The sequence below is a fragment of the Bacteroides sp. AM23-12 genome (genome assembly GCF_003434395.1).
In the GTDB taxonomy this organism is placed as follows: Bacteria; Bacteroidota; Bacteroidia; order Bacteroidales; family Bacteroidaceae; genus Bacteroides; species Bacteroides thetaiotaomicron.
Genome location: NZ_QTLF01000017.1, coordinates 57,672 through 115,342, shown reverse-complemented (window position 1 = coordinate 115,342; position 57,671 = coordinate 57,672). Strand labels below are relative to the sequence as shown.

37 protein-coding genes (2 of these 37 cut by a window edge) are annotated in these 57,671 nt (G+C 43.0%); 14 read left to right on the top strand and 23 right to left on the bottom strand.

The annotated features are described in order from the left end of the window. On the bottom strand, positions 1-789 hold the 5' portion of the coding sequence (locus tag DW640_RS14720; RefSeq protein ID WP_016269800.1) for a DUF6377 domain-containing protein. Its footprint begins 810 nt before the window's first position; the window shows 789 of its 1,599 coding nt (coding positions 1-789); its start codon is at positions 787-789; its stop codon lies off the left edge, out of view. Between the two features lie 243 nt (positions 790-1,032). Here DW640_RS14720 and DW640_RS14715 point away from each other — a divergent pair, with 243 nt between their 5' ends. From DW640_RS14715 to susG, 7 genes are all read left to right on the top strand, one after another. Beyond that, positions 1,033-2,886, top strand: a complete 1,854-nt coding sequence (locus DW640_RS14715; protein WP_055300731.1) for a glycoside hydrolase family 13 protein — start codon at positions 1,033-1,035, stop codon at positions 2,884-2,886. 196 nt (positions 2,887-3,082) lie between these two features. Next, a complete protein-coding gene (locus DW640_RS14710; RefSeq protein WP_117578592.1) occupies positions 3,083-5,299 on the top strand; it encodes a glycoside hydrolase family 97 protein in 2,217 nt (738 codons plus the stop codon). Between the two features lie 154 nt (positions 5,300-5,453). Further along, entirely contained in the window at positions 5,454-8,468 is a 3,015-nt protein-coding gene (gene susC, locus DW640_RS14705) for a starch-utilizationTonB-dependent receptor SusC (RefSeq protein WP_117578594.1), read from the top strand. 21 nt (positions 8,469-8,489) lie between these two features. After that, positions 8,490-10,142, top strand: a complete 1,653-nt coding sequence (gene susD / locus DW640_RS14700; RefSeq protein WP_117578590.1) for a starch-binding outer membrane lipoprotein SusD — start codon at positions 8,490-8,492, stop codon at positions 10,140-10,142. A gap of 34 nt (positions 10,143-10,176) precedes the next feature. Further along, entirely contained in the window at positions 10,177-11,340 is a 1,164-nt protein-coding gene (susE, locus tag DW640_RS14695; protein WP_022472040.1) for a starch-binding outer membrane protein SusE, read from the top strand. A 25-nt stretch (positions 11,341-11,365) separates the two neighbouring features. Then, entirely contained in the window at positions 11,366-12,823 is a 1,458-nt protein-coding gene (susF, locus tag DW640_RS14690; RefSeq protein ID WP_048694365.1) for a starch-binding outer membrane protein SusF, read from the top strand. Positions 12,824-12,932: 109 nt separating this feature from the next. Next, on the top strand, positions 12,933-15,011 hold the full coding sequence (gene susG, locus DW640_RS14685) for an alpha-amylase SusG (protein WP_048694361.1): 2,079 nt from the start codon (positions 12,933-12,935) through the stop codon (positions 15,009-15,011). A 140-nt stretch (positions 15,012-15,151) separates the two neighbouring features. Here susG and DW640_RS14680 read toward each other — a convergent pair whose 3' ends face one another. The 6 genes from DW640_RS14680 to pta form a co-directional block, all read right to left on the bottom strand. Then, on the bottom strand, positions 15,152-15,916 hold the full coding sequence (locus DW640_RS14680) for a UDP-2,3-diacylglucosamine diphosphatase (RefSeq protein ID WP_008767009.1): 765 nt from the start codon (positions 15,914-15,916) through the stop codon (positions 15,152-15,154). Positions 15,917-15,962: 46 nt separating this feature from the next. Beyond that, entirely contained in the window at positions 15,963-16,274 is a 312-nt protein-coding gene (locus DW640_RS14675; RefSeq protein WP_008762635.1) for a metal-sulfur cluster assembly factor, read from the bottom strand. Positions 16,275-16,321: 47 nt separating this feature from the next. Beyond that, positions 16,322-17,017, bottom strand: a complete 696-nt coding sequence (gene radC, locus DW640_RS14670) for a DNA repair protein RadC (RefSeq protein WP_008767010.1) — start codon at positions 17,015-17,017, stop codon at positions 16,322-16,324. Positions 17,018-17,028: 11 nt separating this feature from the next. Continuing rightward, positions 17,029-18,120, bottom strand: coding sequence for a glycosyltransferase (locus DW640_RS14665; RefSeq protein WP_173664676.1), 1,092 nt, complete (start codon positions 18,118-18,120; stop codon positions 17,029-17,031). A gap of 157 nt (positions 18,121-18,277) precedes the next feature. Further along, positions 18,278-19,477 (bottom strand): acetate kinase, encoded by a 1,200-nt coding sequence (locus tag DW640_RS14660; RefSeq protein ID WP_008762632.1) that lies wholly within the window; start codon positions 19,475-19,477, stop codon positions 18,278-18,280. A 28-nt stretch (positions 19,478-19,505) separates the two neighbouring features. Next, a complete protein-coding gene (gene pta / locus DW640_RS14655) occupies positions 19,506-20,525 on the bottom strand; it encodes a phosphate acetyltransferase (protein WP_008762631.1) in 1,020 nt (339 codons plus the stop codon). Between the two features lie 196 nt (positions 20,526-20,721). Here pta and DW640_RS14650 point away from each other — a divergent pair, with 196 nt between their 5' ends. Genes DW640_RS14650 through DW640_RS14635 form a run of 4 tightly spaced genes read left to right on the top strand, consistent with a single transcriptional unit; the run spans position 20,722 to position 23,863 of the window. Then, positions 20,722-21,165: a CidA/LrgA family protein gene (locus tag DW640_RS14650; protein WP_022472045.1), complete on the top strand. Its 444-nt coding sequence runs from the start codon at positions 20,722-20,724 to the stop codon at positions 21,163-21,165. Further along, entirely contained in the window at positions 21,162-21,857 is a 696-nt protein-coding gene (locus DW640_RS14645; protein WP_117578588.1) for an LrgB family protein, read from the top strand. The genes DW640_RS14650 and DW640_RS14645 overlap by 4 nt, the downstream gene beginning before the upstream one ends. A 55-nt stretch (positions 21,858-21,912) precedes the next feature. Further along, entirely contained in the window at positions 21,913-22,830 is a 918-nt protein-coding gene (locus DW640_RS14640; RefSeq protein WP_117578586.1) for a DUF2156 domain-containing protein, read from the top strand. Positions 22,831-22,843: 13 nt separating this feature from the next. After that, on the top strand, positions 22,844-23,863 hold the full coding sequence (locus DW640_RS14635; RefSeq protein ID WP_074858068.1) for a GNAT family N-acetyltransferase: 1,020 nt from the start codon (positions 22,844-22,846) through the stop codon (positions 23,861-23,863). Here DW640_RS14635 and DW640_RS14630 read toward each other — a convergent pair. From DW640_RS14630 to DW640_RS14590, 8 genes are all read right to left on the bottom strand, one after another. Further along, positions 23,846-24,991: a glycoside hydrolase family 88 protein gene (locus DW640_RS14630; protein WP_022472046.1), complete on the bottom strand. Its 1,146-nt coding sequence runs from the start codon at positions 24,989-24,991 to the stop codon at positions 23,846-23,848. The genes DW640_RS14635 and DW640_RS14630 overlap by 18 nt on opposite strands. Positions 24,992-24,995: 4 nt before the next feature. Continuing rightward, positions 24,996-26,297: a BNR repeat-containing protein gene (locus tag DW640_RS14625; protein ID WP_103877876.1), complete on the bottom strand. Its 1,302-nt coding sequence runs from the start codon at positions 26,295-26,297 to the stop codon at positions 24,996-24,998. A gap of 3 nt (positions 26,298-26,300) precedes the next feature. Next, positions 26,301-27,350: a glycoside hydrolase family 43 protein gene (locus DW640_RS14620; RefSeq protein WP_016269786.1), complete on the bottom strand. Its 1,050-nt coding sequence runs from the start codon at positions 27,348-27,350 to the stop codon at positions 26,301-26,303. A 254-nt stretch (positions 27,351-27,604) separates the two neighbouring features. Continuing rightward, positions 27,605-29,500: a family 16 glycosylhydrolase gene (locus DW640_RS14610; RefSeq protein ID WP_103877875.1), complete on the bottom strand. Its 1,896-nt coding sequence runs from the start codon at positions 29,498-29,500 to the stop codon at positions 27,605-27,607. A 293-nt stretch (positions 29,501-29,793) separates the two neighbouring features. Then, the gene (locus tag DW640_RS14605; protein ID WP_016269784.1) at positions 29,794-30,681 is read right to left on the bottom strand and encodes a BT_3044 domain-containing protein; all 888 of its coding nucleotides are present in this window, start codon (positions 30,679-30,681) and stop codon (positions 29,794-29,796) included. A 21-nt stretch (positions 30,682-30,702) separates the two neighbouring features. After that, positions 30,703-32,718, bottom strand: coding sequence for a RagB/SusD family nutrient uptake outer membrane protein (locus DW640_RS14600; protein ID WP_016269783.1), 2,016 nt, complete (start codon positions 32,716-32,718; stop codon positions 30,703-30,705). A 12-nt stretch (positions 32,719-32,730) separates the two neighbouring features. Beyond that, entirely contained in the window at positions 32,731-35,832 is a 3,102-nt protein-coding gene (locus DW640_RS14595; protein WP_048694346.1) for a TonB-dependent receptor, read from the bottom strand. Positions 35,833-35,852: 20 nt separating this feature from the next. Further along, positions 35,853-37,145, bottom strand: a complete 1,293-nt coding sequence (locus DW640_RS14590) for an IPT/TIG domain-containing protein (protein ID WP_048694343.1) — start codon at positions 37,143-37,145, stop codon at positions 35,853-35,855. Between the two features lie 805 nt (positions 37,146-37,950). Between DW640_RS14590 and DW640_RS14585 the strand changes: the two genes are divergently transcribed. Then, complete coding sequence (locus DW640_RS14585) at positions 37,951-38,817, top strand: hypothetical protein (RefSeq protein WP_055230184.1); 867 nt, start codon at positions 37,951-37,953, stop codon at positions 38,815-38,817. Positions 38,818-39,165: 348 nt separating this feature from the next. Here the strand turns inward: DW640_RS14585 and DW640_RS23990 are convergent, their stop codons facing one another. The 4 genes from DW640_RS23990 to DW640_RS14570 all read right to left on the bottom strand — a co-directional run bounded on the left by DW640_RS23990 (position 39,166) and on the right by DW640_RS14570 (position 48,178). Further along, entirely contained in the window at positions 39,166-39,315 is a 150-nt protein-coding gene (locus tag DW640_RS23990) for a hypothetical protein (protein ID WP_155520535.1), read from the bottom strand. 700 nt (positions 39,316-40,015) lie between these two features. Next, positions 40,016-44,164, bottom strand: coding sequence for a hybrid sensor histidine kinase/response regulator transcription factor (locus tag DW640_RS14580; RefSeq protein ID WP_048692692.1), 4,149 nt, complete (start codon positions 44,162-44,164; stop codon positions 40,016-40,018). A gap of 235 nt (positions 44,165-44,399) precedes the next feature. Then, positions 44,400-46,421 (bottom strand): DUF2264 domain-containing protein, encoded by a 2,022-nt coding sequence (locus tag DW640_RS14575; protein ID WP_061473601.1) that lies wholly within the window; start codon positions 46,419-46,421, stop codon positions 44,400-44,402. Next, the gene (locus DW640_RS14570; RefSeq protein ID WP_090614726.1) at positions 46,418-48,178 is read right to left on the bottom strand and encodes a BNR repeat-containing protein; all 1,761 of its coding nucleotides are present in this window, start codon (positions 48,176-48,178) and stop codon (positions 46,418-46,420) included. The genes DW640_RS14575 and DW640_RS14570 overlap by 4 nt, the downstream gene beginning before the upstream one ends. Positions 48,179-48,389: 211 nt before the next feature. Between DW640_RS14570 and DW640_RS14565 the strand changes: the two genes are divergently transcribed. Beyond that, on the top strand, positions 48,390-49,391 hold the full coding sequence (locus tag DW640_RS14565) for a family 43 glycosylhydrolase (RefSeq protein ID WP_008762614.1): 1,002 nt from the start codon (positions 48,390-48,392) through the stop codon (positions 49,389-49,391). Between the two features lie 36 nt (positions 49,392-49,427). Beyond that, the gene (locus DW640_RS14560) at positions 49,428-51,434 is read left to right on the top strand and encodes a glycoside hydrolase family 127 protein (RefSeq protein ID WP_117578584.1); all 2,007 of its coding nucleotides are present in this window, start codon (positions 49,428-49,430) and stop codon (positions 51,432-51,434) included. A gap of 128 nt (positions 51,435-51,562) precedes the next feature. Here DW640_RS14560 and DW640_RS14555 read toward each other — a convergent pair whose 3' ends face one another. The 4 genes from DW640_RS14555 to DW640_RS14540 form a co-directional block, all read right to left on the bottom strand. Beyond that, positions 51,563-52,414, bottom strand: coding sequence for a TonB family protein (locus DW640_RS14555; RefSeq protein WP_062695995.1), 852 nt, complete (start codon positions 52,412-52,414; stop codon positions 51,563-51,565). A 115-nt stretch (positions 52,415-52,529) separates the two neighbouring features. Continuing rightward, positions 52,530-53,489 (bottom strand): BT_3044 domain-containing protein, encoded by a 960-nt coding sequence (locus tag DW640_RS14550; protein ID WP_117578582.1) that lies wholly within the window; start codon positions 53,487-53,489, stop codon positions 52,530-52,532. Between the two features lie 31 nt (positions 53,490-53,520). Beyond that, entirely contained in the window at positions 53,521-55,596 is a 2,076-nt protein-coding gene (locus DW640_RS14545; RefSeq protein WP_016269774.1) for a RagB/SusD family nutrient uptake outer membrane protein, read from the bottom strand. Positions 55,597-55,620: 24 nt separating this feature from the next. Further along, on the bottom strand, positions 55,621-57,671 hold the 3' portion of the coding sequence (locus DW640_RS14540) for a TonB-dependent receptor (RefSeq protein ID WP_054960385.1). It continues 1,057 nt past the right edge of the window; 2,051 of the gene's 3,108 nt are visible here — the last part of the coding sequence; the start codon falls outside the window, past its right edge; its stop codon occupies positions 55,621-55,623.

Here is a 57,671-nt window from a genome sequence, read left to right as displayed (position 1 = left end):
CCTGACGGAAGATTCCAAGTCTGCAATAGCAGTCAGTATCAGATAATAAACTTCTTTCTCAACGTCTTTCTTCATGCTATATGCTTCGGAAAGGGTATAATAGATATATACTTTCTGACGTTCGTCTTCCATATCTTTCAGTGCATCGTTCAGCATGCCGATAGCCGTATCGGCCTTTCCGGTCACGATACATCGTTCCGCCATAACAATCGTTTTATTTTCTTCCGGAGGCATGGCGGCGATAATGGAATCTCTGTACAAATCGGTCTTTTTCAGGTATTTTTCTTTTTCGGTTTTGTTTGTCGTATAATCAGCAAGCCAGCCGTAGCAGGCGCGATATGTCTGGTAATAAGAAAGCAAAGTCCATTCATTCAGTTTTTTAGGATCAATCTTCTCCAATTGTTCCATAGCTTCGATGTACATGCCCATTACACCCATTACCGTAGCACGGTTAATGACAATCTCATATTCCAGTTCCGGACGATTTAATTGGGGCAATATCTCCATCTGACGGTTAATATAATGAAGCGCCGAATCTGCCTGATAATGCAGGTAAGCCCCAAAGAGGGAGGCATACAACTCATAATTCCGGGCAGGATCGGTGGAATGGGCAAGTTGTACTTTTAAATCAGCGATGTCTTTTTCTCTCCGTATCTGATAAGTTTCCTTCTTACTTATAATGTCATCCAGTTTTTTAAGGGCCGCCTTATTTATATCCGTATGCTTTGCGGACAAGGAAAGAGGATAAACAAAAAGAAGAAACAAAAGATAATAGGTTAGATTTCTCATAAGGTGCTTTTTTAAGATGTGACAAATATAATGATTATAGTAATAAAAACGAAAAATATCGTCATAACAATTTTCATTTTCACTTGTATTTTTCGACAGAGGCAATAACGATAAAAAGCTTATTATCAACAGCCTATTCAAAACAAGCATTTATATTTTCTTTCTAACTGCCATACGGCATACCCGATTCACCTACATTTGCATCATCGGTTCCCCCGAACAAATTTTAAAAATCTAGTTACCATGAAAAGGAATTTATTATTCATTATCTTACTATTATTATTACCCGGTCTTCACCAGGTATTCGCAGCAAGCACTATAAAGAAAGTAGCCCCGACCTTTTGGTGGGCAGGAATGAAGAATCCCGAATTGCAGATACTATTATATGGTGACCGCATATCATCCGCAGACGTCAGTCTTTCTGCCGATAATATCACGCTGCAAGAAGTGGTGAAGCAGGAGAATCCTAATTATCTGGTTCTGTATTTAGACCTTTCGAAGGCTGCTCCACAGAACTTTGACATCATCCTGAAACAAGGCAAAAAGCAGACAAAAATCCCTTACGAGCTTAAACAGCGCCGGCCGAATGCTTCGGCAGTAGAAGGTTTTGATTCGAGCGACGTGCTTTATCTTATTATGCCGGACCGTTTTGCCAATGGCAACCCCTCCAACGACATCATTCCCGGAATGCTGGAAGGAAATGTAGACCGTAATGAGCCTTTCGCACGTCATGGCGGCGATTTGAAAGGAATAGAGAATCATCTGGATTACATAGCAGACCTCGGAGTCACCAGTATATGGCTCAACCCGATTCAGGAAAATGACATGAAAGAAGGATCGTATCACGGTTATGCCATTACCGATTATTATCAGGTAGACCGCCGCTTCGGCAGTAACGAAGAGTTCCGCAAACTTACTCAGGAAGCTAATGCCAAAGGGCTGAAAGTCGTAATGGACATGATCTTCAACCATTGCGGTTCGGACAACTATCTGTTTAAAGATATGCCCTCCAAAGACTGGTTTAACTTTGAAGGCAACTACGTGCAGACCAGCTTCAAGACTGCCACTCAAATGGACCCGTATGCTTCCGATTACGAAAAGAAAATCGCTATCGACGGTTGGTTCACACTGACCATGCCGGACTTCAACCAAAGAAACCGTCATGTAGCTACTTATCTGATACAGAGCAGTATCTGGTGGATTGAATACGCCGGTATCAACGGCATCCGTCAGGATACACACCCTTATGCCGACTTCGATATGATGGCACGCTGGTGCAAAGCAGTCAATGAAGAATATCCCAAGTTCAACATTGTAGGTGAAACATGGCTGGGCAACAATGTACTCATCTCCTACTGGCAGAAAGACAGCAGACTCGCTTATCCGAAGAACAGCAATCTCCCGACTGTCATGGACTTCCCGCTAATGGAAGAGATGAACAAGGCTTTCGACGAAGAGACTACCGAATGGAACGGAGGACTTTTCAGACTCTACGAATATCTATCACAGGACATCGTCTACAGCCATCCAATGAGCCTGCTGACCTTCCTCGACAATCACGATACTTCCCGCTTCTACCGTTCGGAAGCAGATACAAAGAATCTGGACCGATACAAGCAAGCCCTGACATTCTTACTGACAACCCGCGGAATACCGCAGATATATTATGGAACTGAAATCCTGATGGCAGCCGACAAGGCGAATGGAGACGGCCTGCTCCGCTGCGACTTCCCCGGAGGCTGGCCGAACGATACAAAAAACTGCTTTGACGCAGCCAACCGCACTCCACAGCAAAATGAAGCATTCTCCTTTATGCAAAAACTGCTCCAATGGAGAAAAGGAAACGAAGTCATTGCCAAAGGTCAGCTCAAACATTTCGCACCGAATAAAGGTGTCTACGTTTACGAACGCAAATACGGTGATAAATCAGTCGTTGTTTTCCTGAATGGAAACGACCGGGAACAGACCATTGACCTGGTTCCTTACCAAGAAATACTTCCTGCCTCATCTGCTTTCGATTTATTGACAGAGAAAAAGGTTGAATTAAGAAATGAATTAACACTTCCAAGTCGTGGAATATACCTTTTATCCTTTTAATAAGTTCACTTCGACTTATATTTATCAGAATACAGAAAAGAAATAAACTACTGTAAAACAAAACATTATCATTAATATAAACTTGTATTTTTATTCTAGACAACCCAAAGTCTCAAGATGGTTGCTATATTTGCAATATCCGGAACAGAGCGGAGTAAAAATATTAGTTAGCTTATAATTTAATACCATAAATAGAATGAAAAAGAGAAAGATTTTATCGCTCATCGCATTCCTTTGCATCTCATTCATTGCGAATGCCCAACAGAAATTAACCTCACCGGACAACAATCTGGTAATGACCTTCCAAGTAGACTCAAAAGGTGCCCCAACGTATGGACTGACGTATAAGAACAAAGTGGTAATCAAACCCAGCACTCTCGGACTGGAACTGAAGAAAGAAGATAATACCAGAACCGACTTCGACTGGGTGGACCGCAGAGACCTGACCAAACTTGATTCAAAGACCAACCTGTACGACGGCTTCGAAGTAAAGGATACTCAAACGGCTACCTTTGATGAAACCTGGCAACCGGTTTGGGGAGAAGAAAAAGAAATCCGCAATCACTATAACGAGCTGGCAGTCACCCTGTATCAACCCATGAATGACCGTTCTATCGTTATCCGTTTCCGTCTGTTCAATGACGGTCTGGGATTCCGTTATGAATTTCCTCAGCAGAAGTCACTCAATTACTTCGTGATCAAGGAAGAGCATTCTCAGTTTGGCATGAACGGCGATCATATCGCTTTCTGGATACCGGGTGACTATGATACGCAGGAATATGACTACACCATTTCCCGCTTATCAGAAATCAGAGGGCTGATGAAAGAAGCGATCACTCCGAACTCTTCTCAGACTCCTTTCTCACAGACAGGCGTACAAACTGCACTGATGATGAAAACGGATGATGGCTTATACATCAATCTTCATGAAGCCGCTTTGGTTGATTACTCATGTATGCACCTCAATCTGGACGACAAGAATATGGTATTCGAATCCTGGTTGACACCGGATGCCAAAGGAGACAAAGGGTATATGCAGACTCCCTGCAACACACCTTGGCGTACGATTATCGTGAGCGATGACGCCCGCAATATCCTCGCTTCACGTATCACTCTCAACCTGAACGAACCATGCAAGATAGCGGATGCCGCTTCTTGGGTAAAACCCGTGAAATATATCGGCGTATGGTGGGACATGATCACCGGAAAAGGCTCATGGGCTTACACCGACGAACTGACCAGCGTAAAACTCGGTGAAACGGATTACTCCAAAACAAAACCGAACGGCAAACATTCTGCCAACACAGCCAACGTGAAACGTTACATTGACTTTGCAGCCGCTCACGGATTCGATGCAGTACTGGTTGAAGGCTGGAACGAAGGCTGGGAAGACTGGTTCGGCAACAGCAAAGACTATGTGTTTGATTTCGTGACTCCTTATCCCGACTTCGATGTGAAGGAAATCCACCGCTATGCAGCCAGCAAAGGAATCAAAATGATGATGCATCACGAAACTTCCGCTTCTGTACGCAACTACGAACGCCACATGGACAAAGCCTACCAGTTTATGGCAGACAATGGATACAACTCCGTAAAGAGCGGTTATGTAGGCAACATCATCCCCCGCGGCGAACATCACTACGGACAATGGATGAACAATCACTACCTGTATGCAGTGAAGAAAGCCGCCGATTACAAAATCATGGTGAATGCACACGAAGCAACCCGCCCTACCGGTATCTGCCGTACATATCCGAATCTGATCGGTAATGAATCCGCCCGCGGTACAGAATATGAATCATTCGGAGGCAACAAAGTATATCATACAACGATTCTGCCTTTCACACGCCTGGTTGGCGGTCCGATGGATTACACTCCCGGCATCTTCGAAACGCATTGCAACAAGATGAATCCGGCAAATAATTCTCAGGTACGTTCTACCATTGCACGCCAGTTGGCACTATACGTTACCATGTACAGTCCTTTGCAGATGGCTGCCGACATTCCGGAAAACTACGAACGTTTTATGGACGCTTTCCAGTTCATCAAAGACGTAGCTCTCGACTGGGACGAAACGAACTATCTAGAAGCAGAACCGGGAGAATACATCACAATTGCCCGTAAGGCAAAAGGTACGGACGACTGGTACGTAGGCTGCACAGCCGGTGAAAACGGTCATACCTCCAAACTCGTATTCGACTTCCTGACTCCGGGCAAACAATACATCGCTACCGTCTACGCGGATGCCAAAGATGCCGACTGGAAAGAGAACCCGCAGGCTTATACCATCAAGAAAGGTATTCTGACGAATAAGAGCAAGCTGAACCTGCACGCAGCTAACGGAGGCGGATATGCTATCAGCATCAAAGAGGTAAAAGACAAATCAGAAGCTAAAGGTTTGAAAAGATTATAATAAGGAAAAGAAATAACAAAGATAGAGAATATACATTTTGGTAAAAAAGAGAGTGTTTTCGAGCACTAAGAACAATGACGAAGAGAAGGTTTTCAATAGGTATTTTTAAAAGAGAATGATAAGAGAAATTACAATTAACTTTAAAGACAAAAACATGAAAAAAGGAAACTTTATGTTCAAGGTCCTGCTTATGCTTATAGCTGGAATATTCTTGTCCATTGACGCATTTGCTCAGCAAATTACTGTCAAAGGAATAGTGAAAGACACAACGGGTGAACCGGTTATAGGTGCCAATGTTGTGGTGAAAGGCACTACCACCGGAACGATTACCGATTTCGACGGCAACTTCCAGTTGTCTGCCAAGCAAGGTGACATAATTGTTGTTTCATTCATCGGATACCAGCCAAAGGAACTTCCGGCAACCACACAAATGAATGTAATACTGAAAGACGATACGGAAATACTGGACGAAGTAGTAGTCATCGGTTACGGTCAGGTGAAAAAGAACGATATGACCGGTTCGGTAATGGCTATCAAGCCCGATGAACTTAGTAAAGGTATTACGACGAATGCTCAGGATATGTTATCCGGTAAAATAGCCGGTGTCAGCGTGATCTCCAATGACGGTACACCGGGCGGTGGCGCTCAAATCCGTATTCGTGGCGGTTCTTCATTGAATGCAAGCAATGACCCGCTGATCGTTATTGACGGTCTGGCTATTGACAACGAAGGTATCAAAGGGATGGCAAACGGTTTATCAATGGTTAACCCTGCGGATATCGAAACCCTTACTGTACTGAAAGATGCCTCTGCAACTGCCATTTACGGTTCGCGTGCATCCAACGGTGTTATTATTATCACCACCAAGAAAGGAAAGAACGGACAAGCTCCCAGCGTAAGCTATAACGGTTCTGTATCCTTCTCCAAAACTCAAAAGCGCTATGATGTATTGAGCGGAGATGAATATCGCGCTTACGCCAATCAGTTATGGGGTGACAAATTACCGGCAGATTTAGGAACCGCCAATACAGACTGGCAGGATCAGATATTCCGTACTGCTGTCAGCACCGACCATCATGTTTCTATCAACGGAGGATTCAAGAACCTGCCTTACCGTGTATCTTTAGGTTATACAGACGACAATGGTATTGTGAAAACATCCAACTTCCGACGCTTCACTGCTTCCGTGAACCTGGCTCCTTCCTTCTTTGAAGATCATCTGAAGTTCAACATCAATGCCAAATTCATGAACGGTAAAAACCGCTATGCCGACACAGGTGCCGCTATTGGCGGGGCATTGGCTATCGATCCTACCCGTCCGGTTTATTCTAACGAAGACCTTTACCAGTTTACAGGCGGCTACTGGCAGAATATTAATTCTACCACAGGTTTCAGCAATCCGGACTGGAAATACACGTCCAATCCGAACTCTCCCCAAAATCCGCTGGCTGCACTGGAACTCAAAAATGACAAGGCGAACAGCAACGACTTTGTTGGAAATGTAGACGTTGACTATAAATTCCATTTCCTGCCTGACCTCCGTCTGCACGCAAGCATAGGTGGCGAATATGCGGAAGGTACACAGACTACGATTGTTTCTCCATACTCATTCGGCAATAATTACTATGGTTGGAATGGCGACGTTACCCAATATAAATACAACCTTTCGTACAACATATACGTACAGTATATCAAGTCTTTGGGTGCAAACGACTTTGACATCATGGTCGGTGGTGAAGAACAACACTTCCATCGCAACGGATTTGAAGAAGGCCAGGGCTGGGATTCCTATACGCAAGAACCCCATGACGCCAAATTGCGCGAACAAACAGCTTATGCAACCAGAAATACACTGGTCTCTTACTTCGGCCGTCTAAATTACTCCCTGCTGAACCGTTACTTGTTTACCTTTACCATGCGTTGGGATGGCTCGTCACGTTTCTCCAAAGACAACCGCTGGGGTACATTCCCGTCATTGGCACTGGGATGGAAGATTAAAGAAGAAAACTTCCTGAAAGATGTAAATGTCCTGTCTGATCTGAAATTGCGTTTAGGCTGGGGTATTACCGGTCAGCAAAACATAGGTGATGATTTTGCTTATCTTCCTCTGTATGTAGTCAATAACGAGTATGCCCAGTATCCTTTTGGCGATACGTATTACTCTACTTCCCGCCCGAAGGCTTTCAATGAAAATCTGAAATGGGAAAAAACGACCACATGGAATGCCGGACTGGACTTCGGATTCCTGAATGGAAGAATCACAGGCGGTATCGACGGATACTTCCGTAAAACGGATGACCTGCTGAACAGCGTTAAAATTCCCGTCGGAACTAACTTCAATGCCCAGATGACACAGAATATCGGTTCACTGGAAAACTACGGTATGGAATTTTCCATCAACGCCAAACCGATTGTGACTAAGGACTTCACCTGGGACCTCAGCTATAACATTACATGGAACCACAATGAAATCACCAAGTTGACAGGTGGCGACGACAGCGATTATTACGTAGAAGCAGGCGATAAGATTTCCAGAGGTAACAATACCAAGGTACAGGCGCATAAAGTAGGTTACGCTGCCAACTCTTTCTACGTTTACCAGCAGGTATACGACGAAAATGGCAAACCTATTGAAAATATGTTTGTTGACCGTAACGGAAACGGAACAATAGACAGCGGAGACAAATATATCTACAAAAAACCGGCAGGCGATGTTTTGATGGGACTGACCTCCAAAATGCAGTATAAGAACTTTGACTTCAGCTTCTCCTTACGTGCCAGTCTGAACAACTACGTGTACTATGACTTCCTGAGCAACAAAGCCAACGTCAGCACTTCGGGACTGTTCTCCAATAATGCATATAGCAACACCAGTGCCGAAGCTGTCGCACTCGGTTTCAGCGGACAAGGTGATTACTACATGAGCGACTATTTTATACATAACGCATCATTCTTACGTTGTGATAACATCACGTTAGGTTATTCTTTCCAGAATCTGTGGAAGACTCAAACCTACAAAGGTGTTGGCGGGCGTGTATATGCTACAGTACAGAATCCGTTCATTATCAGTAAATACAAAGGCCTTGATCCGGAAGTAAAAAGCGGTATCGACGCCAATCCATATCCCAGAGCTATGACTTTCTTATTAGGTTTAAGTCTGCAATTCTAACATTCATTAAATCAATTTATCATGAAAACAAAATATATCAAACAGCTATTTTCAGCCGCACTGATCGCAGTTCTCTCTTCGGGAGTAACTTCATGTATCAACGATCTGGATATTAGTCCCATCGACCCTCAGACAGGAGGTAGTTTCGACCAGCAGGGAGTATTTGTGAAAGGATATGCCATGTTGGGTGTAACCGGACAAAAGGGTATCGACGGCTCTCCTGACCTCGACGGACAGGACGAAGGCGAATCCGGTTTCTATCGTACCACTTTCAACTGCAACGAACTGCCTACCGACGAATGTCTTTGGGCATGGCAGGAGAATCAGGACATCCCTCAGCTTACAAGCATTAGCTGGAGTCCTTCCAGCCAGCGCACAGAGTGGGTTTACGTCCGTTTGGGATATGACATCACACAATATAACTTCTTCCTCGACCAGACCGAAGGCATGACAGATGCAGAAACACTGCGTCAACGTGCGGAAATACGTTTCCTGCGTGCCCTCCATTATTGGTACTTCCTCGACTTGTTTGGTAAAGCTCCGTTCAAGGAACACTTTAGCAATGACTTGCCTGTCGAGAAGAAGGGGACGGAACTATATACTTACATTCAGAATGAACTGAACGAAATTGAAGCTGATATGTATGAGCCTCGCCAGGCTCCCTTCGGACGTGCAGACAAAGCCGCCAACTGGTTGCTCCGCGCACGTTTGTACCTGAATGCAGGCGTATACACCGGACAAACCGATTATGCAAAAGCGGAAGAATATGCCAGCAAAGTGATTGGCTCAGCATATAAGCTATGTACAAATTACAGCGAACTGTTTATGGCCGATAACGACGAGAATGAAAATGCCATGCAGGAAATCATTCTGCCTATCCGTCAGGATGGAGTGAAGACGCGTAACCACGGCGGTTCAACTTATCTGGTTTGTGGTACTCGTATAGCCGGTATGCCCCGTATGGGAACAACCAATGGCTGGTCCTGTATCTTTGCCCGTGCCACAATGGTAAAGAAGTTCTTCTCCAATCTCGATGATGTGCCGATGTTGTCCGCCGATGTTGAGATTCCCAAAGGCTTAGATACAGATGAGCAGATCGATGCTTTCGATGCAGAACACGGCATCAGAACAGAAGACATGATCAAAGCTGCCGGTGACGACCGTGCCTTGCTATACTCTGGTGTAGGAGGCGGCAGACGCAAAATTCAGACAGATGCGATCAGCGGATTCACCGATGGCTTGTCGATTGTAAAATGGCAAAATTACCGCTCTGACGGAAAACCCGTCAGCCATGCTACTTATCCTGACACAGATATTCCTTTGTTCCGTTTGGCAGAAGCATACCTGACACGTGCGGAAGCCATTTTCCGTCAGGGAGGAGACGCCACAGGAGACATCAATGAACTTCGCAAACGCGCCAACTGTACAAGAAAGGTACAGACCGTAACCGAACAGGAACTTATCGACGAATGGGCACGTGAATTCTATCTGGAAGGTCGCCGTCGTTCAGACTTGGTTCGTTTCGGTATGTTCACAACCAATAAATATCTTTGGGACTGGAAAGGTGGAGCAATGAACGGAACATCTGTCGCTTCATACTACAACAAATATCCTATCCCTGTATCGGATATAAACAATAACAGGAATATGTCACAAAATGAAGGCTATAAATAACCAAGAGTTCATCCTTATATAAAAGAATGCCATTATGAAAAAAATATCCAACATATTACTCGCTGTCACCTTCGCACTGCCTCTATTTACAGCCTGCGAAACAGACAATGACAGCAATCCGATCCTGAACGAACCCGATACATTCACGCTCAATACGCCCGCGTATGCAGCCAACAATGTATATGACCTGAAGAATGCCCAAACTGTAGAACTCACTTGTTCGCAACCGGACTACGGTTTTCCGGCAGCTACCACCTACACGGTACAAGCCTCATTTGAACAGGATTTCATAGAAGCGACAGATGAGAGCAAAGCCAACTATACAGTGTTGGAAAGCACCTCCCCGACAGCAAAGATCAATGTGGATGCTTCCGAACTCAACAATGCGCTTCTCGACTTGTGGACGGCCGTGAACGGAGAGCAGGCAGAACTCCCTACCGAACCGGTAGCTGTATATATCCGCCTGAAGGCCAACATCACAAGCAGTGGAAAAGGAGTATGTTTTTCCAATGTGATTGAGTTACCCAACGTTCTGATTTCCAAGAGCACCAGCTCATTGACACCTCCCAAGACAATGTTCATTGTAGGTTCTATGCTGGATACCGACTGGAAAGTATGGAAACCGATGGCAGGTGTCTACGGTATGGACGGTCAGTTCTATTCAATGATTTACTTCGATGCCAACTCCGAGTTCAAGTTCGGAACAAAGGAAAACGAGTATATCGGTATTAACGACAACCGCGTGACGGTTACCGACAAAGCCGGAGCAGGAGTCAGCGGCAGTGACAACTTCGTCGTAGAAAACGCCGGATGGTATCTCTTCTACGTCAAAGCGGCTGTCAAAGGGGATGATTATCAGTTTACCATTACTTTCTACCCAGCTGAAGTGTATTTGTTCGGTAACACAACCGGCGGTTCATGGGCATTCAACGACGAATGGAAGTTTACGGTTCCCGCCACCAAAGACGGTAACTTCGTATCTCCTGCCATGACTGCAAGCGGAGAAGTCCGTATGTGCTTCAAGACAGACCTCGACTGGTGGAGAACTGAGTTTACACTCCATGACGGTGAAATCTTCTATCGTGATTTCAACCTTATTGACAGTTGGACAGAAAAGGGAGACGGTTATTCCGTACAAGGTTCAGCCGGCAATGTGATCCATCTGAACTTCACGGCAGGTACAGGAGAAAAGAAGTAATTAACTTTAAAAAGAACGATTCATCATGAAAAAACATTTAATATACATAGGGATGTTTCTGGCAGCAATCGGGTTTTCTGCCTGTAACGAAGATTTCAAGGACTGGGCTGATCCCCAGTCCAATCCCCAGGAAGAGTCAGCGGGACAGTTGACTGCAACTTTCACAGCAGGCAAAGACGCCAGCATCGTCATGGATGCGGCCACAGCCGATTCCGTAGATATTGCAAAGTTAAGCTCGACCACAGCCGAAGAAGGCAGTAAGATCGCTGTCAACTCTTTGACACTGAATGAGAATCACACCATTCCATTTTCCATGACGGAAGATCATGTCTTTAAAGTAGCCTTGGCACAACTGGACAGTGTGACGCAGGAAGCCTACAAAAGCCGTGCAAGCGTGGTACGTGAATTGAAAATCTCTATTAATGCTTCTGCCGTAACTCCTTCCGGTGAAGGTATTCAACTGGTGGGAAATGAAGTAAGCATCACCTTGCAGCCTGCCACAACTCCGGCTGTTGATCCCGACGGCTATTATATAGTCGGTGATTTCACAGGCTGGGACGGCAACAGTGCCCAACAGATGAAGAAGGACGCTCTCGATGAAAACCTGTATATACTGGAAGCAGAAATAGAAAGTACTTCGAACTTCAAGATTTTCCCGGCTTCAGCTATTAACGGAAACGACATAGACTGGACCAAAGCCTTGGGAAGTAGTGTGGACGGTGATGACTCCGGTGATAATTTTGTTAGCTGGACAAATGCGGGAGCCATTAATACAGCACTGGACGGTAAGATCAAAATCTCGTTCGATGCCTTCAACTACCGTTTTACAGTGAAAGACAACAGTGCGCCCACCGAACTTTATATGACCGGCAGCGCATACAACTGGGGAACTCCTGCCGGTGATCCGAATGCTTGGAAAGCACTTGTTCCGGTCAACGGAACGAAAGGAACTTTCTGGGGAATCTTCTATTTCGCTGCTAACGATCAGGTGAAGTTTGCACCGCAAGCCAACTGGGGCAATGACTTCGGCTTTGTAGATGCTATCTCACAGGAATCCAAAGACCTTGCCGGATTGTCGGACGAGGGCGGCAACATAAAAGTCGGTATAGCCGGCTGGTACTTAGTATATGTCTCCGTTATCGGCGATGACAAAGCGATAGAATTTGAAAAGCCGAATGTATATCTGATGGGCGATACCTCATACAACGGTTGGGACGCACAACTGGTAGAACAGGACTTATTTACCGTGCCCGGAACGGCTGATGGTGAATTTGTTTCTCCGGCATTCCTGAAAGATGGCGCAGTACGAATCTGCGTAAATCCGAAAGCTGTCTCTGCCGGCGACTGGTGGAAAACAGAATTTATCATCTTCGACGGACAAATAGCTTACCGGGGCAACGGTGGTGACCAAGCTGCGGTACAAGGTAAAACCGGACAAAAGGTTTATCTGAACTTCGGCAACGGAACAGGCCGTATCGAATAATACTACAAGAAATCAGAGAAACAGGGAATGGCCGTCGCGAATACAATAAAATCGGGGCGGCCACTGTTTTTTAAGAGACTACATTTATTGTCTTTAATACATCATCATTATGAATAAACATCTCCACTTATTATCTCTTTTGTGGTTGTCAATGCTCATGGCATTCATGACCGCTTGCAGCGATGACAAAAATATCACCGAGCCTGCTCCGGAACCCGAACCGCCCATCGAAGGGCAATGGACCGCACTTACCGCCTCTCCCGACACATGGGACGAGACCAAACGGGCAGATATCTCCTACCAGTTACTGGTCTATTCCTTCGCCGACAGCGACGGAGACGGATATGGAGACCTGAATGGCGTCACCCAAAAGCTGGACTATCTCAACCAACTAGGCGTGAAAGCCCTCTGGCTCTCTCCCATCCACCCCTGTATGTCTTATCACGGATATGACGTCACAGACTACACCAAAGTCAATCCGCAGCTCGGCACAGAAAGCGACTTCGACCGTCTGGTTACAGAAGCCCACAACCGAGGCATCAAGATTTATCTGGACTACGTAATGAACCACACCGGCACTGCCCACCCGTGGTTCACCGAAGCTAGTTCATCATCCGAAAGCCCGTATCGCAATTATTATTCTTTCTCTGAAGACCCGAAAACAGATATCGCAGCAGGCAAAATCGCCATGATCACCCAAGAAGGAGCAGCCGGATACAATGCCGCAGAATGGTTTCAGGTTTCTGACGAGACCGCTGCCGTGAAAGGACTGCTGAAATTTACACTGGACTGGAGCAACGCATCTTCCCCCATCCTTGTCGTTTCCACAGGCACCAAAGCAGACGAGGATAATCCAGACACAGGTACCGACAACGCCAAATACTTATACTACGGAGAAGACATCTGTAAAAAGTTTTATGACAAAGGAAACAACATCTATGAACTCACCGTCGACTTTGAGTCCACTTGGGGGCTTCTGATCCGTACCAGCAATGCTTCTTCCTGGCCATCCGGAACAAAATACGGCGCCTCTTCCTCGTCCGAGAAACTCACGCTGAACAAGGATTTCAAACTGACCAACGCCGGCAACCCTGCCAACATCATGTTCGACAGCCAGCAGATCACCTATTTCCATTCTCATTTCTGCACCGACTGGTTTGCCGACCTTAACTACGGCCCTGTAGACCAGGCAGGCGAATCACCGGCATATCAGGCAATAGCAGACGCCGCCAAAGGATGGATCGCCCGTGGTGTGGACGGCCTCCGCCTCGACGCCGTGAAGCACATCTACCACAGTGAGACCAGCGAAGAAAATCCTCGTTTCCTGAAAATGTTCTATGAAGATATGAACGCCTATTACAAACAAAAAGGACATACGGACGACTTCTATATGGTAGGCGAAGTGTTATCGGAATACGATAAAGTAGCTCCTTATTATAAAGGTCTGCCCGCCCTTTTTGAATTTTCCTTCTGGTATCGTCTGGAATGGGGAATCAATAATAGTACCGGATGTTATTTTGCCAAAGACATCCTTTCTTACCAACAGAAATACGCCAACTATCGAAGCGATTACATCGAAGCAACGAAACTGAGTAACCATGACGAAGACCGTACATCGTCCAAGTTGGGTAAATCCGCCGACAAATGCAAACTGGCCGCCGCCGTCTTACTCACTTCCGCCGGACATCCTTACATCTATTACGGTGAAGAACTGGGACTTTACGGAACAAAGGATAACGGAGACGAATATGTGCGCAGCCCGATGCTATGGGGAGATAGCTACACTACCAACTACACAGACAAGACGGATGCCACCGTTTCGAAAAATGTGAAAACGGTAGCGGACCAACAAGCCGATACCCATTCACTTCTGAACATATATTTCTCCCTCACCCGATTGCGCAACACCTATCCGGCACTGGCAGAAGGAAATATGACCAAACATTCCGTCTACAACGAATCACAGGAGAAAGACTATAAGCCGATTGCTGCCTGGTATATGACCAAGGACAACGAGAAACTGCTTGTCATCCATAATTTCGGCGGAACGGCCATGCTACTTCCGCTGACAGACAAGATTGAGAAAGTATTGTTTGTGAATGGCGAAGCTCAACAAAATACAGACAGCGACAGTTACACCTTGAAACTGGGAGGATACGCCTCTGTAGTATTCAAGTTGGGCAACTAAATACATCAAGACCACGTCTTCAGATTCATTTCATAAGAATAGAATAAATCTGAAGACGTGGTCTTGACTTTTTCCGGTTTCTATCTATCTTCAAGAAACCTTATATCAATCGGAATTTCCACTTTTTAATGGAATAAGAATCAAACTTGTGTTTCTCCTTCTATATACTCTTCCAAAAATAGATTCTCCCCATCGAATACCGCATAGGAGAAATAGTTAATCCAGTCTCCAAGAATCAGCACACGGGAAGTAGCACTCAACATTAAATCCAGTTCAATGTGACGATGGCCATAAATGAAGAAGTTGATATTAGGATGACTCTTCAGATATTCTTTTGTATAAAGTACCAGATGTTCCTTATTCTCCCCCATGTAATCCGGTTCTTTGCCGTCCACCCGCTTTTCGCGGCTATGTTTTGCCCACGTCAAGCCCAATTCCACACTCCAACGGGGATGGATGGCAGAAAACAGTGTCTGAAGTGTTGTACTGTGAAACATCCAGCGCAGCAACTTAAACTTCTTGTCCGGGTCACCCAGTCCGTCACCGTGAGCCAGATAAAACTCTTTTCCGTATATTTCGGTAGTCAATGCTTCACGATGAATAATCACTCCGCATTCTTTAGAAAGATAATCCCCACACCAGATATCATGGTTGCCGGTAAAGAAATGTACCTCCACTCCCATATCCGTGAGTTCGGAGAGCTTTCCTAAAAAGCGGGTGTATCCTTTGGGAACCACTAACCGGAATTCATACCAAAAATCGAACATATCTCCCAACAGGTAAACGGCAGAAGCTTTATGCTTGATACTGTCGAGGAAGTTCACCAAGCGCCGTTCCTGTGTACGTCCATGTTCTATGGCACGGGAACCAAGATGCGCATCGGAAAGGAAATAAACGTTCTTCATGAGTTTTGAGTTTAGAGTTATCAGTTTTATATTTTGAGCTATGAATTTACAGGAATCCGAGTTCCAGTTTTGCTTCCTCACTCATCATATCTTTATCCCATTCCGGTTCGAACACAAGGTTGATAGTGGCAGATGTCACTCCTTCCACCGATTCTACTTTCTGGCGGATATCTTCCATGATGAAATCGGCTGCCGGACAGTTGGGAGCAGTCAGAGTCATATCAAGCGCCACTTCCCCATTGTCTGAGACGTCTATCTTATAAATCAGTCCAAGATCATATACATTTACCGGAATCTCAGGATCGTACACCGTCTTTAGCATGGCTACGATCTTTTCTTCTATTTTAAATTTTTCCATAGGGCTTTCCTTATTAATATGTATTGCAAAGATAAGAATAAATTTATTCAGAGCAGCCCTTCGTCGGCAAAACTGTAAAACTTATCCTCACAAACAATAACGTGGTCTATCAGGCGAATGTTCATTGTGTCGGCTGCCCGGCGGATGTGTTCCGTCAGCGTCCGGTCCGGTTGGCTGGGTTGGATATTTCCCGAAGGATGGTTATGCACTACGGCTATTTGCGTGGCTCTCTGCAGCAATGCTTCCCGAAGAATGGTACGTACATCCGTATACGTTCCGTCTATTCCGCCAGTGCTGATACGTACCTTATCGATCAGTCTCGTCGCCTGATTCAATAATAATACCCAGAATTCTTCCTGTTCAAGGTCGCACATGACAGGCTGGAAGATGTCATAAATATCTCTTGAACAAGAGATGCGGGGGCGTTCTTGGATATTTTGCAGTTTCCGTCGCTTGCCGAGTTCCAGGGCAGCCATTACAGTGATGCTCTTTGCCGGTCCCATTCCTTTAAAACGGGAATAGTCGCAGACTTCCCACTTTGCCAAGGAGTTCAGATTGTTATCACAAGAGAGAAGCAAACGCCTCATCAGTTCGACAGCACTTTCTTCCGTATTTCCGGAGCCGATTAATATGGCGAGTAGTTCGGCATCACTCAATGCGGCTGCTCCTTTCTCCATCATCTTCTCTCTGGGACGGTCTTCCAGCGCCCACTGGTTGATGGATAGTTTGTGTTTGCTTTCCATGATCAAATCACTTACTTATAAAAATTCTTTTGAAACGCCTCGAATTCGTCCTTTCCTCTTATACAACGCTGCCACCATGCACGCCAGAATCCCGTTCCATAACCAATTAGTTGTATAAAGGAAGCAGTAATTGACAGCATTCCAATCCATAAACTGCGATTTCTGATTGTCGAATCCACGCAAACCACCAAGGAATAGAGCAGTAAGGGAAGAGGTGCTGCCAACATGGCGGCAAATCCTAAAAACAGAAGTGCCATCTCGCCTATCGCACACCCGGGAACCGTTTTGGAATATAGTAGATAAAAAGCTAACAAAACGAGCCCCAACCCCAAAAGAGTCAGTAATAAAAGCAAAGAGACTCCCAGCGTGAACACTGCCGGTAGCAAATGCACCAATTTCAACGAATCGGGATATTTCTTATAAAGGTTAATGCGGGCAATGCCGGAGTTATGGACTTGCTTAAAGAACTTCTTCAAGTCTGTCCGACGTTTGTGATATACCCACGCATCGGGGAAAAGACGACAAGTATAGCCACCTTTAAAAATACGGATACTGAAGTCGATATCTTCCCCGAAGCGCATTTTAGAGAATCCCCCCAAAGCTTCATACACTTCGCGACGAATCCCCATATTGAAGCTACGAGGATAAAACTTGTCCATCTTCTTTTTTCCGCCACGGATACCGCCTGTTGTAAAAAAGGAAGTCATCGAGTAGTTGATAGCTTTCTGAATATCCGTAAAAGAATCGTGCGCACGGTCGGGACCACCGAACGCGTCGGCAGGAGAAGCCTGAAGCTCCTTCTCTATCGCGTCAAAATATCCTTCGGGCAAAATGACATCAGAGTCCAGTATGATAAAATATTCTCCTTCGCTTCGCTCCGCTCCGTAGTTACGGGTCTGCCCCGGTCCAGAATTGGGTTTAGAGAAATACTTGATGTCCAACCGATCTGTATACCGATCTGCCACTTCCTTACAAGGGATGGACGAACCATCTTCAACAATAACTACTTCAAAATCTTTAAAACACTGTACAGTGAGACTTTGCAGCAATTCATCCACCTCATCGGGACGATTGTAAACGGGAATTATGACAGAATAGCGCATATCAATGAATTTATAAAATAACGATTTTGCGTAAATCCAATAAAACGAATATTGATTTGAAGCACAAAGTAAGGTAAAAAAAACGAGACTTATAAAAGAGTTAACAAAAAAAGGCGACTTCATGATAAGCCGCCTTTTTTTATTATCTCAGTTCTTCTTACTTTTTCAGAATATCCATTGTATCCGATGCAATCAACAACTCTTCATCTGTCGGAATCACTACTACTTTCACTTTAGAATCTGCAGTAGAAATAATAGCTTCCTCACCACGAACTTTTGCATTCACATTATTGTCCAGTTTAATACCCATGAATTCCATGTCTTTACAAACAGATTCACGGCATTCAAACTGATTTTCGCCTACACCACCTGTAAACAGGATGATATCTACACCGCCCAATGCCGCAGCATAAGCACCGATATATTTCTTAATACGGTAGTAGTACATCTTTTCAGCAAGGATGGCTCTTTCGTTTCCGTTAGCACAAGCGGCCAGCAGTTCGCGCATATCGCTTGATACGCCGGAAATACCCAGTACGCCGCTCTTCTTGTTCAGCAGGTTAGAAATGCCTGTCGTATTCAAGCCTTCTTTTTCCATGATGAATGTTACTGCACCGGCATCAATGTCACCGCTACGGGTACCCATCATCAAACCTTCCAACGGAGTCAGTCCCATGGTAGTATCTATACATTTGCCATCCTTGATAGCAGCGATAGAACCACCGTTACCAATATGGCAAGTGATGATTTTTTGTCCTACCGGATTAACGCCAAGGAACTCACATACACGTTTTGAAACATAACGGTGAGAGGTTCCGTGGAAGCCATAACGACGTACGCCATATTTCTCATACATTTCGTAGGGAATAGCATACATATAAGCATAATCCGGCATCGTCTGATGGAAAGCTGTATCAAATACGCCTACCTGCGGAATGTTGGGAAGAATAGCGGAAACTGCATTCACACCTTTCAAGTTGGCAGGATTGTGAAGCGGAGCCAGGTCGTTGCAGGCAGCAAAAGCTTCGAGTACTTCTTTGTTCAGCAATACAGATTCACTGAAACGTTCGCCTCCGTGTACCATACGGTGACCTACCGCATTGATTTCGTCCAGTGATTTGATAGCTCCGTATTCCGGGCTAATCAATGTATTCAGAATGAACTCCACACCAATCGTATGTTCCGGAATGTCTTTTTCGAGTACTTTCTTTTCGCCATTCGGCAAAGTCAATTTAAGGAAAGAGCCTTTCAGACCGATTTTTTCGATACCACCTTGTGCAATCACTTCTTTGGTGGTCATATCGAACAATTTATATTTGATGGATGAACTTCCACAGTTCAATACTAGAATTTTCATATTGTCTTTAATACTTAAAACTTGATACTTATTTATTGTTTTTTGCTGCAATAGCCTGATTAGCCGTAATAGCAATCATGCGATATACATCTTCGATAGAGCAACCACGAGACAAGTCATTCACCGGACGGGCGATACCCTGAAGGATCGGACCGATAGCGTCGGCATGTCCCAGACGTTGTACCAGTTTATAAGAAATATTTCCTACTTCCAGACTCGGAACGATCAGCACGTTAGCCTCTCCCGCTACGGGTGAACCCGGAGCTTTGCTTGCGCCTACTTCAGGAACAAGAGCAGCATCAGCCTGCATTTCTCCGTCCAGATCAAGTGTAGGAGCCATTTCCTTAGCGATCTTGGTAGCTTCCACTACTTTATCCACTACTTCATGTTTAGCGGAACCTTTGGTAGAAAAGCTCAGCATAGCCACTTTCGGATTTTCAATACCGGCAACGGCTTTGGCAGTCTGTGCCGTACAAACAGCAATCTGTGCCAGTTGGTTAGGGTCCGGAACCGGAGTTACGGCAACGTCACCCATCACCAGAATACCATTCTTACCATACTCGGGAGCATGAGTCAAGAGTAACATAGCACCGGATACACAAGTGATGCCCGGAGCAGTCTTGATAATCTGTAAAGCCGGACGCAGTACATTGCCTGTTGTGTTGCGGGCACCTGCCAACTGACCGTCAGCATCACCGCTCTTAATCATTAAACAACCATAAAACAAAGGATCATTCGTCAATTGACGGGCTTCTTCAATAGTCATGCCTTTCTTCTTGCGAAGCTCGCACAGCAATTGTGCATACTCTTCGTGTTTCGGAGAAGTTTCAGGATCAATAATAGTAGCTTTGCTGATGTTACCCAGTCCCCATTTCACTGCAAGTTCGTTAATTTCAGCGGGTTTACCCAGTAAAATAAGGTCAGCAACTTCATCTGTCAAAATCTGATTGGCAGCTTTTAATGTGCGTTCTTCAGTTCCTTCCGGAAGAACAATACGTTGGCGGTCTGCTTTCGCACGAGCCACGATTTGGTTGATTAAATTAAGCATAGATATATTTGAATAATATTATAAACCTTGTTACGATTTGTAATTTGCGCTGCAAAAGTACTCAATTTTGCAATATCCACATTACAATTCCGGCTAATTTTATTCTCCAAGTCTAAAATATTATAATATTTAACACTGTACTTCTATTTTTTCTACCTTTGCAGTATTTTCAAACAAATCAATAGGTAATTAGTGTATGATACGTCAGTGTGCCATTTTATTTGGCTGTTTGGCTTTGGGTGAATTAATCGTTTATTTAACAGGGATCAAGCTCCCCTCCAGCATTATCGGTATGCTGCTGCTCACCCTTTTTTTGAAATTAGGCTGGATCAAACTGCAGTGGGTGCAGGGATTGTCCGACTTTCTGGTAGCTAATCTGGGCTTCTTTTTCGTACCTCCCGGAGTAGCATTGATGTTGTACTTCGACGTTATTGCGGCAGAATTCTGGCCTATCGTCATCGCAACAATCGTTAGCACGGCTCTCGTGCTGGTCGTAACGGGATGGGTACACCAGATTGTCCGTAAATTCAGACTGGCACGTCAGATTAAACTGGCGAGTAGCCTACGCTTATCAGACTTTCACTTGTCCGACAAGCTACATTTAAAAAACAAAACTAACTTAATGGATAAAGACAAATGAGCTTTTTAGAAAATAATTTCTTTCTGCTGGCTGTCACTTTCAGCGTTTTCTTCTTTGCCAAATTGCTTCAGAAGAAAACGGGGCTGGTATTGCTGAACCCGATCTTACTCACCATTGCCGTTCTGATTATCTTCCTTAAAATGGCCAATATCTCTTACGAGACTTACAATCAGGGAGGGCATCTCATCGAATTCTGGTTACGCCCGGCTGTGGTAGCTTTGGGAGTCCCTTTATATCTTCAGTTGGAAATGATTAAGAAACAGTTGCTGCCTATCCTCTTGTCTCAACTGGCAGGGTGCATCGTCGGAGTGATCTCTGTGGTATTAATCGCCAAGTTTATGGGAGCTTCACAAGAAGTCATTCTTTCATTGGCACCTAAATCCGTAACGACTCCGATTGCCATGGAAGTGACCAAGGCTATCGGAGGTATCCCGTCACTGACGGCAGCCGTTGTAGTAGCGGTAGGTTTACTGGGAGCCATCTGCGGATTTAAGACAATGAAAATCATGCACGTAGGCAGTCCGATAGCCCAAGGGCTTTCGATGGGAACAGCCGCCCACGCTGTCGGCACTTCCACCGCCATGGACATCAGCAGCAAATACGGGGCGTATGCCAGCCTGGGATTGACACTGAATGGAATATTCACCGCATTACTGACACCGACTATCCTGCGATTATTAGGTGTTTTGTAAAAACAAAATTCTTTCATTTTCCGTTATATAAAGAGTTAAACGCAAAAAGCATTTTATGATTCCATTTAAAGACATTACACTAGCTGATAGAGACACAATAACTGCATTCACCATGAAAAGTGACCGCCGAAACTGCGATCTTTCATTTTCCAACCTCTGTAGCTGGAGGTTCTTGTACGATACTCAATTTGCAGTCATCGACGATTTTCTGGTATTCAAATTTTGGGCCGGCGAACAACTGGCATATATGATGCCTGTAGGAAACGGCGATCTGAAAGCTGTATTACGGAAATTAATCGAAGATGCGGATAAGGAGAAGCATAATTTCTGTATGTTGGGAGTTTGCAGCAATATGCGCGCCGACCTCGAAGCGATTTTACCCGAACGGTTCATTTTCACGGAAGACCGTGCCTATGCCGACTATATATATTTAAGGAGTGATCTGGCTACCTTAAAAGGAAAGAAATTTCAGGCAAAGAGAAATCATATCAACCGGTTCCGTAATACGTATCCCGATTACGAATATACACAGATTACGCCCGACCGTATTCAAGAATGTCTGGACCTGGAAGCCGAATGGTGCAAAGTGAACAACTGCGACCAGCAGGAAGGAACGGGAAATGAACGTCGTGCCCTCATTTATGCATTACATAATTTCGAAGCACTCGGTCTGACCGGAGGTATTCTCCACGTCAACGGGAAAATTGTGGCATTTACTTTCGGGATGCCTATCAACCATGAAACGTTCGGGGTACATGTAGAAAAAGCAGATACCAGCATTGACGGTGCTTACGCCATGATTAATTACGAGTTTGCCAATCGCATTCCCGAACAGTATATCTATATCAACCGGGAAGAAGATTTAGGTATTGAAGGCTTACGCAAAGCAAAGCTGTCTTATCAACCGGTAACTATTCTCGAAAAGTATATGGCTTGTCTGAAAGACCATCCTATGGATATGGTCAGATGGTAATAATATATAAGGTATGACGACAAAAGAAAAGGTTAAGGCATTATGGCAGTTATGTTTCGACGACAATGAAGAGTTCGTTGAAATGTACTTCAGGCTGCGCTATAAAAATGAAATAAACATTGCTATCGAAAGTGGAGATGAGATTGTTTCCGCTCTTCAGATGATTCCTTATCCGATGACTTTCTGCGGAGATACCGTACAGACCTCTTACATTTCAGGAGCCTGCACTCATCCGGATTTTCGCGGAAACGGAGTGATGCGCGAATTACTCTCCCAAGCCTTTGCAAAGATGCTTCGTAACGGAACGTATTTCAGTACATTGATTCCCGCCGAACCTTGGTTATTCGACTATTACACCCGGATGGGATATGCTTCCGTATTCCAATATTCGGTTAAAGAGATTACCGTACCGGAATTTATTCCGTCTAAAGAAATAACAGTCACCTCTGAAGTCGGATGTCAGAAAGAAGTTTACGAATATCTAAACAGCAAACTTTCCGGACGCACTTGCTGCATCCAGCACTCCTTTGAGGATTTTCAAGTAGTCATGGCGGACCTTATCCTCAGTGACGGAGTTTTGGTTACTGCCAGATCAGAGAATCAAATCAATGGATTGGCTATTGTCTATAGAAGAGATAAGCAATTAATTATCAGCGAGTTTTTTGCAGAAACCAAAGATGCCGAGCACAGTCTGTTGCACCATATCAAGCAATTTACTGGATGCAGGTACATGACTCAGTTGCTTCCTCCGGAGAAAGAACAGACGCAATATCCGTTGGGGATGGCGCGAATCATCAATGCCAAAGAAGTGCTGCAACTGTATGCCTCCGCTTTTCCTGAGGACGAAATGCAACTGGAAGTATCAGATAAACAATTGTCAGTAAATAATGGCTATTACTATCTGTGTAATGGCAAATGTATGTATAGCACCGAGCGTTTGCCCGGCGCACATATACCAATGAATATCAGTGAGCTGACAGGAAGAATATTTCAGGCACTACAACCTTATATGAGTTTAATGCTGAATAAGTGATTCCAGATAACGTACCCTTTCACAAGCTGCCAGCAGGAAAGCACCGACTCCGAAGTTTGAAGTAGAATTAGCATCTACGACTTGCCCCGGTATGGCTTTCTCGCCGATGGGTTGCACATAACCGATCTTTCCGTCGGGCTGTAAAGCAACTGTTGACAAATATTTCCATGCCTTCTCAACTACAGGTTGATAATGGGCGGAGTCAAGGAAACCGTTATTGATCCCCCATTGCAGACCGTACGTAAAGAATGCCGTACCACTTGTTTCGGGTCCCGGTGCATGCTGCGCATCGAGCATACTACGCGTCCAATACCCTTCAGGTTGCTGACAGGCCGCAACAGATTTTGCCAATGTACGGAAACGGTCTATATATTCCTGACGATACTTATCTGTTTCCGGAAGGTCTTTCAAGACTTTCGCCAGCCCCGCCAGTACCCAGCCATCACCACGTGCCCAGAAATCCTTTTTACCATTCACACTTTTGTGCTTGGGGTATACGTATTTTCCATCGCGATAGTAAAGTCCGGCTTCTTCATCATACATGATACTGTCTGCATAAGCGAGGTATTCATGCAATTTCTCCAGGTAAAGTGGATTTTTAGTGATATTATATAGTTTGGTCATCACAGGCATTACCATATATAAGCCATCCGCCCACCACCAATAATCATGGTTGGGTGTACTCATCTGATACTCCATCACCTCGCGGGCACGGGCTATCTTATGTGTATCCGGTTCTAGATTATATAAATCGGCATACGTCTGAAAACAGATCTGATAATCGCCGAACAGTACATAATCATTGCTTTCGCCATAACTGTACTTCCAGTTGGCTTTATGATCCGATTTAGCGCCTTTCCACTCATTATGTTCCGCCCATCCTTTTGAGTATTCCAAGTATTCCGGTTTGTTGGTCAGGAAGTAAGCCTCCATGTTTCCGGTATGATAAGCGGCATTGTCCCAGAAAGAACGCCCGTGTTCCGGATGGTTTGTCTGCCAGTAGCCATTGACTTTATGAATAATGTCAACCACTTCTGCCGAAGATGAAACTTTCTTGGTTGTGCAACCGGCACACACCGCACAGCCTACCACCAGTGCGGAAAAAAGAGTTGCATACAATTTCTTCATATCTTTATTTTTTTGTATTTGTATTCGTATTCGCTTCCAGTACATATATCATTTGAGGTTCAATCTCCGCCGTGCGTTCACCGTCGCCTTGACAAGTGTGCTGTACAAAGAGATTGAGTTTCCGCTGCTTCTTCCACAATTCCGTGTCATGGGACGGTTCCCAGGCATCTACGGAAAAATCCGTCAGGTCGGTGACTATCCACTTACCGTTGGCAACATCAGCAGTATGCGCCATTGAGACACGGCTGCCCCGCTCTTCGTCACGGAAAATATAGAAGATTTCTCCATCCTCTACCACAATACGCGGACGGGCAACAGGAATCATCTTAGTGCCTCCTCCCTTCAGTGTAAACGGAGTCTTGCGGTCTGTCACCTGACGATTATGCCATATCTTCCCGTCATTCCAGACAATGCGATATTGAGGGACTTCACTGTCCGAACTCCTCCAATAAGTGGCAATATAAGGATTGCCACCAGCGTCTGCACTCATACTTGTCTGGTTTATCAATTCCGAGTTTTGTGGAATACGACAAGCATACTCTGCATTCGAAGCTGTAATCGGAAGTTTATATTGTTCACCATCCGACTTATACCAAGTCACTCCGTTATCAAAAGAACGCGCGTAGCAAAGATCATGGTTGGTCTCCACCTGCCAGGTTTCACGCCATACCCATGAGAGATGAATCGTACCTTTCTCGTCTACATATAGCTGCCAGTAAGCATTTCGTTTGTCTTCACCATCAATCAGGACATCCTGTACACGGGCCCATTTATGGTCTTTCAATGAATAACGGTTCATCACCAGATTTCCACGTCCGGAAGAACCGGAACGGTAGACAAACAACAAATCCCCGTCTGTCAGAGGGTAAAATTCCGGATAAGTAACATCTCCTTCGTCCACTCCGGTCATCGGCATTTTATCGCCCAGTTCCAAAGAACCGGGGGCGATACTGCGGCAGTAATTCAACTTATGTCCATGGTGGTCAAAAGAAACGTGCAGATACCCTTCTCCGTCCACCATTATACTGATGATATTGTGGGCATCTTTTACATTTCCACGATATTGAGTACGATGCAATGTCCATTGCTTCGAATTTAGTTTCCGTTTGCCCAACACAAGATAGCCGTCGGCATCATAATAGCTGATATATTGCTCATCCCCATACGTTACCAATGAATTATTGCGGAATATCGTTGTATTGACAGATGTACAACTATATCCTTTGGCAACTTCCACCAGTTTTTGCGAAAAGCACAAGGCAGAAACAGATAGTAGTAAAAAAGTAAGTAGCAGTATCCGTTTCATGATCTATTTCTTCTGTTTATCAGATTTCTTCTGTTTGTCAAAGACAGTCAAATCCCACTTTTCATGCCATGGGATGGTAATAGCTCCGTCTTTTATCAATACAGGAAGCCATACATAGCGTGAATCTTCGAGGTCTTTCTTTTTCCAGCGGTCAAACATGGCAATATATGCATTCTTCTTTCCGATAACCGGTTGTACGTATGTACTCTGCGCATAAAAAGTCTTGTCCGCATCCGGACCCGTACAAGGATTACCTATCGTTTTCCATGTACCCATGATGGAATCCGCCACTGCGATTTCCGCCACATTCGGGTCCCAGCCGGTGCAGCCGGAACTTAACATATAATATTTGCCCTTATGCTTAAACACTGCCGGAGCTTCACGGGATTCTTTGATGAAATTGCGTGTAAAGCGTCCGCTTGGTTTCAGGTAATCGTCTGTCAGGAGACTGATATACATGGTTTCGTTATTTTCTGAAGAATAGAATTGATAGGCACGTCCGTCATCATCGACAAAAACTGTCTGGTCACGGCTCATCGCATTATTCGGTCGGAAACTTCCCAAGTAAGTGAATGGTCCGTTTGGAAAATCAGAGACAGCTACACCCGCACACGCTTTGCTGTAATCGGCACTCTCTACATGTGCCCACATCACGAACTTACCTGTCTTTTTATTATAAATCACTTTCGGACGTTCCAAAACCTTCGACGGATGCAGGTCATGGTTCGGGTCCTCTTTGACTGCCGGAAGCACAATGCCCTCAAACTTCCAGTTCAGTAAATCTTTGGAAGAATAGCAGCCTACTCCCGTCACATCTGTACGATAACACTCCCATGTAGCCCAATCAGGCAAAATCGTTTTGCCCTTTTTATATTCTCCATACCAGTAGTAAGTACCGTCGTGGTAAAGAAGTCCCCCGCCATGCGCATTGATAGGGTTACCGTCCGTATCCTTCCACACTTCCCCGGGAATAATATAACTATTCTTCTGAGCTCGCATTTGTATTGGCAGTAACCCTATACAAACCACTACCAGTAATAACATTCTTACCATATATATTTCATTATTTTTTGATGTTTCTCATTGTTCTCTGCCGACATATCACCTCGCAGTGAAATCATTCGCTCGCAAAGATAACCTATACCATAAAGAAAAGAGTTCAAATATCCGTCAAAAAAGGGATATAAAAAGACCATTCTTCGCAAAATGTATAATCTTCCGGAATTTTTCCCTTTCTCATAGAGAATATTTATTGCTGAAAGCAATAAATATGAAAAGTATATCCGCCGGCTTCTATATATACGATATTAATCAAAATTCCACCTATCCATCCATTTTATAAAGGGGACTCCTTTATCATCGAACTGAACAGGCAGCCAGATGTAGCGTGAATCCGCCAGGCTCTTCGGACGCCACATATCCGCCATAAAGACAAATTGCCCTTTCTCCGGCAAAGGCAATATATAAGTACTTTGTCCTCCAAATGTCTTATCCGCATCTTCACCAACACAAGGGTTCGGCAGTTGCTTCCATTCGCCCAACATAGAATCAGCGGTTAGCAAACGGGCTTTATTAGGATCCCATCCCGTGCAGCCGGAAGTTATCATCCAATAAGTTCCCTCTTTCTTGAATATAGCAGGAGCCTCATTGTGTCCACCGGGGAAAATACGGATATATTTTCCTGTATGACTGAGATAATCATCGGCCAGTTCTGCAATCTGCAATGTCAGGTTATCTTCTGAGGAATAGATATGATAAGCCTTTCCGTCATCGTCCACAAATAAAGTCATATCACGGGACATTTGTCCGTCTTTCAGATCACGCTTTACGAACATACCTTTTGCAATAGCTTCATACCACTTCGGTGTCCACCATTCCTTATACTCTTCCGGATTCCACTTCATTTTCCGTTCTTTTCGGGTCATGTTCAAGGGGTAAGCTCCCGGATTGACCCTGCCGGAGCGAATGAAACGATAGGGACCGGTAGGAGAATCACTCACTGCAACGGCTGCACGCGCAGGTCCATAACCTTGTCCTTTCAGTTCTAAATGAAGCCACATGACAAATTTCCCGGTTTTCGCATTATAGATCACCTTGGGGCGTTCCATGATGCATCCTTTCTCAATGTCATGCCCTTCTTCCTCAGAGACAGCTAAGGCAATACCTTCAGATTTCCAGTTATACAGGTCTGTTGATGAATAACAGTTAATTCCCTTCTCTGTGACAAAACCGGATGCAGGACGGTGTTCTCCAAACCAATAATATTTTCCTTCATGGAAAAGTATTCCGCCACCGTGCGCATTGATTACATTGCCATCCGTATCTCTCCAGACCTTTCCGGAAGCGATTCCCTTTTCTTTCTGATAGACTCTTACATAATCTATTTCATACTTCATCGGCAGGGCGGCCTCATCAATCGGGCCACCGTTAATTCCGCCAATGGCGAGATTTAGTAACAGGTATTGTGGTTTTGTAAAAGGATTGGTACCTTTACCGATACTTCCATTCCTTGTGCTGCTCAGAGGAATTTCATTCAGCAGTTCATCGTCCAAATATAGTTTGATAGCCTCTTCATCCCAGTCCATGCGCCAGATATGGAACTTAGATGCCCAATCGGGATCTTTGTCAGTGAAATGCGAATAAGGAGTAGCCTGACTGTCCCATTTTGCATGCCATTGACGGTCTGTTCCCCAAGCAGCATTGGCTAAGATATGTGGTGTTCCTTTAATCTGATAATATTCCATGATATCTATCTCACCACATGAAGGCCATTCCATATTACTTCCCAATGTCCAGATAGCAGGCCATGCTCCTTTTGCCACAGGAATACGAGCCTTTATCTCAAAACGCCCATACAGAAACTCTTTCTTTCCGGCAGTAGTTACTGAAGAAGAGGTATAGTCAATAAATTCTCTCTTCTTCCGCCAATCATTACTTCCGGATACATAAAGAGGATTTTTACGGTTCTGCTCTTTCCGGGCTTCTATTATCAACAGCCCATTCTTGCAAACTGCATTGTCGGATTGGTACCATTGAGCTTCTTCATTACGCGCATATCCTTGCTCAAAGTTCCATACAGAAGAGTTCAAAGGACCATCTGCATTAAATTCATCACTCCAAACAAGTTGCCAGTCGTCCTGGGCAAATATGCATAGTGAAAATGACAAGCCCATCATTAAATTTACAATCTTCTTTATCTTCATACTAATTTGTTTTTCTTTGGTATATCCAAACCTATTGAACTATTTATCCCTAATAAATAAAATGATTCATATTTACATCAGCAAAAATAAGACTTCAATAAAAAATAAAGGACTAGAAATCGTGCAATTAGGTCGAACTTTAGATCATATTCATTGAAATGACTCAATAATGAGCATCTTTGCACGATTTTATACCGAATAGAACACATCTGAAGTCATATAATCAAACGCAGGAGACAAGTTCAATCATCTCATCCCCTGCATTTACTACCTATATAAAAAATACCTATCGATTACTTCGTCATTGTACCCCTCAAGCGATACCTCTTTCCACCGGACTCGTAATCGTAACAAAATGTAAATGTGCCATCCTCAAAACTAACGGTTCCGTTAGAAACCGGAAGATTCTTCCAGCCAGCCACTGTAAAAGTACCGTCCGGTTGGCGTGTAAACGTCACACCGTTGTTATCAATTGAGTTGAAATAGTCTTCAGTTGTTATGTTTCCCGTTGGTGAAAGATCTGAATTCTGCGTAACATTAAAGAAACGAGCCTGATCTTTATTCACTGCCTTCAACGTACGCTGCATATTAACGGAAGAAGGAGTCAGTTCTTCATCATTGTCAGTCAACGTATATCTGATGGCTACCATCTGATAAGTCCCTGAAAAGTCATTCGTTAAATTGAGATTCATTATGAGAACTGTATCCTTAGGCTGTTTCACGTAATCGGATACTGACTCAATTTTGAAAGTCAACGCATAAAGTTTATCACAATCCAATCCGGAAGTTTCGACAGTAAATGGCAACCGACTATATACATCGCCCGCTTTAATGGTCGTGCTCATTGACGGAAAACTGCAAAATTGATCACCCAACTTCTGATATTTTAATGGGGCATCCAACATATACTTATTATTGTACCATTCGATGGTAGCGTCATTGTGAGTCAAGACGACTTCCACATTCCGGTCGATATTCTGGCTACCTCCCGTAGCAATGGCAACATACGCATTTTGCGGACCATCGCCATACGCCACATCAAATTGCTGTACCACTTCATAGGCACCTACAATATAAACTTGTTTGTAGTATTGTTCACCATCCAAAGGGCTCTCTTTACTACAGGATGCAAATAATCCTGCAAGTAGCCCCAACGTATAAATAGTTCTAATTAGTTTCATATTTCTTTTGATTATATAGGTTTATCTCCATTCCGGATTTTGCACGAGGTTCTTGTTTTTATCCAACACACTCTTAGGTATAGGATAGAAATAGTGTTTGTACGAGAATGAACGCCGTGTCAATTTATCGTTCAAAATAGTTGTTGTGTAGAATTTCTGACGTTCATTGCTTCTTGCTTTGACGTTGCAACCGGAGATAGGACGATTGTATGCCTCCATAGCATCTCCCCAACGGCGCAAGTCGTGATAACGACGTCCTTCGCAAGCAAACTCTATTCTGCGTTCATGCTTAATCAGTTCACGGACCTTATTCCTGTCGGCAGCAACAGCCTCAGTAATTCCGGGCAGACCGGCACGATGACGAATCAGATTGAAATACTTCACAATATCAGCTGTATTATGTTCCACCGTCACTTGACTGCCGTTAGGCATCTCCATCGTATAAGGTTCTTTCAACTCATTAATAGCCTCCACATAATTCAGCAATGTTTCCGCATACCGGAAAACCGGGAAATATTTAGCTTTGACCGTACCCTTTTTCATCTCATCTTCCAAATGTCTATATTTGACACAAGTATAGCCTGTACGATTATAATCTTCAGGATGATCCGGATTAGCGGAAGCATATCCGTCGGAATAATAAGTAACCTCAATATTCTTGTACTGATTCTCCGAAGAAGAAGTGCCTGGCCAGAATGAATGGCAAAAGCCTATCGTTGCATAAAAACGAGGTTCGCGATTGTTATACATTCTAGCAGTGCTCGCTAGAAGTGTAAAGCCAGAGAAAGTTTGGTTGGCGCCGCCAATTCTTTCAAAATTAACGCTGGCATCCGGATAAGGATAGTCCTGACTGGATTCATTGATATCTTGTCCGTCCACCATTTGGTAAGCATCAATCAAGTCTTGTACGAGATTCAAGCCACCCCATCCACCTAATTTGAAAGGTGCAGCAGCCACCAATGGGGCATCACCTGTCGGCATTTGACAGGAATAGATAAATTCAGGATTAATCATCACAGGAATTTCACCACTGAATGTATAAGTCAACGAACGGTAATGGTCGATACCGGCTGCTCCCTTTGGATAAGGCTCATAATAATCCGGATCTATCTCTTTGATAAATTCTTCATTAGTGGGCAGATCCTTGCTATCTATTTCTTTGGGAGTCCAATACAACTCAAATTTATTTGAATCAATAATGTATTTTGAATAAGCGGCAGACACTCCCCATTTCGAATTATCATTTTCCTGCGAAATAAAGTTTGCGCCGTCACTTGTCCGCTGCCAGTCAGCATAAAACTTATTGCCGTTATACCACGGACTGGCTGCATACAATGTAATTCTCGACAAAGTAGCGTAAGCGGCCCATTGAGTAGGAAGCGTCACAACCGTTGAACTTTCTACTTCCAGTGGCAAGAACTGAATGGCCAGAGACATCCATTTACGGATTTCCAATACGCATTCATCGTATGTTCCTCGTTCCAGTGACATTTCGGCTACCGGCACATCCACATTAAAGGGCGTTTCCGGAACAATGGGCACAGGTCCGTACTGCAACATCAGCAGATAATAATAATATCCTACCAAAAAGTAGCATCGTCCCATCAACTCACGACGTTCAACGTCTGTCACATCGGGTACTTCATTGATTCTCGACAAGGCAGTGAGTGCCATACGAATACCCTGGTAATATTTGGGATAGTTATTGTAATATCCGTCATAAGGAGTAATCTCGTCCAGCAAAAACTTCATGCCGTAGTGCTGGCTATCATTCCAGGACATGAAATTCTCATCAGAAGCAATTTGGAACGGTGTAGAAGAATTTGACCAAAGTTTGCCTTCATTGGGTATATATTGCGCTGCACCGTTAATATACTGATCCAGGAGTTCTTTGCGAGAGAATACAGAGTCAAGAAAAGTCATCTGGTCAATATATTCTTCGACATCCAGATAATCACCGCAAGATTGCAGCCCGATGGTTATACTACAAACCATCGACAGAAATAAAGTCTTTATAATATTTGTTTTCTTTTTCATAATAATCGTCCTTTAGAAAGTTAAGTTCAACTGTAAGGTGTACATCCTTTGCAAAGGATATTCCGCTCCATTACCAGAGGCTTGCGATGGATCAAAAAGCTTCACTTTATCCCACACATGTAGATTCTCGCCTATCAGACTGAGAGTAGCAGATTCCACACCGACACGACTCTTCAACCAATTATTCGTAAAGCGGTAAGAGATATCTACATTTTTGAGGCGTAGATATTTACCGTCAGCTAACCAGAAGGTAGACTCCTGATTATTATTTTTATTTTCTCCATACGTTAGTCGCGGAAACTTAGCATTCGGATTCTCTGCCAATGCAGGATCAATGCCATTAGCCTCAGCATATTCTCTTGGAATCCAACGATTTCTTGGATCAGCAACCATTTCGAGTAAGTTGCCTCTTGATTCATTTAAGAAAGGATAGAATCCCCGACCACCTTGAAAATATTGTACTTTAGAGACTCCTTCAAACAAAATACTAACACGGAATGCCTTGTAGTTCCAATCAAGTGCAAAACCGTATTGTATAAACGGTACAGCAGAGTAGTTGAGAGGTACGACGTCATCTTTATCAATCTTACCGTCACCGTTCACATCCTTATACTTGATATCGCCCGGACGATAATTATCCATAAAGGTCTGTTTGGGACTACTTTTAATGTCATCCTCATCTTTAAATAATCCCAAAGCAATTAATCCGCGCTGTACTTTGTAAGGGACTCCGGAATTAGACTGATATGGATAATTCACCCCACTCTGTTCCCAGTAGATCACTTCGTTTTCAGCGTGAGTAAAGTTACCACGTACAGTAAGAGCCATATCCTTATTAAATGTATGAGTATAAGCTAGTGTACCATCCATACCCCACGACTTCATGCTTCCGATATTAGCATAAGGAAGTACATTGCTTAAACCACCCTCGTCCGGTATATTGGCACGCCTCTGGAAAATATCGGTTGTCTTCGTATGAAAGAAATCCACTGTCATGTCTACCTTATCATCAAAGAAACGGGCATCGATACCAAAGTTCGTTTTTGTACTGACTTCCCATTTTAAATTCATTGATCCGGTACGATTTTCGGCAAGTCCGGTTCCCCATGTACTGGAAACGTTACCTAAAGTAGTTAAATAAGGGAATCGAATATCATTACCATTCTCATCTTTCAGACGATCATTTCCTACCCGTCCCCAAGAAGCACGGAACTTCAGGAAGTTATTGAATGGGAGCAGGTTTCTATACCAATCATATTGCGTAGGCACCCACCCCCCGGAGATAGAGGGGAACCAACCGTAGCGACGTTCTTTATTGAAATTTTCCGAACCGGTATAGCCAAGATTACCTTCTACGAGATAGGTATCTTTATAAGAATAGGTAGCGCGGAAGGAAAGTGCCTGATAACGTTTGGGAATGCTGACCAGCACACCGTTTCCCCAATCCACATTGGTCAGTTCCTGGCGGTAAAAATGCGCCAACCCCGTCACACGGTGATCTTGATTAAACAAACGTTTATAGTTGGCGGCAGCTTCGAAATATAATTCCCGATTGGATGCTGATGCTTGTATTGCTGTCATATCCTCCTTATTTACAGTACGCACAGTTTTCAAGCTACCATCCAAATAACGTCCATCTTTGGGATCGGCATAATATTGTTCGGGGTTCATGTGTCTGTCGACTATGTGTGCACCATTCATGGAGAATGAGAACAAGCCACGTACTGACAATCCCTCTGTGATTATACCCAAATCCTGCGACAAGCCTACATTTATTTTGGTAGAATACGTCTCATTGGTAGTATATCCCATGTAATTCAGGCGTACATACGGTGATTTATCCTCCAGATTAGTGCCATAAGCAGGCAACTGACCATTAGAGTACCTCACTGGAACCACAGTAGGAGGTAAGTTCGCTTGCGATTCCCACAGGTATTTATTGCTTGAGCCTGTTCCTGGTGCGTTTTGTGTCTTGATTACTGCTTCCAAATTCAAACTCAACAAAGTTGTTTTTGTAAGGTCAGCATCAATATTCGTACGGAAATTATATTTATGATAGTTTACATTAACGTCATGTTTGCTTGCAGACTTATCCTGTTTAAATAGAGCTTCAGAGTTAAGGATACCCAAACTCATATAGTAGCGAGCACTTTGTCCACCACCGGAAATACTTAAATGGTGTTGATTGTTAATTACATGATCTTTCAAAATCACATCACGCCAATTCACATTCGGATATAAATCCGGGTCAAGACCTGTTTTGAATAATTCTAGTTCAGTAGCAGAATATACCGGGTCGTCTCCACGAACAGAGCGCGCTTCATTCGCCAATGTTGCATATTGATAAGCATCGGCATATTCCGGCATACGGGGTGAATAAGAATAAGTAGCATTAGTTTTGAAATTGACATGCAACTTTCCGGCTTTTCCTCGCTTCGTAGTAACTACAACTACACCATTGGCACCGCGAGTTCCATAAACGGCTGTTGCCGATGCATCTTTCAGAATACTAAAACTTTCGATATCAGCAGGATCAAGATCGTTGATATTTCCTTCGATTCCGTCTATCAACACCAATGCACTAGAACTGGCGCCAAACGTACTCATACCACGAATCCAGAACTCCGAGAAGTTGTTACCAGGTTCGCCACTTCGGGTCACGGCAATAATGCCCGGCACGCGTCCACCCAACATGTTACTCACCGATACCGCAGGAGCTTGAATCCCTGCCGGGTCTACATTGGTGATAGCGCCTACTACAGAAACCTTTCTCTGAGTATCACGCCCCACTACCACAACCTCATCAAACTCATTGACCGCCTCCTTCAAAGCAATCTTCTCTTTCAGTTTCGTAGCAGTATATTTAATTTCCCGAGTTTCATAACCTATATAAGAAAATACGAGTGTACTTCCGGCAGGAACACCTGTCATCTTAAACCGTCCGTCAAAATCGGTAACAACTCCTACACCCTGTTTTCCTTTTATCTGAACAGACACTCCGATGAGTTCCTGTCCTTGCTCGTCCAAGACGATACCCGCAACATCTATTCCGCCTTGGGCGAACATAGTTGCTGACATGAATACCCAAAATAGTACTAAAATACTTCGTTTCATATTTATGTTTTTCTTAGTGATTATTCTACTGCATACTTCCTAATAGCTTTTCCCCAGGCTTCAGCTATCCAATAGCCACCTTCACCATCGTAACAAATATCATAAGGATAGTTAAAGGTAGCTTCCAGCGGTGTGCCATCTATCTGACTTGCTACATCTACCTGACCAGCTACAGTAGATACATAGCCATCAAGAATATCCAACTTGCGCAAGCAGTACCCCTTAAATCCATCAACAATATAAAAGTTTCCATCTTCGTCCACTGTCATTCCGTTGGGTTGGGCAAACAAAGCTTCTTCCCGAAGACCATCTTGCACTGTCTTTTGGGTAGCCGACCCACAGAACCATTCACATTCTCCATCAGGAGTAATCTTGTAAACTGAAGACAGATTCTGGTCAGACATGTAGAAATTGCTATCTACAAAATAATAAATAAGATAAGGGCCAGGATTTGTGCCAAGAGATCCTGAGAGTTCCAGTTGCTTTATTAATGTTACCTCTTGTGTCTTCACATTGAAGCGACCGAAATTCTTGTTAGAATCAACAAAATAGAGCCATTCTTCTGTCTCATCCAATGCAACAGCACCAATTTTACCACTAAAAGTAGAACCAAGCTGTCCGATACGTGTAGGTGCCCAACCACTTGCTTTCATATAGACATATACTGTATGAGTCCCTTCCCAACCAATACTATACACTCTTTGTTTGTCTTTGGTAACAGCAGGCTTTCCACCTTTAAAACCCGGATGAACGGTAGTCACCTTGTTATCATCCACCGAAATCAAACGGACACGAGGATCATCTCTTTGATAAGCAAGTACCGTATTATTTCCTACGGCTGCAATTCCCCACATGTACTTGAACTTTGCAGATGCAAGGTCACCATCATCATTCCCATCTTTTGAAGCCGAACCAGAGATGGTAGAAACATTCTGGGCCTGTTCATACTTAAATGTGCCATCTGTAGTCACTTCCTTCCCATCAACAATTACCTTGATACGGTTTCCACCCGGCAATTGTCTGGGTGCAAGACAATAAAGGGTATTGTTATCGATACCTATTACTGTAGATAAGCGTTCTGCTGCCTCGTCCACAAAATAAACTTTCACCTTTGATTTGTCTGTACCAAAGTTAGAACCTTTAACGATAACCTTTTCCCGTAGCTTGCCCTCTACCGGCATAAAGCTCTCCACTGTAACGGGCTGATTCGGATCATAAGTCGCCCCAGTGGTTTTGTTGTCATCGCTATCTTTACAGCTTCCTATCAAAAAGAGAAGTGTTAGCACTAAAGAATAGAAAATGCAATTTTTCATAGCAAAAATATTAATGAATTAATAAATAATGATTAGTCTCAAGATTACGTCCGAACAGTATGACATTTAAGACTCCATACTTTGAGCTAGTTGTTTTCTTTGTTAATGTTTCATTTTTCATCATATTAGTATATATTTAGAATTGTCAATTGTTTCACCGACTTATCAGCCTAGATGTCAACGAATGCAAACATAGACCATTCTAATGTCAACAAAGAGTAATAATCATCTTTATAGGGAGAATTATAGTGATTAACTTATTTTCCTCCTTTATGAATGATAATTCTCCCTATAAAATGCTGTATTTAACTCTTTTCTATGTGGTTATGAATCTGCGACCCAATTATTACAATCATTGCAGTCAAATACAATAATCCCTTTCTCTATAAAAAATAAGACCTGCGAATGCATGAATTAATTCGTCCGCCTATGGGCAACGTTTCGTCCGGCTATAGGCAAACGCAATGTCGTCTATAGGCAAACTTGCGTCCGACTATAGGCAGACGAATTAATTTATGTACTGAAAGGGATTATTTATAGCACAAACCGGAGCTAAATTTAGCATTGAAATTCTTTATCCAATAAACGACTTTTAGATTTATATGATTTGAATTTATATATGAACGGTCTGGCTCATTTTTACACCAAATTGAATTATATCTCATCCTATAATTTTCAATAAATGATCCGTCGCATTAAATAAAGTACTATTTTTGGAAATCATGTCTTTCAACTTTGACAGGTGATATAGAGGCATTTTATAAGCGAATTATTAATCATATATTCAACTTTAAATTAGAAAATTATGGAAAAACAGATTTTGAATTTCGTTTTCATTTCAGTATGCTCATTTCTGTTATTCATTAGTTGCAGTAGTGAAGACAGTATAAATGATTCTCATTACACTCAACAATGTAATGTGACAACTCGATATTCATCTGTCGGATGGGGCATTGCTAGATGTACAATAAAAGGAAGAACAGTTTTTATAGAGTGGAATTTCCCAACTGCATCAGAAAAACCAGTTGGTATGTTGTTCACGTTACGCTCAAACTTCTATGGGTATATAGATTCATTTGAAACTTTCGAAGAAGAAATGGTCGGAACAAGAAGCTTTGAACTCCCTACTTCCTTCACATTCATTCAAGGTGATACACTTTGGCTAGAAATAAAGGATGGGGGAGGATTGCCCGTTACTTTACAATTGACATCTATTGACATAGATGAATATAGCGGTCAAAGTAGTAGCGAACCTAAATGTGATCACAATTTTGATTTTAGAGACACAAGCATCACAGTAGGATTAGATCTAAGTACTGGCAAAATCGAAGGGTCTATTGGTTATACTAAACGATGTAGACTTATAATGGTTTACAGCTATTATGATTTAATGCACAAGAAAACAATCCGTGGATATTGCTGTCAAGATATAGTCAATGGCATCGTGAATACAAATTGGAATGATGGTCCCTATATTCATAGTTATTATTATATGTCCAATGTAGAATGTGAACTTCGAATATATAGTTTATCTTGTGACAAAAGGATTCCTGATTCAGATACAAGCTTTAACAACAGCGGAAACTGTACCAATTATTTAAGAACAACATTCTCTTTTTCTGGAAATACTCCTCTATATTCTCTTTCTGAATATATGGCAATTGTCAAATAACAACAAGCATTAGAGTTTATTGAAAATATTTTTACATTCATGCGTATACATATATAAAAATACACACATATTAACTCTGCTTTATTTTTGAAAGATGGGAAATTCTCTAATTACCATAAATTCTGAAAATATCCCATCTTTCTATCATCATTATTAAGAAGAATCGTTTTAAAGCAAAATTCTTTACTCTTATTTTTTTTCTTCTCGAGTAAACCGTACTATATAGACAGATAATAATCTGTTGACAAGATCAATTCATATCTGATGCGAATAGCTCAGACCCTGTTCGAAAAAGGCACAAAAGCTCTACCTTTCCAAGAAAAGGTGAACACCTTGCATTCAGCCTTTTCAGCTTCGCTCGCAAACGCCTTGCCAGAAGTGGATATCGGCTGAAGGCACTCTTCTGTGCCCCACTACTAAGATGTTCCAGGAGAGGGTAGGTGCTTTCAGCCCTTTCAGCCTGAAAAATAATTCGTTCGAACGCCAGTAGTTTCTCACAAAACAGAGGCTGTATTTTCGTATAACAGAGGCTCTATTCAGTACAAACAGAGGGTCTGTCCGACGCAAACAGACCCTCTGTTTGTTTCTGGACTATTAGTCTGTTTACTAATTTAAATAAGCCGATATTCCACCAACCTTCATCTCGGGGCTGAGTGACATTCACCTCGGTGGCGAATGAAATTCAGCCTCGAGCTTACGGAATTCAGCCCACGTGGTGAGTAACTATAACTTGTAATCCCAAAACTGAAAGGGCTGAAAGCACTTATCCCCTCCCAAAACATCCCAGAGACGGGGTATAAAAAAGCGCCTTCAGCCGATATCCACTTCTGGCAAGGCATTTGCGAGCGAAGCTGAAAAGGCTGAATGCTAGATATAATCCAATAGTAGTACGGAGGAAAGTCAGCACATCATTCATTGGATAGTTGTACATCTTCGACTCAAATGTTGTACAAGAATCAAGCAACTCAAGTACTTACAACCATTAAGTCCTATACTTATTGGGGAGTACTCTTTTAGATGTCTGATTCATTTCTTATACAAGAAGTTCATTCATAACCAAAGCAGAAATGCATTAAATGTATTTTTGTCATTCAGACGACCAATGAGAGAAAGAATCTCATTTTTTGTGTACAGGAAAAAAGATTCTTCGTCGTTATACTCCTCTGAATGACAGAGGCTATGATGGACCAGACTTAATCTACTTCTCTACATCTTGAATAAACCGTTCAATATAATCAGTCGGCAGCATCCCGAACTCTTTCTTAAAACACACACTGAAATACTTCGGATCATTAAAACCTACGATATATGCCAATTCTGAAACACGAATATTATTTCCCTTTTCTTCCATGATCCGGCAGGCAGCTTTCAAACGCACATTGCGAATAAAAGCAGAAGTATTCAAACCTGCCAAAGATTTCAGTTTCTTATATAGAGTCGATTTACTGGTAATCATTTCTTCGGCAAATTGTGTCTGGTCAAATGCAGCATCTGCCAAATGATTATTCACGCATTCAATGGCACGCTTTATAAAGTCTTCATCCAGACTTGTATAATTCAAGTCCTTTACTTCAAACACCAATTGATTCTTGAAGTCGCGTGCCGTGCGTTCCTTATACTTCAGCAGGTTACGGATACGGGCATGCAACACCGTCAAGTTAAAAGGCTTGCTAATAAAAGCCTCCGCACCAGCTTCATACGCTTCTGCACGGTCTTCTTCCTTATTCTTGGCAGTCAATAGAATCACCGGAATATGGCTGATTTCCAAATGACCTTTTACGTACTTACAGAATTCGATGCCATTCATTTCGGGCATCATCACATCCGATACAATCAGGTCAATATCCTCATTCTCCAATACCGTAATTCCCTCTTTCCCATTTTCGGCAGTAAAGACATTATAATCACGGTTCAGAAGTTTAGTCATCAATTGCAGCAACTCCTCATTGTCTTCGACCAGTAAGATAGAATTGGCTTTCTCCGCCACTTCTTCTACTTCATTGGCAGCTTCCACTTGCGTGACTTCATAAGTCACCGTCTTCTGTATCGGCAAGATTGCTTCATTATCTATTTGTTCTTCTTCATAATAAGAACGGTCAATAGGAATCCTCACGATGAACTCTGTTCCCTGATCGACTTCACTCTCTACTGAAATGGTTCCTCCGTGCAACTCCACCAAATCTTTTGTCAGGGAAAGTCCGATACCGGTGCCGATAGTATTGAACTTTCGATAATCTCCTTCGTAAAAGCGTTTGAACAGCATTTTCTGTTTCTCTTTTGAAATGCCTTTCCCGTTATCCTTCACTTTCAAGAGCACAAAATCTTTATTTTCATCATAAGACAAAGTTACTTGGATAAATCCGCCTTCCTTATTGTATTTAGCAGCGTTAGACAACAGATTATATAATATCTTATCCAATTTATCTGTATCGAAATAGCCGACAATAGCTTCCGGGTCGCAAAGTACAGAGAAATGTATCTTTCGTTTCTTCACCAGCGGTTGAAAACTTTCAGTCTCTCTTTTCACAAAATCCGCTATATCGCCCGGAGAAACACGCAATTTCAAATTTCCTGTCTCTGCTTTACGGAATTCAAGAATCTGCTGCAACAATCGTATTAATCGCTGTATATTGCTATTCATCACCGTATATAAATCATTATGACTAGGTGCCTGTGTCTTCAACTCATCCACCGTAGCCGAAATAATAGTCAACGGAGTTAACAGCTCATGCGTAATATTAGTAAAGAACTGCAATTTCGCATGATTCAATTCTTCTGCTTTTGCTTTTTCTATTTCACGCAGGCGCAATGCATTCCGAAGCAACATACGGTTCTTTGTTGTACGGTAAATCAAAATTCCTACGACCAACACCCATATTATATATAACAGATATGCCCACCAGGTAGCCCAGAACGGAGGAAGGACTACCACTGTCAATTCACGCACATAGCCACTCCATTCTCCGTTCTCATTGGTTGCTTTCAACTGAAAAGTATATGTCCCGCTCGGCAGATTGTTATAATAAGCAAAGCGGCGGTCTGCATCCGTATACTGCCAATCCCTGTCAAAGTTCTGTAGCCGGTAAGCATATCTGTTTAGTTCGGGATTCTTATAGGTAAGGGCGGCAAATTCAATACTAAAATTATTGTATTTATGAGGAAGTTCAATCTTACTGGTATAGGTAGGCATTACCGGTGAAATCTTTTGTTGCAGTTCGACCGGCAATTTACTGAAAGAATGATTGAATATTTTAATATCTGTTATCAGGAAATTGGTTTCCTGAGAAGGTATTTCCATTTTATCAGGAAAAAAACTGTTGTACCCCTTATGTCCTCCAAAAAACAATTCTCCATTTCGACTACACGATGAATTGACTATAAAGTTATCCTGCAACCCATCGGCAGAAGTATAGATATGGGTTGAGAAATCATTTCCAACAGCAGCTACATAAAGTTTCACTAGTCCGGAAATCGTTCCCAGCCATAAATTACCACTTTTATCTTCTTCTATGCTAACGATAACGTCTCCCGGAATACTATATGCACGCGTTTTTTCCTCAAATTCTCCTTTGTTACGATTATAAAGGTATAATCCTCCTCCCTCAGTCCCTGCCCACAATCGACCAAAACGATCAAGATGTATACACAAGACTGTATTCGTGATTAGTTTACGATTATGAAAACTATAATTCTCATATTTCAATGTGGAAGGTTGACGGACATCCCCCGTTATATGAATCACACCCAAATTAGAAGTTGCCAGCCAGACACTGTTATCCATATCCTTTATGATATCTCTTACATATATCCAGCCTGCCGACAAACTATCATTAAAGTTCATCGTTTCAAAGCGATAGTCTGTACCGTCAGCCAATCTGACCCCTATTCCTCCTCGCGTGCCAACCCAGCAATTCCCTTCATAATCTTCATATAAAGCCGACACACAATCAGAAGTAAGGAAACCGCTATTCTTTGTAGTCAAGTGTTTTACCTTTTCACCTTTCCGATATACGTAGATTCCTCCATTATACATACCAAACCAGATTTCACCACTCTTCTTACGCTGGGTAACTGCGAAAAGGGATGGCAAATCTTTTAACCCCGAAAATTCCGGTATGTGCGAATACATCTTTAGCTTTCCTGTTTCATACTCTCTACAGGCTAGTCCGTAAGTTCCTACTCCAATCCATAGGTTTTGATCTGAATCAGCAAATAAGGTACGAACGGAAGTTACCGGAATATCTTCATCTCCAAAGTTAAGTGTATATAAAGCAAATGTAGATTGACGTGTATCAGCCATCAGAACTCCTCCCCCAATAGCCCCTATCCACATATTCCTCTGAGCATCACGCATAATCGAGTTAACCTCGTCAGAAGGAATACGATAATCTGTTTTTCCCGATTTATAATTAATAAATGCGTCCGGTTCATCAAGTTTTAAGATACTCAACCCACTACGTGTACCAACCCACAGGGTGTGAGTATTGATATCTTCTGCTATATCATATACTATATTATCAGACAAACTGGAATCATCACCGTTCTCATGCAGAAAACGCTGATAAGACACACGTTGCATATCTTTAGGATTCTGCAATTTAAAAAGACCATATCCCCAACTCCCTACCCAAATATCTTTATTACTATCTTCATAAATTACATGAGAAGAATATTGGTCATTGATTTTCGGATATATTTCCACTTTATCTGTGGATGGAGAATAACGAAATAAGCCTTGTGCCCAAGTTCCAATCCAGAGATCGCCATCTGAATCTTCTAATAATGATTTTATGGTAACATACCGCAGTCTACTATCTCCAAAGTCATCTCCACAAACTACAAAAGTATCTTTCTCTGCAACATAACGACATAAACCGTTATCCGTCCCCACCCAAACTGTATTATCACGAGTCACACACAGAGCAGACACTACATTGTTAGAAAGATATGGTGCTTTATACTTTTTTATTTCTCCGGTTCTTTTATCCATCACGTTCAGTCCTTCCGATGTACCAATCCAAAGATTATTATTATTATCATCAACCAAACAAGTGATGCTATTGGTAGTCAATAAATCCGGAGAGTAAAGATTGGATTTATAAAGAGTGGTCTCATAGCCATTATACTGGCAAAGTCCATTACGAGTAGCGAACCAGATAAATCCATCTTTATCTTGATACACTTTTTGTACTTCATTTGTCGGCAAGAAATATGGAGCAGAAAGTTGCTTAAATTTGAGGTTGTAGATGACATCCTCTGTCGCCAATAACAAAGCAGACTTCAAAAGCAAAAACAAAATCAAAAAACTCAGCTTATAATAAAGGATAACGATTCGCGTGTTTTTCATATGATCATATTTTGTTCGTTAAATACAAATATAATACTTCACAACTGTATATACGACCAAAATTATGAATAAAAAATTTAATAAACAACGATTAGACAGTTCTAGCTTTACAGATATACTGATAAGTAGAACTTTTTGAAGGGAAATTCACCATATAGGCATTTAAGACTCATCACTATACATAAAAAAATACAGTGGAAAAACACTTCCACTGTACATTTCTCATATTTTAAAATTACTCAAATAGAATCGTTTTTATCTCTTTCGTATCCAGACGCACTGTCACTTGTTTCTTATCTTCCGAAATTTCTATCGACCGGACCGGATTCAACTCTTTCTTTGTAAAGCCATTCTTAGCTTCATTCTTCTTCCAAAGTTGAAGTGTCATATAAATCTTGCTACCAGCCAATTTATCAGAAGCCATAATCAAAGCACACTCATCACTGACAGGATGTAACCCTTTCGGATACGATGTATATAGTTTATCCCATCCAGCCAATGGTATCATAGCCAGTTCATACTCTCCGTTATCAATAACCGGAATATCCAGCTTGCCGACCCTTCGGGATGTTTCTTTAAATACACCATTCAAACGAGGCAGTGAATAATGTCCCAAACAGATTTCCGTCGGTTCGGAGACCGAAACTTTATCCACTCTCAAGATTCCGTTCGGTAGCGGAATATCGGCCAGTTGATATCTTACTGTACTGTCTGTTTCAAGTACGGCATCACGGCGATAGATACCGTCTTTAAAACTTTGGAACGTATAAAGCCGTAATACTTCCCACTCGCCTTTCTGATTCTTTGTTCCGTAATTCATGGATATTTCTCCGTTCTTACCATCCGCCATCCACGGGAATTCCGTATTGTAAGCCAATTTGTTATAATTCTCCGTACTACGAAACTTCTGCCAGTCCTTTGCAACAGTTTCATGGCACCATGAGCGCATCTCAGCGCCTCCGCTATTCGGATAATTCGTAATCAACAAATTGGTTCCCGGCTGAAACTTATTATAGACATTCCCTTTTTTCAGTTCTTTATCCCAAGGACCGTTATTTTCGGTAGCAGACCAGAAGTCTGAGTTTTCCGGTAACAGCAAACTCAAAAAAGCTTTTCCGCACCAGTATACACTACCCCGACAACTATAAATCTGCACAGCAGGAGCAAACGGACCATAAAATCCCATCGTTGGAACCCCTTCTTCCAGAAATTTCGGATTTTCCAGAAATTGCAGCAAAGTAGAAGAAGCAATCCTCCTTATCCAGCCATAATTTACATCGCCACTTTTATCATATTCCCATAGAGACAACGGGGCAGTCGCTGCAAAACGATAGCAGATGCTTCGTCCCCACATATTCATCTTACCATCCCGGCTAAACATATATGGATAGTTAGCTACCATATCATGCTGGTTTGCCATGAACTGCTGTGCCAACTGGGGAAATTGCTTCTTGCCAAACATTTCTGCCCAAATGGGACCGTATGTCTGATAAGCCCACGCACTGTAATAATCATAAGCCGGAGCATCATTGTACCAGCCTTCACCCCGATAACGTGCCAGCAGTTTCTTCAAATTCGACTCCAGATAGCTCTCATCCACTGCATAGCCCTGATCTTTCAGAAAACTTAAAATAAAGACATTAAAGAACATCCAGTTAGAGCCGATGGTCGGTCCTTCTCCGTAGCTCAGCATGGTTACAGCAAGCGAATCCTTTTGCGCTTTTGTCAGCGGGTCCCACAAAACAGCCTGAGCCGCTTTCATTGAAATAGCCAAAGACCCTAACTCCAGTAACGTCTGACTAGGTCCTCCTTTACGATGAGGAATAAAACTCGGACTTTTCGGATTAGAGATACCAACTAATTGGTGCCGATAGTAATCTGCTACTCTTATTCCATTCATTACCAGTTCCGGATTATCTTTCAACAGGGGTGCTGCAATAAATAAGGTTCGTGCCAGCCCCTCCAGCTTAGCAACCGGAACTTGGCCGTCATTATTGGGATATGTTTTGTCCAGTTGCTTCGGAAAGTACATCTGGTCATCCAACGTATGGATATAACCGAATGCTCCTCTCAGCAGATACTCACCCGCCTGTATCCAGTGTTGACGTGTCATTCCCGTATAAGGACTCTTTTGAAAGTCAGGCTGCTGTACAGTAAACACACTCTCCTGAGCAATGGCGACTGACAGTTCTGCCAACGGGAGAACAAATAATAAAAGAACTCCTATCACAAAATCTCTTAAAACTTTCCTTCTCATTGTATTTCTATTTTTTGATCCAGCAATCCGTTAATATACACACATAATACTCCCTTCTTATACTCCAGCTCTAACTTGAAACTCCCGTACTTTTGTGGAGTGTACCACTCACCGCCTGTATTGCGCGAAGTTGTTTTCCAGCAATCAGATGTTCCAAGTATATTTGTGCTAGGATATACCTTTCCGTTATATCTAACTTCCGGTTTCATGGTTTGTCCGTTCAGATAATATTGAAGATCGCCCAATTGTAAAAGGCACCCTTGATAATTGTCCGCATCCAGAGTGACCGTTTGTTCCAATACAAAAGCCACCTTCGGGTTGAACTTAAAATCCTTCTCCGCTACAACATTTTTCTTTTTCTTCGCACCCGGGAAACCTTTAAAATCACAGGCAATCCCTGTGCAATAACCTTCCGGATACCGTGAACTGACAATCCAATCGTAATAATTGCCATACATCCATGTGAGCCGCAAAGGCGTATTTTTTGAATCAGGTATTATATAAGGACGGACATTATTCTGCTGCGAGTCTTGCGTAACCGCTTCTGTAGAGACCACCTCCCCGGCCTCGTTCAAGATAAATTTCATGATCTCGTAAACCTTCCCTTGCTTTCCTTCCACAGGCAACGAGCAATAAACATGATTCGTATTCGACGGATCTATAGTCATACCGGCACTGTAACATTTCTCCAAGTTTGGTGTCTGGTGAAAATGACCACCGGCGTTACCAAGGAATGTCTTCTTCCATTCGTGTCCGTTCCACTTCGCATAATAGTAATCATGGGAATTCTTATCACTGCTGATTCGCACCATTGCAATGACCGGATTATCATTCTCATCCAAAGCAACCTGCCATACCCAATCACGTGCGGATGGATTATCTACCAGAGTAGATGGATACTGACGCACATAGTCACCCGTCTTATTCACTTTAAAAGTACCGTCAGCAATAGTCGAAAGAGTATTCCCCTTAACATCCTTCAACTGCAAAGAATGAACATCTATATAATTAAAGTACAAAAAATTAGGATTCTCATTATCCGGATGACCGGTCGTATAAGCAAAATAAATTTTATCTTTCCCATTCGACATATACTTGGCATAAGGACGGGCCCCGGTAGACTGTACTATCTGATACGGTCCCCATTCCACCGCCACCTGATCATTCTGATCGGGCAACGACAGCTTGGCGATAGTAGGGTGCCAGCCAATCCCCCGCCAACATAGATAGATATGTTCCGGATCATCCGATAAAATAAACGGGGACGGATAGGTGGTATTGTCCTTTGTTTTAATCACCTTTTCCTCTCCCAATGTCGTAATATCTCCGGGAATGCGGGAAATACGATAGTAGAAACAAGGCTCATCCGTGTGACGGGAATAAAAGATCATAATCCGTTCATCCGGCAATACCAGAAACGTCGGATTATTGTGATCATCCGGTTGAAAATAAGAACGGATCAGTACCTCGTCCTGTCTTTTCTTTTTAAAGTCATACTGCATCGCTTTAATATTGCCGTGTATATCAATATAGCCGATATATGTCTTGTTTATTGTACCTTTTTCATTCTCATAATGCAATGCGCGCGGATCAGCAAACCAACACCAAGCTCCTTCGGAAGTTACTTCATACACTTGAGAAGATGCTACATTTTTATCACTGCCGGGATTTACAGTGTCAACTTCGTGTCCCTGCACCGACAGCAAATGACAGAACAAATATAAAATCAGAAAAGGTAAAATCAGCTTTGCTCTCATGGTAACCAACTATTTTTTAGATTCAGCGCAAAAATAATGCTTTAGATACAAAAGGACATCCGAATACCGTTCATTAAAGTCCAAATTTAGATCATCTTCCCTATTATGAATGATAATTACCCTCCTTTGACAGATATGTAACCTTTTTATTTAGGTGGATCCCCTATCTTTGTCGTACTTATAATATAACAAAAATCTAACTGTAAATATCATGAAGCATTTATTTACCAAAATCTTTCTATTCCACTTATTACTCATCGGAGCAGTACAAGTAACGGCACAAAATAAGAAATCCGGTAACCCTATTCTACCGGGGTTCCATGCCGACCCGGAAGTACTGTATTCTCATCAGACAAAACGCTATTATATTTACCCCACCAGTGACGGATTTCCAGGATGGGGCGGAAGTTATTTTAAGGTCTTTTCATCGAAGAATTTAAAGACATGGAAAGAAGAGACTGTGATTCTGGAGATGGGCAAAAATGTGTCTTGGGCAAACGGAAACGCATGGGCTCCCTGCATTGAAGAAAAGAAGATAGACGGGAAGTATAAATACTTCTTTTATTATAGTGCCAACCCGACGACCAACAAAGGCAAGCAGATAGGAGTTGCCGTAGCCGACTCCCCCACCGGACCTTTCACAGATCTGGGCAAACCTATCATCACCTCTTCTCCCACAGGACGGGGACAGCAGATTGATGTGGATGTATTCACCGACCCCGTATCCGGCAAAAGCTACCTCTATTGGGGTAACGGTTACATGGCAGGAGCCGAGCTCAACGACGACATGCTGTCCGTCAAAGAAGAGACAACGGTAGTATTAACTCCCAAAGGAGGGACTTTGCAGACTTACGCATACCGTGAAGCTCCTTACGTTATTTATAGAAAAGGAGTTTACTACTTCTTCTGGTCTGTAGACGACACCGGTTCCCCCAACTACCACGTTGTTTATGGTACCGCCCAGTCACCACTCGGTCCGATCGAAGTAGCCAAAGCCCCGATAGTACTCATTCAAAATCCAAAAGAAGAAATCTACGGACCTGCCCACAACTCTATCCTGCAAGTACCGGGAAAAGACAAATGGTATATCGTATACCACCGTATCAACAAGAACCATCTGAATGACGGACCGGGCTGGCACCGCGAAGTATGTATTGACCGGATGGAATTCAATCCGGACGGAACAATCAAACAGGTAATCCCGACACCATAACACCACAACAGAGATTCATACTAAAATAATACCAAGATGAAAAACGTTCTGACTGCGACATTCCTGACCTGCATCTGCATAACAGGCAGCGCGCAAATAAATCATGGATATCCTATAGACCCTGTCCCCTTTACTTCCGTTAAAGTGACGGACAACTTTTGGGGACAGCGCCTTCAAGCAAGCCGTGAAGTAACCATCCCTCTGGCATTCAGCAAATGTGAAGAGACGGGACGTTACGAAAACTTTGTAAAGGCAGCACATCCCAGCGATACCTACAAAGTAGAGGGCTTCTCTTTCGACGATACCGATGTATACAAAACAATAGAAGGAGCCAGTTACTCTCTGCAAACCTATCCGGACAAGAAACTGCAAAAGTACATTGACAGCGTACTCGTCATTGTTGCCGGAGCACAGGAACCGGACGGTTACCTTTATACAGCCCGCACCATGAACCCGAAGCACCCGCACAACTGGGCAGGAAAAGAGCGTTGGGTAGCGGTAGAGAACCTGAGTCATGAGTTCTACAATCTGGGGCACATGATAGAAGGAGCTGTAGCACATTATCAAGCTACCGGAAAACGAAACTTCCTCGATATCGCCATTAAATATGCCGACTGTGTCTGCCGTGAAATCGGCAACGGCCCTCAACAGAAGAAATACGTACCGGGGCATCAGATAGCCGAAATGGCTTTAGTCAAACTATACATGGTGACGGGAGACAAAAAGTATCTTGATCAGGCAAAGTTCTTCCTAGATACCCGTGGATATACCAGCCGGAAAGACGCCTATAGTCAGGCACACAAACCTGTGGTAGAACAGGATGAAGCCGTAGGACATGCCGTACGTGCCGTATATATGTATTCCGGCATGGCAGATGTGGCAGCCATCACCGGAGACAGCAGCTACATCAAAGCGATAGACAAGATTTGGGACAACATCGTTTCTAAAAAAATTTATATAACCGGAGGCATCGGTGCACGCCATGCAGGCGAAGCATTCGGCAACAACTACGAGCTGCCTAACCTGTCCGCTTATTGTGAAACCTGCGCCGCTATCGGCAATGTATACATGAACTACCGTCTTTTCCTGCTGCACGGAGACGCCAAATATTTCGATGTCCTGGAACGCACACTATACAACGGTCTGATATCGGGTGTATCACTGGACGGAGGTTCTTTCTTCTACCCCAACCCGCTGTCTTCTAACGGAAAATACAGCCGCAAACCTTGGTTCGGCTGCGCCTGCTGCCCTTCAAATGTCAGCCGTTTCATTCCGTCATTACCGGGATATGTATATGCCGTGAAGAACGATCAGGTATACGTGAACCTTTATCTTTCCAACAAAGCCGAGCTAAAGGTAGACAAGAAAAAGATTCTGCTGGAACAAGAAACCGGCTATCCCTGGAATGGGGACATCCGCCTGAAAATAACGCAGGGCAATCAGGACTTCACCATGAAACTCCGTATCCCCGGCTGGGTACGTGGCAATGTACTTCCCAGTGACCTGTATTCTTACGCCGACAATCAGAAACCTGCCTACCAAGTATCCGTAAACGGACAGACAGTAGAAAGCGATGTCAATGATGGCTACCTCAGCATCGCCCGCAAATGGAAAAAGGGAGATGTGGTAGAGGTACATTTCGACATGATCCCCCGAATAGTAAAGGCAAATCCCAAAGTAGAAGCCGATCACGGACGTGTTGCCGTTGAACGCGGCCCCATCGTTTATTGCGCAGAATGGCCGGACAACAGATTCAACGTCCACAGCATACTTCTCAACCAGCATCCGCAATTCAAGGTAACAGACAAACCGGAGTTACTTTACGGCATCCGTCAGATAACGACCGATGCGCAGGCATTAAGTTATGACAAAGCAGGAAAACTGGTAACTAAAGACGTAGAACTCACATTGATACCCTATTATGCCTGGGCACATCGGGGCGAAGGCGACATGGAAGTATGGCTGCCTATCGATGTAAGCGCCACGTCGGCACAGCCACAGGAAGCGGGACAATGGGAAGATAACGGATTCTTTAAGAATTAATAATAAGCTGAGTCGAAGATAAGAAAGTACAGAGAGCTTTTTAGGCACGGATTTCACGGATGAACACGGCTTTTATTCATTAAGACCGTGTAATCCGTGAAATCCGTGCCTAAAATAATATTATTATATCAATCAGCCATTATCTTCACATCCGGTGAAGGGGCCCGGAACCAATATTCCGTCACTTTTCTTCCCTGTCCCGGAACCGTAAAAGACAACTTAATCAGATTATCATGCAATCGTTCCACACTGATTTCATTCTTTACTCCTTGTATAAAAACCGAATCAACCGATTTTTCCACCATCTCCACGTAAGTGCCATCCGATGGCAAACTGTACTCTCCCTGACAATAGATGATGGCATTTGACCTGCCGTTCATACCGGCTGTCATTATATTCATGAATGTCTGATCAGGCGATACGATCTTTAGAACAGGCAATAACAGAATTTTATATCCATGTTCGCCCGGTTGCACAACACAACTCTGCCATACTCCTTGCAAAGACCTGTTTTCTACTTCCTGCCCGATAGGTACTACAAGTTCGGGGAAAGTAGGTCTCTGTGCCTCCGGTCTGGACAGATTAAACATTATCGGAGCTGTAAAACGTACTTTCACTGCCTCGCCTCTATCCATTCCCGGTTTCCATTTCGGCATTAATTTCACTACGCGCAAGGCTTCTTCGTCCAGCAAGGGATCGATTCCTCTTACAACTTTAGCCTGATCCAATGTTCCGTCTTCCATTATGACAAACTGTACGATCACACGACCGGAAACGCCTTTCTTCTGTGCTTCTACAGGATACTTAATATTTGTAGTCAAAAACTTCATCATCGCCTGCATCCCACCCGGAAACTCCGGCATTTGATCGGGCATCAGATAAACTCCATCACTATCTACCTTCTCTACAGGCTTTTGTTGGGCAAGCGAAGGCAGGCATACCAACAATGCGATAAACAAACCGAATAATTTTGTGTTCATGGCTATCATATTTTAAGGTTAAACAATACCGCAATATAGTGTATTTTTATTAAAACACAGCAATATTCGTCTGTTTCTTTTCGCATAATGAAAAAATATCTATAGTCGCCAATCACTATTTACTTATGATAGATTCGGCTCTTAAAGTTTCACGCACAACCTTCCAGCCTTCACCATTATCAAAACGATAATATAAGTAAAATTGCTTTTCTTCTGGATTATAATAGTTCCGATATCCATATGAGCCATCATTGGGATCAGAACTTGGAGATAACATTTCAACTTTTAATCCATTCTCAGAATCGAAAGCAGATATCAGCACTTGGTTATCGGCATCTACAGTGATTACCATCGAATTTTTGTTGATTGTTTCTTTGGTATCATTCGCATCGTAAATTTGTCCGGCAATGTAAGTGCGTATCTTATTATATGCCAATGGCATGATAATTTTAGAGTCGAACGGCATTACGACATCATCCATAAAGCCGGAAGAGGCATAGTAAGTGGGTGTCTTTTGGGATGCATACTGATTCTTTTTATAAATTCGGAATAATACATTCCTTTTTTCTTCATTGATTTCGTAAGGTGTTGCCTCTTTAATGCGGAACGAAAGAAAGTAAGCAGAGTCAACGGATAGTTTTTCAATGGTCGATGTCTTTATTTTCACTTGTAATTTTCCCACTTCATAGCTGGGGTTCACTCCTGCTTTTATTTCAACGATAGAAGATAAAAGTGAATAATCCCCGTCCTTCAGCTCACGGGCATATTTATCTGTTTCATCCATGTAGGTATTATAGTTATATTCCGTCAACAGCTCCGGATCTTTTTCTATGGTCAGATGCACATCCTGATCTATAGGATTAGTGCCGCTTACTGCGAAAGGCTGCACGCCTATGATATCTTCTTCATTATTCAGTTCAAATTCAGCGTGAAATATTTGCTCATTGTCGCTGATTGCATAGATCATTTTCTTGTAGCGTTCATCCTTGAAGAACTCGTCGCCATTGGAGCATGCCACCAAGCTTCCCCCACATAAGATTGTCAAAAAAGCTATATAAATATATTTTGTTTTCATGGTTATTTATGTTTTAATACGAAGTAAATTATTAATTCTCCCAGCCCGGGTTTTGGTCGAGATTTTCTACACGACGTACTTCAGCTTTGGGCAAGGGTAATAGGATCAGTCTCTTATCTATCACGCGATTTCGGTTGTTAACCTGATTCACAGGAATCGGATTCTGATAATAAGTATATTTATCTCCTCCCAAACGCATTCCATAAACACCAGCTTTTTCAGTCTCTTCATATATGCCCCACCGACGTACATCAAAGTATCTGCGGTTTTCGCAAGCGAATTCGATCATATATTCTCTCTTGATGATGTTGTCCAAAGTTGTTTCATCTGATGCGGCTTCTGTGTCAGATAATCCAGGCAGACCGACGCGATTTCGTATCGGGTTGAAGTATTTTTGTATTTCAGTTGGAATACGTTCGACTGTATAGCTTTGCGGAGCATTATTTCCACCATTGATTGCGGGTAATTCGACGGTATAGCTTTTACTCAGGTGATTTATTGCTTCTACATATCCTAATAAAATTTCCGCATATCGGATGATAGGAAAATATTTTGTAGTTCGCATACTTCCGGTTCCTATCCATGCGTCGTCCGCATGGATCCATTTAGTCAGCACATATCCTGTTGCCGGATAATCCAGAGGATTGGTTATGGCGGAATTTTTCCCGGAAAACAGATCGCGTCCTGAAGTTACCATTTGATGATACCACGCCCTATAAGGGCCATATTGTTCTTGGGTATTGGAACGTGCTGCCCAGTAACGTCCGGAGTAACCTATTGTAGCATAAAAACGATTCTCTCGGTTTAGATACATACCGTATACTCCCATCGGAATAGTGTAGCCGGAGAACTCCTCTGCACTGGTGGAAAAGTAATCATCGGTCACTGTACCGTTTGCTACATGATATGGATATTCTTTACTTGCATCATTTTTATCTCGTCCATCCACCATATAATAAGCGTCTACCAGTTTTTGAGTAACGCAGAGGTTGTTCCATCCCCCCATTGCTTTTTCCGTCGGGAAACTGCATTGTGTCATGTTTGCCATAGCATCCGACTGTCTACCCCAGATAAATTCTGGATTTTTACTGCCTATCGTTTCTCCGGTGAACATTTCTGAATAGGAACGATAATAGTCGATATTCTGAAAATTGGGGTCAGTGATTGTCACGGAAGCCGGCAATGCTCGGGGAGGCATGCTTGGATCGATGGGAGAAGTATGCAATTTGTATTTGTTCATCTCAATGACACGTTTACATGCTGCAGCTGCTACTGCCCAGCGTGTTTCATCGTAGTTCAGATTCACATAGTTGGCTCCGTCCACTGTCCGCTTCCAGTTGCCGAAAGCTGTGCGTGCGGCCTGTCCGCCATTATATAACGGACTTGCTTGTTGCAACCGCAGACGAGCTATCAACGCAAAAGCAGCACCACGTGAAGGACGTCCAAAAAAAGTCGGATTTAAGTCTATAGGCATATATTTGGCAGCAAGTTCCAGTTCATTACAACAGTAATCCACACATTCGTCATAAGTCGAACGGGAATAATTGTAAGTTTCAGGTAATTCATTATTGGGTAAGATATCGTCACCGAGTATAATGCACGGACCATAAGACTGGATCAGATTGTAATAAGCATAACCACGCATCATGTGGGTGTAGCCAGTGATTTCCTCATCTTGTATTGTATTCATGTGAGCCTCTCCTTTGCGTGCCAGTATGTAGTTACATTTACGGATCACTTTATACATGGACGACCATATATTCATGCTATAGTTACCGATGTTATCGGCATTAATAGTTCCCAGAATGTAGGAGAGTCCGCGAAGGCCATGCTCCGGATTCTGACTTGAGAAAGCTTCATCCGTAGCCATCGGACCGGGAGTGACCGGATCAGAAAGGATGCGGCTCTCGTCGGGGAACTGATCTGATGTTCCCCACATATATTGTACCAGGTACTCGTATTTAGTAAAGATACTGTCAAACTTCATTGTATCGTCAAAATAGTCGTCGACTCTTAAAAAATTGCATGAGGTGAATCCTCCGGTTGTAAGTATCCCAAGAAATACGATGAATAGGTTTATTGATCGGTGTGATATATACTTTTTCATAATTTTGTTATTTAATGATCATGTTTAGAAATGAACAATTGCCTGGAAACTAACGCGGCCCGGAATCGGATAAGCACGTCCATTACTTGTGGCGAGTTCCGGATCGAATAATTTAACGCTGTCCCAAGTATGCAAATCGTTTGCTACCACAGCGAGATCGATCGAATTTATTCCAATACTTTTTAATAAATTACAGTTCCAGTTATAGTTCAGACTGATTTCATCGAGCCGTAAATATTTGCGATTACCTTTCCAGAATGTAGATGCCTGCGCATTGTTCTGATTGCTACCGTAACTTAGCCGCGGGAACATGGCATTGGGATTTTCTCTCATACTGGCTGGTATGCTGGGATCGTCATAATCGGCCGGAATCCAACGGTTGGCAGGATTGGCTGCAATAGTGAGTACATTGCCCAGTTTACCATCGTAGAAAGGAATATATCCCACATTGTTACTTCCCCATGTCCATATTTTGTAATAGTCTGTGTTACCTATTCCACTGAAACGTACGCCTAATGTCAGCTTTTTCCATCGAAATTCTCCTCCGAAGCCATACATCAGACGCGGGTAATCCTGATAACTGACCGGCACCTGGTCGTCACTGTTAACAACACCGTCACCGTTTACATCCTTATATTTGATATCTCCCGGCAGGTAGCTTCCAAAATCTTGTTTCGGACTGTTGTTTATCTCTTCCTGATCCTTGAAAAGTCCTAAAGCGATATAACCTTTCATGTAGCCGTTAGGGCGTCCTGTTGCTGATGTATATTCATACTTGGTATCTCCTTCTTCATAGTAGTTCACCTTATTGGTAGAGTATGTGAAATTAGCACGAAGCGTGAATTCCATGTCTTTATTGATGCGTTGGTTGAAGGTGATATTGCCGTCGCTACCCCAGCTTACCATGCTGCCCACATTACCGAATGGCATGTTTACGAGTCCTACAAAATCAGGAACTTGTTTGCGTTCTTGGAAAATTCCGTCGCGAGTATCTCGGAAGAAGTCTATTACAAACTCAAATTTATCGAATAATTTACCTTCCAAACCTACGTCAAACTTCTTTGCTTTTTCCCATTCCAGATTATCTGCCCCGATCGAGTTTTCCCAAATACCTCCCTTGGTATACTTCCAGTTTGTGGTAGCGGAACCATTTACATTTATACTAGTCAGATATGGAAAACGCTTGTCGGTGATACGGTCATTACCAACTAAACCGTATGAAGCACGGATTTTAAAATAATTCAACCATGGCATTTTATCTTTTGTCCATTGATAGCTACTCGGTACCCATGCACCAGATATGGATGGAAAGAATCCGAACTGGCGTCCTGGCTGGAAATTCTCGGAACCTGTATAACCGAAGTTGCCGTCGACTATATACGTATCATTATAATTGTAGCCGACTTTAGCGGAAAGTCCTTGATAACGAACTGGGATAGCCGACATCGTGTCATTGGCATCAGTTGACCGCTTTTGATCACTCATTTCATAATGCGCCAGTGCCATAAGCGTGTGTCCGTGTCCTAAATCATGTGCCCAGTTCATGGTAGCCTGAAGGAAGTATTTGCGGTATTGCATTTCCCATTTACTGTACTGGGTCGTTATGCGTTCGGTCTGGCGCTTTCCAGCAAGTTCTCCAGTTGCATTACGCTTATCATATGACCACAGTTCGGGGATGATGTAGCGTGTTTCATGAAAAGCGTTGTCGTTGGTATACGCTCCTTGTATATTCAGCTTCAATCCTTTAATCAGCATACCCAGGTCCTGATCTAAACTTAATGTATAGGTAGAAGTGAATTCTTCTTCTTGTTTCAATCCTGTGTGGTTCAGAAGTACATAAGGGGACATTTCATCTGTCACTCCATTGGCTGAAGGAAGCATTCCGTTAGAGTAAACCACTGGTATGGTAACCGGAGTAAGTTTGCTGCAAGCAGACCAGATCAGATTAGTATCTGCGGCACCCGGCAGATTTCTGATTGTTTTATTGGCATTGACACCAAAATATAATTTGGTAGTTTTAGTTAAATCTATATCAATATTAGCACGTAGCCCAAAGGTATTATATGCCAAACCTT

Excerpts from the sequence above, each read along its gene's own strand:
- DW640_RS14710 (WP_117578592.1), top strand. The coding sequence starts at position 3,083 with ATGAAAAAGAGAAAGATTTTATCGCTCATCGCATTCCTTTGCATCTCA.
- DW640_RS14570 (WP_090614726.1), bottom strand. The coding sequence starts at position 48,178 with ATGAGAGCAAAGCTGATTTTACCTTTTCTGATTTTATATTTGTTCTGT.
- DW640_RS14610 (WP_103877875.1), bottom strand. The coding sequence starts at position 29,500 with ATGAAGATAAAGAAGATTGTAAATTTAATGATGGGCTTGTCATTTTCA.
- DW640_RS14595 (WP_048694346.1), bottom strand. The coding sequence starts at position 35,832 with ATGAAACGAAGTATTTTAGTACTATTTTGGGTATTCATGTCAGCAACT.
- susF (WP_048694365.1), top strand. The coding sequence starts at position 11,366 with ATGAAAAAACATTTAATATACATAGGGATGTTTCTGGCAGCAATCGGG.
- pta (WP_008762631.1), bottom strand. The coding sequence starts at position 20,525 with ATGCTTAATTTAATCAACCAAATCGTGGCTCGTGCGAAAGCAGACCGC.
- DW640_RS14555 (WP_062695995.1), bottom strand. The coding sequence starts at position 52,414 with ATGAACACAAAATTATTCGGTTTGTTTATCGCATTGTTGGTATGCCTG.
- DW640_RS14650 (WP_022472045.1), top strand. The coding sequence starts at position 20,722 with ATGATACGTCAGTGTGCCATTTTATTTGGCTGTTTGGCTTTGGGTGAA.
- susE (WP_022472040.1), top strand. The coding sequence starts at position 10,177 with ATGAAAAAAATATCCAACATATTACTCGCTGTCACCTTCGCACTGCCT.
- DW640_RS14585 (WP_055230184.1), top strand. The coding sequence starts at position 37,951 with ATGGAAAAACAGATTTTGAATTTCGTTTTCATTTCAGTATGCTCATTT.
- DW640_RS14680 (WP_008767009.1), bottom strand. The coding sequence starts at position 15,916 with ATGAAGAACGTTTATTTCCTTTCCGATGCGCATCTTGGTTCCCGTGCC.
- DW640_RS14665 (WP_173664676.1), bottom strand. The coding sequence starts at position 18,120 with ATGCGCTATTCTGTCATAATTCCCGTTTACAATCGTCCCGATGAGGTG.
- DW640_RS14715 (WP_055300731.1), top strand. The coding sequence starts at position 1,033 with ATGAAAAGGAATTTATTATTCATTATCTTACTATTATTATTACCCGGT.
- susC (WP_117578594.1), top strand. The coding sequence starts at position 5,454 with ATGAAAAAAGGAAACTTTATGTTCAAGGTCCTGCTTATGCTTATAGCT.
- radC (WP_008767010.1), bottom strand. The coding sequence starts at position 17,017 with ATGGAAAGCAAACACAAACTATCCATCAACCAGTGGGCGCTGGAAGAC.
- susD (WP_117578590.1), top strand. The coding sequence starts at position 8,490 with ATGAAAACAAAATATATCAAACAGCTATTTTCAGCCGCACTGATCGCA.
- DW640_RS14605 (WP_016269784.1), bottom strand. The coding sequence starts at position 30,681 with ATGAAACTAATTAGAACTATTTATACGTTGGGGCTACTTGCAGGATTA.
- DW640_RS14675 (WP_008762635.1), bottom strand. The coding sequence starts at position 16,274 with ATGGAAAAATTTAAAATAGAAGAAAAGATCGTAGCCATGCTAAAGACG.
- DW640_RS14600 (WP_016269783.1), bottom strand. The coding sequence starts at position 32,718 with ATGAAAAAGAAAACAAATATTATAAAGACTTTATTTCTGTCGATGGTT.
- DW640_RS14635 (WP_074858068.1), top strand. The coding sequence starts at position 22,844 with ATGACGACAAAAGAAAAGGTTAAGGCATTATGGCAGTTATGTTTCGAC.
- DW640_RS14565 (WP_008762614.1), top strand. The coding sequence starts at position 48,390 with ATGAAGCATTTATTTACCAAAATCTTTCTATTCCACTTATTACTCATC.
- susG (WP_048694361.1), top strand. The coding sequence starts at position 12,933 with ATGAATAAACATCTCCACTTATTATCTCTTTTGTGGTTGTCAATGCTC.
- DW640_RS14590 (WP_048694343.1), bottom strand. The coding sequence starts at position 37,145 with ATGAAAAATTGCATTTTCTATTCTTTAGTGCTAACACTTCTCTTTTTG.
- DW640_RS14640 (WP_117578586.1), top strand. The coding sequence starts at position 21,913 with ATGATTCCATTTAAAGACATTACACTAGCTGATAGAGACACAATAACT.
- DW640_RS14660 (WP_008762632.1), bottom strand. The coding sequence starts at position 19,477 with ATGAAAATTCTAGTATTGAACTGTGGAAGTTCATCCATCAAATATAAA.
- DW640_RS14580 (WP_048692692.1), bottom strand. The coding sequence starts at position 44,164 with ATGAAAAACACGCGAATCGTTATCCTTTATTATAAGCTGAGTTTTTTG.
- DW640_RS14645 (WP_117578588.1), top strand. The coding sequence starts at position 21,162 with ATGAGCTTTTTAGAAAATAATTTCTTTCTGCTGGCTGTCACTTTCAGC.
- DW640_RS14625 (WP_103877876.1), bottom strand. The coding sequence starts at position 26,297 with ATGAAACGGATACTGCTACTTACTTTTTTACTACTATCTGTTTCTGCC.
- DW640_RS14575 (WP_061473601.1), bottom strand. The coding sequence starts at position 46,421 with ATGAGAAGGAAAGTTTTAAGAGATTTTGTGATAGGAGTTCTTTTATTA.
- DW640_RS14560 (WP_117578584.1), top strand. The coding sequence starts at position 49,428 with ATGAAAAACGTTCTGACTGCGACATTCCTGACCTGCATCTGCATAACA.
- DW640_RS14550 (WP_117578582.1), bottom strand. The coding sequence starts at position 53,489 with ATGAAAACAAAATATATTTATATAGCTTTTTTGACAATCTTATGTGGG.
- DW640_RS14620 (WP_016269786.1), bottom strand. The coding sequence starts at position 27,350 with ATGGTAAGAATGTTATTACTGGTAGTGGTTTGTATAGGGTTACTGCCA.
- DW640_RS14545 (WP_016269774.1), bottom strand. The coding sequence starts at position 55,596 with ATGAAAAAGTATATATCACACCGATCAATAAACCTATTCATCGTATTT.
- DW640_RS14630 (WP_022472046.1), bottom strand. The coding sequence starts at position 24,991 with ATGAAGAAATTGTATGCAACTCTTTTTTCCGCACTGGTGGTAGGCTGT.